We start from the raw sequence: 57,671 nt of genomic DNA, 5'->3' as shown, positions 1-57,671 counted from the left end.
ATTCCACCATATTCCTGATTATTTATATTCTGATGCAGAAAATGTGCGAATGCTTCATATTTCCCATTTTTAGAAGTATAATGCAAAGAAAAAATAGTATTATTATCCGCTGAAAGAGAGTTTTTATAGTTCCCTTTTGAGCGGAGACCCATGTATTCTATAGCAAAGTTGAAGTTCTTACCGATATTTTGAGTATATGTAGACTGTAATGTTCCACCACTACTCACCGCATTGTGATATGTGAAGGTTGTTGTTGGAGTTTTTACATCATAGTATCGTATATCATTGATTCCTAAAATTCCGAAAGTCTTGTTGGTGGGAAGAAGTTCTAAGTTCTGCTCAGGATTTCTCTCAAACATTAGTGGTTGGAATCCTGAACCTATATTGGCAAACTGAATTTTGCCAAAATTATCTTTATTATTATATTGAGAATACACATACGATTTATTGATCGTAAAAGCGGTATCAAAAATTTTCTTTTCAGAGTATTGTGTTTGGTACTGATAATCGTAAGTGGTAGGCTTAAAAATCTTCATTGAATCTTTCACTCCGGAATCAATAACCAAAGTATCCTGATTTTTCACATCAACAGAGTCTTTTTTTACCTTAAAAATCTGAGCCTTTGTAATACCGCAACAGAAAAAAAACACCACCAAAAGGAAATTCCTCATTTATTTTAATTGAATTACAAATGTAAGAATATTGGAAATAAAAAAACCACTTCAAGTAGAAATGAAGTGGTTATAATAAAATAAATTTAATTTCTTATTGAGCATTACTAAATGGAGTAAACGCAAGAGCTGGAACTGTCCCAGTAGTTGCATAACCATTTAGTACTAATGTATAAATCCCTTTTGAAGCAAAACTAGATGCAGCTATTGTCTTTAAAGAAGTTGTAGTTCCCGTTTTCACAACGCTTACTGGAGTATTATATGGAATAGTAACAAAATCAGAGATAGAATTAGATGCTATATTAGAAATTACTACATTTCCATTAACAATAATATCAACATTACTATTCAAACCTAATGCTAAATTTGCAATTCTAATTTTGGACATATGATAATCAGGAGAAGCCACATTATCATTAGCTTTTAAAAATGTTAATCCAGAAGCCGAAGATTCAACAAGAAAATATGTAACGTTTTTATTTAATTCATAAGAATCATTTATTGTTAAAACATTTTTTTCACCTTCATTGTCTAAAGTATTTATTTTAATCGTTCCATTAGAATTATTTACTCTAAAATAGCTTGTTTGGGTATTAAACAATGACCGTTCAACTATTTTATTGTCATTAAAATAAATCGTTAATGGTAAGCCTAAATTAGCAACAGAATTGATAATTTTGAAATCTCCTCCTTGAGGAAATTTTTCATCTTCTTCGTAATCTTTATCACAACTTAATATAAAAGAAGAGAAGAATAAACCTATAAAAAATATGCTTAATAATTTTTTCATTTCATTATTTTATAAATATTAGTATCCTGGATTTTGAACCATTTTTGGATTAACAGTAATTTCTACAAGAGGAATCGGCAAGCATTGCTCTTTATCATTAATAGAAACTTGAGGATGATTTCCCTTATAATTAGCTCCTTTAGTCCAACCCAAATCATTTCTTTTTAAATCCATAAATCTATAGCCTTCAAAAGCAAATTCAATTCTTCTTTGAAGCAATATATCCTCTAAAATTCCTTGACCTGTACTTGTAGAATTATAATTTGCATCACGATTAGTTTTTACCCAATCATTTAATAAAGATTGTGCCTGTGAAGGATTTTGATAATATGTAGCTTCTATGATATTAAAATTAATCTCCGCAAGTCTAATAAGAATAACATCAAATAATGCACTGTTACCAAATTTTTTAGCAATATAAGGTTTAGGCGTATCATATATATAATCTAATAGTGAATACATATTTACACCTTTTCTACCATCAGTACTAGGAATAACATCATAAAACTCTTTTGTAGCAAAAAACTGACGATACTGTCCAGTGCTTCCCCAATAGGAAAATAAGCTATTAATTCCTAAACTAGAACCAGTATCAAAGACCAGCTGAAATATGGATGACAAATTACTATTATCTACAATAGTAAAAGGATTATTTTTTGGGGTTTCAACAATATCACTATTCAATAATCCTTGAGCATTATTTGCAAATTCAATTGATCTACTCCATTCTCGTTTATACAAAGCAATTCTTGACATTAATACATTTGCAGCAAGTAAATTCATTCTTTTAGCTTTAGGCTCAATCGGTGAATATGTACTCCCTTCTTCTGTAGTCATATGATCAATAGCATACTGTAAATCTTCCTCAATAGCGGCATATGTTTCTTGAACTGTAGATCGGGGATAAGTAGTAGTTATATCTGTTGGATTATAATTATTATTGATTACCAATCCTAGTTGTTGATTATCTCCACCATAGCGCTCACAAAAATAATTAGCTAATTGCAATCTTGCATAGGCTCTCATAATCTTAGCTTCTGAGAACAAATTTACAGTTTTCTTTTTTTCAGCTTCTATGTTCTCACTATTATATTGAATTTTCCCTTCATAAGATAATACCCAATTCGCTTTTATTATAACATCATTAAAGGCATTCCAAAACCTTGTGATTTTTCCAGAATTAGATGTATAATTCATGTTATAAATTTCGGAGTATTGTCCATTATTATTATTAGACAAAAAACCATTGTCCGTAATAAGCTCACTAAAATTAATCAAATCATTAATCTGTTCTCCTTGTAAAGCAGAATATAAACTAACTACACCCGTATTAAGTTGGGTTGTATTTTGAATAGCCAATTCTACCGGCAGCTGATATGATGGTGATTCTTGAATAAAATCATCTTTACAAGAAACAACCGTTGCTAATAATATAGATATATAGAGTATTTTTTTCATTTGTCAAATTTTAAAAATTAACTTTAAAGCCCATTATAAAAGTTTTCATAATAGGGGCAGTTACATTATAAAGTCCCGCTCCATAGACAGGAGAACTAAATGCATTTGAACTGGATTCTGGGTCAAAATAAAGTTTTTTATCAAAAGCCCAAGTATAAACATTCTGTCCCTGAAGATAAATATAAATACTATCTAAACCTGGAATATTTAAAAAACTTTTATCAAAAGTATATCCAAATTCTATATTCTTTAATCGAATATGATCTGCATCATAAAGATACCTTGTAGAATCTTCTCTTCCTTGAGGATTATTATATACATATTTCGGATTAGAAGCATTAGGATTTTGAGGTGTCCATGAATCATACAATTCAGATTGATATTGATTAATGTTAGGTCTCATTCCACTATTATTTTGTGAATATCCTGCTAAATCATAGACAGAATAATCTCCCATATAACTAAATAGGGCACTCAATTTAAAACCTTTATATTTAAAAGTATTTGTTAATCCCGCTGTTCTTGTCGGTAAAGAGTTTTTTCCTGTAAATTGTGCTTTTGCTTGAGTAATATCCGCTGTTGCTACAGTACGTGTTGCGTCAGTATACCAAAGTTGGTTTCCATTTGCCGGATCCACCCCTGCATATAGTAACAAATGCCATTCTGAAGGATTGTGTCCTACTGAAAATCGTTTAGTATTACCATCTCCTCCTGCATCAGAATAAGGTAGATCTCCGGTTGGTATATCTAAGATTTCGGACTTTATAGTAGTGAAGTTAGTCTGTATATCCCACTGGAAGTTCTGAGTTTTTATTGGAGAAAAATTAAGATTAATCTCAAATCCCTTATTACTCAATACTCCCGTGTTAGTACCTACTGAGTTTCCACCAGCATCACCAGTATTTCCAATTGTAGTTGCAGCATAATAGGCAGACAGAATCAAATCTTCTCCTTTTTTGTCAAAATAATCAAAACTACCACTAACTCTATTATTAAATAAACCAAAATCTACACCTATATTCAATTGCTTTTGAGCTTCCCAATGTAGTTGAGGGTCAACAGAATTAGGCTTCTGACCATTAATTGCATTATAAGATGCAGGTGATGTGTATGCTACCCCATTATAAAATCTATCGGGCAATCTTCCCTGTACCCCATAAGTAGCTCTTAATTTTAATTCATTAATTTTAGATATGTTTTGGATAAAATTTTCCTGATCAAGATTCCATGCCAAACCTACTGACCAAAAATTTCCCCATTTTTTGTCTGGCCCGAATTGAGACGATCCATCTCTTCTAAAAGTACCATTTAATGAATATTTTTTATCAAACACATAATTGAGTCCTCCAAAATATCCTACTAATGAATAGCCATCCTTATACGAGTAGGAAAAAGTATATCCATTTTTTTGAAACATTGATGACATATAGATATTAGTATATCCCAATGTAGAAAGATATGCATCATAGCCTACAGCAAATAAATATGTTTGATCTCTATCCACTTTATTAGACTCCATCCCCACATCTAACTTTAATGAATGTTTTTCAGCAAAAGTTTTAGAATAAGAAAGAATATTAGAAAAAGTCCAGTTTGTTAATATTTTATTAACGTTTGTAGATCTACCTTTCATTTGCTCTGTTGTACCATCTACATTGGTCACATCTATAGGAGTTGCTCCATCTCCAAATAGAGGATTATTGAATGAAAAATCTCTAGAGTTTAATAAGTATCCTGAAATTTTAGAGTTAAAACTTAAATAATTAGTTATATTATAATTTCCTTCTAAATATCCGGTAATTCTTCCTTGAATATTTCTATCAAAATCTAAGTTTTGGATAGCTACAGAATTGAAATTACTATCTGTAGCATAGTATACTAAATTCCCATTATAACTTCCATCAGCATTATAAATAGGCTGTGTAGGTGAAGTTTGAAAAGCTCCTTTTATGGGGTTAGCAACATAATTATCATCTATTGGTCCTTCTGTTACTACTCTACCTCCTGTAAATCCTGCTCTAAGATCAATTTTATCCGTCAATTTATACGATGCATTAACAGTTGCTGTTAATCTTTTCAGTGCGGCATTCTTCGCTATCCCCTGATAATCATCATAAGAAAGAGACGAAAAAATAGAGGATACTTCATTTCCTGCACTTACCTGAAAATTATAGGTTTGTGTGTAAGGGGTTTTACGAGTTACAGCATCTTTCCAATTCGTATTTGTAACACCATCCCATCTTAATTCTTGTGTCGCTCTTGCTCTTCCAAGATCCATCGTTCCCACTAATCCTGCATTGTAAAGCCCCAAAGCATATAAATCAATATGCTCTTGCGCACTAAGCAACTTTAATTTATTAAAAGCTTCTTTACTAAATCCTACAGAAGAATTAAAATTAAATTTGGCTTTACCTTTTTTCCCACTTTTTGTTTTAATTAAAATTACTCCATTTGCTCCTCTAGAACCATAAATAGAAGTAGCTGCAGCATCTTTCAACACTACTAATTCTTCAATATCATTTGAATTGATTCCATTAAGTGCATTAGTTGTAGCAACAACTGAAGAAACATCCCCAGTAAATTGAGGAATACCATCTAATATAACCAATGGGGTTGTATCTTGGGTTAAAGAACCTAACCCTCGAATAACAATATTAACATTTGCTCCAGGTTGTCCACTCGTCATATTCGTTGATACTCCCGCTACACTTCCTGTTAAAGCATTATCAACAGTAGTAAAATGAGAATTTTCCAATTTCTCCTTGCCTACAATTGCATAATTTCCAACTTTTTCTGCCGCTGTTTCTTTTCTTCCATAACCAACCAAAACTACTTCTTCAATCTCTTTAGTTTTAGTAGCAGTATCTTTTTTTGGCTTTGTTTTTTGTGCCATTAGCATCCCTCCTGTAAAGAATAGAACACCAACCGACAGCACTCGTAATTTTACATTCATATTAACACTATTTAATATTCTAATCGGCAAATTTGTTAAAAAAAATTAACATAAGCAAATCTAATTTTGAGATTTTCAATGATTTATATAAAAACATATACAAATAACACTTATATCCCATTAAAATTAACAAATCACCCATAGCGTCAAATAGCTTTTAAAAAAATAAAAAAACCTGCTAAAAGCAGGTTAAAACTATGGTGATTTTCTTATTTCAATTTTTTCTTCACAGCCACTTCTTCATAAACTTCCAAAATGTCTCCTACTTCAATATCATTGTAGCCTTTAAGATTCAGACCACATTCATATCCTTTAGTTACTTCTTTCACATCATCTTTGAAACGTTTTAAACTTTCCAGTTCTCCATCAAATTTTACAATTCCATCACGAAGCAGACGAACTTTAGAATTTCGCGTCACTTTTCCTGTAAGAACCATACAACCTGCAATAGTTCCCACCTTGGAAATCTTGAATACTTCACGAATTTCAACATTTCCAATTACTTGTTCCTGAATTTCCGGCGAAAGCATTCCTTCCATAGCCTCTTTAACTTCATCAATAGCCTTATAAATTACAGAATACGTTCTGATTTCAATCTCTTCACGATCTGCAAGTTCTTTGGCATTAGCTCCTGCTCTTACATTAAATCCAATGATAATAGCATCTGAAGCAGCAGCTAAATTGATATCAGATTCCGTAATCTGACCAACACCGGAATGAAGAATATTCACACTAATTTCTTCCGTAGAAAGCCTCTGTAACTGATCCGAAAGCGCTTCTACAGATCCGTCCACGTCACCTTTCAAGATTATATTCAATTCTTTGAAATCTCCAAGTGCGATTCTTCTTCCCAATTCTTCGAGTGTTGTATGCTTTTTAGTTCTGATAGAAAGTTCGCGCTGCAATTGTTCTCTTTTATTTGCTATAGATTTTCCTTCACTTTCGTCTGCATACACACGGAATTTATCACCCGCAGTAGGCGCGCCGTCTAATCCTAATATTGTTGCAGGAATTGACGGACCAGCTTCTTTCAGGTTTTTACCTCTTTCATCGAGCAAAGCTTTTACCTTACCATGATTTTTACCTGCTACAACATAATCTCCTACTCTTAGAGTTCCGGTCTGTACCAGCATTGTTGCAACATAACCCCTACCTTTGTCTAATGAAGCTTCAATTACCACACCATTAGCAGATCGCTCAGGATTTGCTTTTAGTTCTAACAATTCCGCTTGAAGCAATACTTTGTCTAATAATAAATCTACATTATTACCAAATTTTGCAGAAATTTCCTGAGACTGAACATTCCCTCCCCATTCTTCCACCAAAATATTAAGTCCTGAAAGTTGCTGACGAATATTATCCGGATTTGCGTTTGGCTTATCTACTTTATTGATAGCAATAATCATTGGAACACCGGCAGCCTGAGCATGAGATATTGCTTCTTTTGTTTGAGGCATTACATCATCATCCGCAGCAATTACAATAATTGCAATATCTGTAACTTGAGCTCCTCTTGCTCTCATCGCTGTAAATGCTTCGTGACCCGGAGTATCAAGGAAAGTAATTCTTTGACCGTTTTCCAACTTCACATTATATGCACCTATATGCTGAGTAATTCCGCCAGATTCTCCAGCAATTACATTTGTTTTTCTGATATAATCCAATAAGGAAGTTTTACCATGATCAACATGCCCCATTACAGTAACAATTGGAGCTCTTGCTTGTAGATCTTCTTCATTTTCTTCAATTTCTTCAACCGTTTCTTCCAAATCAGCATCCTGAAATTCAATTTTATAGCCAAATTCATCAGATACAAGTAACAAAGTATCCGCTTCCAATCGCTGATTCATAGTTACCATTACACCCAGTGAAAAACAAGCAGAAATTACTTCAGTCGGATTCACATTCATTAGGCTTGCTAATTCTCCGACAGTAATAAATTCTGTAACTTTAAGAGTTCTATCTTGTGCTTCCATTTCCTGCTGAAGTTCATCCTGCTCTCTTCGGAAAGACCTTTTATCTCTTCTATGTTTGGACGCTTTAGATTTTCCACCTTTATTGGTAAGTTTCTCAAGCGTTTCTTTGATTTGGTTTTTTACTTGCTCATCGGTAAGCTCTACTGGCATTACTCTTTCAGCACCTCTTCTTCCGCTTCCTTTTCTATTATTATTTCCGCCTCTGTTTCCTCCTTGATTATTTCCACCCTGATTTTGAGGTCTGTTTCCTTGCTGATTATTTCCTTGTTGGTTATTCCCACCTTGTTGTTGCCCAGCAGGTTTTTCAATTCTTTTTCTTTTCTTTTTAGCAGAAGACGTTTTCGGTTTTTCCTGAAATTGTGAAAGATCCACTTTCTCTTTTAAAATTTTAGGACCATCTAATTTTTGATAAACGGTTTCTATTTTTTCAGGCTTTCCAAATTCAACAGATTTTATTGGCTCTGCTTCTTTGTTTTCAACCGGTTGTTTCTCAACAGATTTTTCAATTTCTTTTGCAGGAGCTTCCTCTTTTTTAGGCATCGGTTTTCTTTGGTTTATTTCATCCAAGTTTACTTTGCCCAAGACTTTCAGTTCAGGTTTCTCTTCTTTTTTCTCCTCTACTTTTTCTACTTCGGCTATCGGCTCAGCAGGTTTTTCTTCTTCTTTTTTAGGATTTAAATCTATTTTTCCTAAAATTTTAGTTTCTGCTTTCAAGGTTCCTTTTGCACGGATCACCTCTGGTTTTCTTTCTTCAATTTCCAATTTTTCTTCCGGAACTTTGGAAAGCACCACTTCCTGAGAAGCCTTTCTTTGTTCACCATCACGGGCAAATTCAGCTTTCAGTGCAGAATAGGCATCATCATCCAATTGTGCATTGGGATTGTTCTCTACTTCAATACCTTTGGAATTCAGAAATTCCACAAGCCTGTTCATTGAAATATTGAACTCCTTAATTGCTTTATTTAATCTTATTTTTGGCATTTAACTGTTTTACTTTTAATATTTTGTTGAAGTGCTTATTACTTACATTATCAAAATCCTTAATCTTCAAATTCTTCTTTAAGGATTTGCTTTACCTCTTCAATGGTTTCTTCTTCTAAATCTGTCATGTTCTGAAGGCTTTCAGTATCTTTATCTAAAACAGATTTGGCTGTAGTTAATCCTACTTTTTTAAATTGTTCCAAAATCCATTCTTCAATATCATCATTGAATTCATCCAATTCTACATCATCTTCTTCCTGAGTTTCTCTGTAAACATCAATTTCATAACCGGACAACCATGAAGCTAATTTAATATTCTGTCCTTGCTTACCAATTACTTTTGATATCTCTTCAACCGGAGTGTACACTAATGCATACTCTTCTTCAGGATTAATTTCAATTTTGTTGATGGTAATATTTCCTAATGCTCTTTTTACAAGAATTTCAGGATTTTTAGACCACTGGATCACATCAATGTTTTCATTCTTCAATTCCCTTACAACTCCATGAATTCTGGAACCTTTAACACCAACGCAAGCTCCAACCGGATCAATTCTATCATCATAAGCATCCACAGCAATTTTTGCTTTTTCGCCAGGAATTCTCACTACTTTTTTCAAAATAATAGTTCCATCCTGAATTTCAGGAATTTCAAGTTCAAGAAGTTTTTCTAAAAACTTCGGTGCTGTTCTGGAAACTATAATCTGAGGCTTTGCTCCTTTGAAATCCACACTTTCCACAATCGCTCTCACACTTTCCCCTTTCTTGAAATAATCCGAAGGAATCTGATTTTCCTTAGGAAGGATAAATTCATTCCCTTCATCGTCCAACAAAATTACATGTTTGTGACGAATATGGTGAACTTCTCCTACTACAATTTCTCCGATTCTATCATGAAACTGCTCGTATAACATCGCATTGTTGTGCTCCTGAAGTTTCGTAGCCAAAATTTGCTTCAATGTAAGAATATTTCTTCTTCCTAATTGTGCAATCGGAATTTCAACGGTATATTCTTCACCCACTTCAAAAGTAGGATCTATTTTTTTTGCTTCGGAAATTTCAATCTCCAAATCATCATCTTCAGACATTTCGTCTTCTACAATAGTTTTATTCAAAAATATCTGAAAGTCTCCCTTATCCGGATTCACGATTACATCAAAATGATCATCGGAATCATATCTTTTTCTTAACAAGGTTTTAAGCGAATCCTCAATAATCGCCATCAAATCAATCTTGCTAATCCCTTTTTCATCTTTAAAATCACCAAAGGATTCAATTAATGCTAAACTGTCCATATTTTCAAATGATAAATTATAATTGATGATTGATAAAAATCACATCTATTTTGTTACTAAAATTTAATTGTTACTAAAGCTTTTTTAATATCGGAATACGGAATTTCGGTTTCTTCCACCGCGTCCATTTTTCCTTTTCCCACCTCTTTTGGTTTTCTGAATTTTCTGGTCAAAACGATCTTTTCTTCATCTGCAAGAGTCATTTCACCTTGTAATTTTTCATCATTGTTCAGCACCACATCCAATTCCCTTCCAAGGTTTTTTTTGAATTGGCGTGGAAATTTCAAAGGCTCACTCAAACCCGCAGACATCACCTGCAAGCTAAAATCATGCTCTTCTCTATCCATATTGAATTCTATAGCCCGACTTGCATCAAGACAATCCTGCAATGAAACTCCATGATCTCCATCTAAAATAATAGTGATATCATCATTTGCAGAAATTTTCAAATCAATAAGGAATAGATCCTGCCTTTCTTCCAGAAATTTATTCAGTAAATCTTCTATTCTTTGTCTAAACTCCATCATACTCTAACTTATACGAAAACCTAAAATTATTTCTACGAAAAAAGGCTTTCTTGCGAAGGCCCTTTCATTGTTTCCGTAAATCTTCTGCAAAGATACGTATAAATTATAATATAACAAAATAAGCCATTCATTATCTATATTTTAATTTTTAAAAAATGGTTACCTTTGCAAAGATTTTTTTAAAATTTATACACTTTGAATATTACAATCGTTGGAACCGGCTATGTAGGTTTAGTTACCGGAACTACCTTAGCAGAACTTGGAAATTCTGTTTATTGCGTAGATATTGATGAAAAAAAGGTGGAAAGCATGAAACAAGGCATCGTTCCCATCTATGAGCCTAATCTGGAAGAAATGTTTTTGAGAAACATTCAGGCAAATCGTTTATTTTTTACCACGAATTTGAAAGAAGCTTTAGACAAAAGCGAAGTTATTTATCTTGCTCTTCCTACACCTCCCGGTGAAGATGGCTCTGCAGATTTGTCATATGTTTTGAAAGTAGCCAATGATATCGGCGAAATGATGACCGATTATAAAGTGGTAGTAAACAAATCTACTGTTCCTGTAGGAACTGCAGACAAAGTTCGAGAGGTAATTTCCTCAAAAACGCAGATCCCTTTTGATGTGGTTTCCAACCCGGAATTTTTGCGTGAAGGTTTTGCAGTAGAAGATTCCATGAATCCTTCAAGAGTAGTAGTAGGCGCAAGTTCTGATAAAGCAAAAGGAATTATGGCCAAAATCTATCAGCCTTTTACCAATACAGGGATTCCGATTATTTTCATGGATGAAAAATCTTCTGAATTAACAAAATATGCAGCCAATTCTTTTCTCGCTGTAAAAATTACTTTTATGAATGAAATCGCAAACTATTGCGAAAAAGTAGGCGCTGATGTCGATAAAGTTCGTCTTGGAATGGGAAGTGATGACAGAATCGGTCACAGATTCCTATTTCCGGGAATTGGATATGGTGGAAGCTGTTTTCCAAAAGATGTGAAAGCATTGATAAAATCTGGTAAACAGGAAGATTTCAATTTTCAAATTCTGGAAGCTACGGAAAATGTAAATACTTCACAAAAAGTAATTTTAACTTATGAAATTGAAAAGTATTTTGGCGATTTGAAAGATAAAAAAGTGGCTCTTTGGGGACTTGCTTTCAAAGCGAATACGGATGATATTCGTGAAGCCTCTTCTTTGGATAATATTAAAATTTTATTAGAAAAAGGAGCTAAAGTTACTGCTTATGACGCTATTGCAGAAGAAAATGTAAGAAGAATTCTAGGAGACAAAATAGAATATGCTAAAGATATGTATTCTGCTTTAGAAAATGCAGATTGCCTTCTGATAGCTACAGAATGGCCGGAATTTAAAAATCCGAATTTCAATCTGATGGCGGAAAAAATGAAAAACAAAATCATCTTCGACGGAAGAAATATGTATCCTTTAGAAATCCCGGAACAAAACGGCTTTTATTATAAATCAATCGGAAGAAAAACAATCAAAAACTAATGAAAAACATTATCATCACAGGTGGTGCCGGATTTATCGGTTCTCATGTAGTTCGTGAATTTGTAAAAAACTTACCAAACACTACAATTATCAATCTTGATGCTTTAACGTATGCCGGAAATCTTGAAAATCTGAAAGATATCGAGAATGAATCCAATTATGTTTTTGAAAAAGCTGATATTACAAAACCAGAAGAACTGAGAAAAGTTTTTGAAAAATATAATCCGGACGCAATTGTACACTTAGCTGCGGAATCTCATGTAGACAGAAGTATTACCGATCCGAATGCATTCATCAACACCAATGTTATCGGAACTGCAAATCTTCTGAATCTTGCAAAAGAATTTTGGATATTAAATCCTGATCATACTCACGGAAATTTTCCTGATGAGCAAAGAACAAATTTATTTTATCATGTTTCTACTGATGAAGTATATGGAGCTTTGGGTGAAACTGGTTTTTTCACTGAAGAGACTTCTTATGATCCGAAATCCCCATATTCTGCAAGTAAAGCGGCTTCCGATCATTTAGTAAGAGCTTATGGTAATACCTATGGAATGCCTTTCATTGTTTCTAATTGTTCAAACAATTATGGTCCGAATCATTTTCCTGAAAAGTTGATTCCTCTTTGTATTTCAAATATTTTGAATGAAAAACCTCTCCCAATTTATGGTGACGGAAAATATACAAGAGACTGGCTTTTTGTGATTGATCATGCCAAAGCTATTTTCCAGATTTTCCATCAAGCAAAAACCGGAGAAACTTATAATATTGGTGGATGGAACGAATGGCAAAATATTGATCTTGTAAAAGAGCTTATCAAGCAGGTCGATGAAAAAACGGGAAAACCAGAAGGATATTCTGAAAAGTTGATTACATTCGTAAAAGACAGACCTGGTCACGATAAACGTTATGCTATTGATGCCACAAAACTGAATAAGGATCTTGGCTGGAAACCAAGTGTAACTTTTGAAGAAGGACTTTCAAAAACCATTGACTGGTTCCTTGAAAATAAAGAATGGTTGGAAAATGTAACTTCAGGAGATTATCAAAAATATTACGAAAATCAATACAACTAAAATGAAGGGAATTATTTTAGCCGGAGGTTCTGGAACAAGGCTTTATCCATTGACAATTGCAGTTAGTAAGCAATTAATGCCTGTTTATGATAAACCTATGATTTATTATCCGCTTTCCACACTTCTTTTAGCGGGAATTCGTGAAATTTTAATCATCACTACTCCTCATGATCAGGAGGCTTTCCAAAAATTATTGGGAGATGGTTCTAATATTGGTTGCAAATTCGAGTACAAAGTTCAGCCTTCTCCTGATGGTCTTGCTCAAGCATTTATTTTGGGAGAAGAATTTATTGGAGACGATTCTGTTGCTTTGGTTTTGGGTGATAATATTTTTTACGGAACCGGATTACCGGAACTTCTTTCAAGCAAAACAGAAGTAAAAGGAGGTTGTGTTTTTGCCTATCAGGTTTCCGATCCTGAAAGATATGGAGTGGTAGAATTCGATAGCAATTTGAAAGCTATTTCCATTGAAGAAAAACCAGAAACTCCAAAATCCAATTATGCTGTTCCAGGTTTATATTTCTATGACAATTCTGTTGTAGAATATGCTAAAAATCTGAAACCTTCACCAAGAGGAGAACTGGAAATAACTGATATCAACAAAATTTATCTGGAAAAAGGGGAACTTGAAGTGGGAGTAATGAGCAGGGGAACTGCTTGGTTAGATACTGGAACTTTTGATTCTCTTCACGAAGCCTCAGAATTTGTAAAAGTTCTGGAAAAAAGACAAGGGTTTAAAATTTCCTGCATTGAAGAAATTGCTTATAAAAAAGGATTCATCAATGATGAACAGCTTTTGAAATCGGCTGAAAAATACGGAAAAAGTGGGTACGGAGAATACCTGAAAAAAATCGTAAGATAGATTTAGCAAAAATCAGACATTAATGATGGAGTAATATAATTATTCTAAATTTGCAAAAAAATTAAAAAAAATGAGTGAACCTCAACAGAAATGGAGTGAAATCATTGAATCATCACATTCTTTATTTGATCTTAAACTAAAAGAAGTTTGGAGATATAAAGATCTTGTTTATATGTTTGTGAAAAGGGATTTTGTATCAGGTTTCAAACAAACCATTTTGGGACCGGCATGGTTTTTTATTAATCCTATTTTTACTACAGTTGTATACTTAATTATTTTTGGAGGAATTGCAGATATTTCCACAGATGGAGCTCCAAAAATTCTTTTTTATCTTGCCGGAGTTACTCTATGGAATTATTTTTCTGCATGTCTTACCGGAACATCAAACGTTTTTACAGGTAATGCAGCAATTTTCGGGAAAGTATACTTTCCCCGATTGGTAATGCCAATTACTATTGTAATTTCCAATTTAATGAAATTCGGAGTCCAATTCGGATTATTTCTGATTGTATGGGCGATATATTTTTTTAAAGGAGAAATCCATCCCAATCTTTGGATGTTAGCCACTCCGTTTCTTATCATTCTTATGGCAGCTTTTGCTTTAGGAATGGGAATGATTTTTTCCTCACTTACTACAAAATACAGAGATTTGCAAATGCTTTTAGGATTCGGGATCTCTCTTTATATGTATATTACACCAGTTATTTATCCATTATCCAGTCTCAAAGGAGTTTTTCGGGAAGTTGCTCTTTATAATCCATTGACAGGAATATTTGAATGCTTTAAATATGGCTGGTTAGGATACGGAGAATTTTCTTCAACATATATTTTAATAAGTGCCATTATCATATTTTTATTATTGGCATTAGGAACAGTTATTTTCAACAAAGTTGAAAAATCCTTCATGGATACCGTATAACGTGAAGCAACCAAAATCTACAATCAAATAAAATAATACAATGCTGGCTTTAAAAGCAGAAAATATATCAAAGCAATATCGTCTCGGAAAAGTAGGAACCGGAACCATTTCTCATGACCTCAATCGTTTTTGGCATAAGGTTAGAGGGAAAGAAGATCCATATCTAAAAATCGGGGAATCAAATGACCGTACGGTAAAAGGAGAAAGTGACTATGTATGGTCTCTTCGTGATATTAATTTTGAAATACAACAAGGAGATGCTGTTGGAATCATCGGGAGAAATGGTGCAGGAAAATCTACCCTTCTGAAATTATTGAGCAAGGTAACCAAACCATCCACCGGTAAAATTTATACAGACGGGAGAATTGCTTCTCTCTTGGAAGTAGGAACAGGTTTTCACCCCGAAATGAGTGGTCGTGAAAATGTTTTTCTAAATGGAGCTATTCTTGGAATGAGCCGTAAAGAAATCAAAAGAAAATTTGATGAAATTGTAGATTTTTCAGGAGTAGAAAGATACATTGACACTCCGGTGAAAAGATATTCTTCAGGAATGTATGTGCGTCTTGCTTTTGCTGTAGCTGCACATTTGGAATCGGAAATTCTTATTGTAGACGAAGTTTTGGCAGTTGGAGATGCAGAGTTCCAAAAAAAATGTCTCGGAAAAATGGGAGATGTGAGCAAAGGTGAAGGCAGAACAATTCTTTTCGTAAGCCACAATATGTTAGCCATCAGTAAGCTTTGCAGAACGGGAATCATGTTAGAAAAAGGACAACTTGTGTATGATGGGCCCATTGATGACTGTGTGAAAAAATACAACACCGTTAATAACGCCAATAATGGCACAGAAATTAGTTGGGAAGAAAACAGTGCTCCCGGTAATGATTTAGCTAAGATATTGAGCATTAAAGCAACTTCCGAATCTAAAGAATTCAAAATCAATGAAGATATTGAGCTTGATTTTGAATTTATAAATTATGTAGAAAACCAGAGGCTAAATATTTCTTTTTCCGTATTTACAGATGATGATGTATATGTATTGTCATCACCTAATTTATACAGACCAGGTTATAGTAAAGGAGTACATACTTCAAAATGTATAATTCCTAAAAATTTTCTGAATGCCAATAATTACTATATTACAGTATTATTAGTCGGCGAAAATTTTACGATAATCGCAGAAATGGACAAGATCATTAAAATTGAAATAAATGATGTTACTGAAGAAAGAGGAGAATATTTAGGAAAGTGGAATGGCGTAGTAAGACCAAAACTGGAATGGCAAAATGATTAATTTTTTTTCATTTTTTTCTTCAAAAAAAGATTTGGTAATGTATGATACGATTTTCCCAAATCCGATTTCCGGTTTCAGATATGCTGAATTCACTAACCTTTTGGAGCATTACAATAATTCCGAAATTCTGGTAAATCCATCAGATTATATCGTTTTAGGGCAAAAAATATCAGACTTTAAAAAAGATCTTTCATTATTTAGAAATAAATTTCCGAACATTTTTCATAAAATAAAAAATGTAGATGGAAAAATTGGAAGGATAAATACCAAACTGTTGTATTGTGTTTTTTTTAATAACATAGTGAATCTTTTTCCTTTGATAGAAAAACAAAAAATAAATTTTGTTTTTACGCTATATCCGGGTGGTGGCTTTAGTCTTGATGACAAAAATGTAGAGGAGAATTTAAAAAAAATCATATCTTCAAAATTCTTTAAAGGAGTAATTGTAACACAAAAAATTACTCACGATTATTTGATTGAAAGACTAAACTGCCCAAAAGAAAAAACACACTACATATTTGGAGGTATTGTTCCTCAAAACTCTATTGATAAAGAAATAAAACGTGTTTATAAAAACGACCAGCCATTTAATATCTGTTTTTGTGCTGCAAAATATACAGATAAAGGAATAGATAAAGGTTATGATGTTTTTATAAATGTAGCTCAGCAGCTTATTCAAAAAAACTATAATGTGAAATTTACAATCGTTGGAGGTTTTGATGAAAATGACATTGATTTAGGAAACTATAAAGATTATTTTCAATTTTTAGGATATAAAAAATTTGACGAACTTAGTTCTGTTTTTTCGGATCAGGATGTGATTTTATCTCCTAATCGACCTTTTATATTGAGTAAGGGATCTTTTGATGGTTTTCCTTTGGGAACAGTTGTGGAAGCCGCACTTAATGGTGTTCTTCCCATTATAACAGATGAACTGAAACAAAATACGGTTTTCGATAATGACGAAATTATAATTACTGTGCCAGAAGTAGAACCAATTGTTTCTCACATAGAACATCTGATAAAAGATCCGAACCTGCTACAGGAAAAGAAAGTGAAAACCCAATCAAAATTTCGGGAAATTTATAGTAATAATCATCAGTTAAACTCCAGAATAAATATTTTAAACAATTTTATAAACGCATGATACCCGTAACAAAGCCCTTTTTACCACCTCAGGAAGAATACCAGAAATATATCACAGGTATTTGGCAACGCAATTGGCTTACCAATATGGGGCCGCTTGCTTCCCAATTAGAAATGGAACTTAAAGATTTTTTAAAAGTTTCTCATCTATTATTTGTGACCAACGGAACAGTAGCAATACAAATGGCTATTAAAGCCTTGGAAATTACAGGAGATATCATTACTACTCCGTTTTCCTTTGTTGCCACAACAAGTTCTATTGTATGGGAAGGTTGCAATCCTGTTTTTGTAGATATAGATCAGGATACTTTATGTATCGATCCAAAAAAAATAGAAGCTGCTATCACTCCAAAAACGTCTGCTATCTTGGCAACTCACGTGTACGGAAATCCTTGTGATGTGGAGGCAATCGACAAAATAGCAAAAAAACATAATCTGAAAGTAATTTATGATGCAGCACACGCTTTCGGAGTGGAAGTTAATGGAAAATCTATTTTTGAATATGGTGACATTTCCACCTGCTCATTACATTCTACCAAACTTTATCATTCTATTGAAGGAGGATTGGTGATTACCAAAAATGCTGACATTTTAAAAAAACTTGCTTATATCCGCAATTTCGGAATTTCAAATTTTGATACGTTTGCAGAATTAGGGCTCAACGGAAAAAATTCTGAATTTCATGCTGCAATGGGATTACTGAATCTTAAATATATCGATCAAATTTCTGAAAAAAGAAAGCAAATTTCTGAACATTACAATGAGAAGCTAAAAGGACTGCAAGCAAGAAGACCGATTTGGCACAAAGATTCTCAAGAAAATCATTCTTATTACCCTATCGTTTTACAAAGCGAAGAATTATTAATAAAAGTGAAAACAGAATTGGACAAGCAGGAAATATTTACAAGACGGTATTTTTATCCAAGCCTTGCTTCTTCATTGCCTTATCTTCCAAAACTGGAGCTTCCCATTACTGAAGATATTGCAAAAAGAGTTCTGTGTTTGCCTCTATATTCTGATCTTACTTTGGAAGAAGTAGAACTTATTTGTAGAACAATTCTTAGAATTCAGAATAATTAAAAATTCAAAAAAATGCTGATTATTGGTGCAAAAGGCTTTGCAAAAGAAGTACTGGAAATCTGCCATCAGAACGGATTGCTCCATAATCTGGCCTTTTATGATGATGTAAATGAAGATGTAAGAGGAAAATTGTATGACAAATTTCCTATTTTAAAAACAGAAGAAGAAGCCCGTAATTATTTTGAAACTATTGAAAAATCTTTTACTATTGGGATTGGCAATCCTTTTTTAAGAGAAAAATTGTATCAGAAATTTTTATCTTATGGAGGTGAAGTTGCTTCTACTATAAGCAAAAAAGCGGATATAGGATCTTATAATGTAAATATTGGAGAAGGCTCTAATGTGCTTGATGGTGTTAAAATTTCCAATGATGTATCAATCGGCAAATTGGCCATTATTTATTACAATTCAATCATTACACATGATGTGGAAATAGGAGATTTTGTTGAAATTTCACCTGATGTAAAATTGCTGGGGAGATGTAAAATTGGAAATTTCTGTAAAATAGGAACTAATTCGGTCATATTTCCGGATGTTGTTATAGGAAATAATGTAATTATCGGAGCGGGAGCAGTTGTAAATAAAGATTTACCAGACCATTGTACAGCTGTAGGAATTCCGGCAAAAATTATCAAATAGAGTTTTTTATGAAAAAATCTCCATTGGTAAGCGTAGTAATGCTTGCTTATAATCATCAAGAATATATAGAAGATGCTATAGATGGGATTTTCATGCAACAATATTCCGAGGAAATGGAGATTATTATTGCCGATGATTGTTCTAAAGACAACACCCATTCCATTATAAAGAAAATTTCTGAAACACATCCGAAAGGAAATTTAATTAAATACACAAAGCATACTAAAAACAAAGGAATGATCCCCAATTTTGTATGGGCTTTGCAACAGGCAAAAGGAAAATATGTAGCCATTTGTGAAGCCGATGATTATTGGATTGATCCATTGAAACTTCAAAAACAGGTCAATTTTCTTGAGCAACATTCGGAATATTCCATCCATTCAGGAATGGCACAAACTCTTGCCGGAAAAGATTTTAAGGAAATAATCGGGAATGCATCTATTAAAAACAATTACACCATTCAGGATTTTTACACCAAAAATAATCTGATAACGTGTACCAGCCTCTTCAGAAATGCCAATCTGAAAAATAAATATTTTGAAAAAATATTCTTCGGAGACTGGATGTTGTACACCACTATTCTCCATATTTATAAAGATACAAAAGCATATATTTCTGAGGACGTGTTTTCAGTATATCGTATCCATCAAGGTGGAGCTATGCATACTTTAAAAACTCCATTTTTATTCACTTTACGACATTTTGAGCAAATCTGGAATATAAAAAAATATATGAAACCCGAATATTCGGATAATGATATCTATACCATTAATCATTATTATAATCAGTTGCAAAAACATTATTCGGCCAATAAAAATCGTCTCAAACTTTTTGAAATATTTTTTAAAAGATTAATTTTATCCAGAAAAAAAGTACCTTACAGAAATTTTATAAAAAGTCTCATCCCTTAAAATCCTACTCGTGTCTATACTTATTTCTATAGTCGTTCCATGTTATAATCAGGCTCAGTTTTTAGATGAATGTCTGCAATCAGTACTTGATCAGACCTTTCAGAATTGGGAATGCATTATCGTAAATGATTCTTCTCCGGACAATACCGAAGAAGTAGCTAAAAAATGGATGGAAAAAGATACCCGGTTCAGATATCTGAAGAAAGAAAATGGTGGTCTTGCCTCATCTAGAAATGCAGGAATTGTGGTCGCAAACGGAGAATGGATACTTCCTTTGGATAATGATGACAAAATAGACCCAAAATATCTGGAAACAGCAAAACAGTATTTTACTCAGGATTACAAAGTAATTTATGCTAATATGCAGAAATTTGGAGCTATTGCCGATCAATGGCGTTTTCCGGATTTTAGCCTTTCCACTCTTGCAAAAGATAATATTATCCATTGTTGCGGTTTTTTCAAAAAATCGGATTGGCAGGGAGTGAACGGATATGATACCAATATGATTCATGGACTGGAAGATTGGGAATTTTGGATCAGCATGCTGAAAAACGGAGGAAATGTGAAACGTATTGACGAATTATATTTTTTCTACCGAATCAAGGAAAATTCAATGAATTTAGAAATCAGCAATAAGACTGAAAACTATCTGAAAATGATCCGTTATCTTGAGCAAAAACATTATGATTTTTTCTCAAAACATCTCGGAACAATAAGGGAAAACTATCGGGCAAAAGAAAAACTTCTTGGTAGATATAATACCAAATATTATAAAATCTATAACAAACTGATAAAGTTGATAAAAAGATAAATGGCTTCGGTGTTCAGTATATTACGTTTTTTCCATACCAACAGTAAAAAAGCTGAAGGCAGATATTTGCATATCTTTTTCAAAAGTCTTTACTATAAGCTGAAATATGGCAAGTTCGTTTTTGCATATCCTAACACACAATTATCCGGAATTCAGAATATTTCCATTGGAAAAACTCTTCATATAGGAACTGTTCCTCACGAATTGAATCATAGGAAAGATGTTACCAAAATCAATGTTTTCGGAAAGCTGAAAATTGCATCCGATTTCTATCATATAGCCAGAGGAAGTAGAATTGATATTGGAGAAAATGCCGAAATGTCTATCGGAAAAGGAGGCTTTATCAATCCCTTTACCAATATTATTGTAAGAAACGGACTCAGAATTGGGGATGATTGTTATATCTCTTGGAATTGTCAGATTTTGGATGAAGACTATCATTCCGTAAATTATGAAGGTAAAAAAGAAAAAAATAAATCCATCGAAATAGGCAATCATGTCTGGATTGGTAATTCTGTTTCTATATATCAGGGAACTAAAATTCCCGACGGTTGTATCGTGGCATCCAATTCTGTTGTACGTGGAGTTTTTGAAAAGCCCAACTGCATTATTGCCGGAAGTCCTGCAAAAATTATCAAAGAAAACATCTCGTGGAAGTAATGGAGAATACACTTGCTATTATTATTCCTTATTATAAGCTCACCTATTTTAAGGAAACTTTGGAATCTCTTGCCAATCAAACCAATACAAATTTCCATGTATATATTGGTGATGATTGCAGTCCTGAAAATCCCGAAAAGCTAATACATTTTTATTCTCAAAAAATTCCTCTTTTTTATAAAAAATTTGACACTAATCTTGGTGGCAAAAATCTTGTAGCACAATGGGAACGCAGTATCGAACTTTCAAAAAATGAAGATTGGATCATGATTCTCGGAGATGATGATACGCTTTCTGAAAACTATGTAGAGAAATTTTATGAAAATCTACAAAAAGTAGAATCCAAAAATATTCAGGTGATTCGTTTTGCTTCCCGTCATATTGATGAAAAAGGAAATCCCACTTCCGAAATTTTTAAAAATCCTGAAATAGAATTGGCAGCAGATTCTTATATGAGAATCTTCAAGGGAGGTGGAAGAAGCACATTAACAGAACATATCTTCACCAGAAAAACCTATATCAAAAATAAATTTAAAAACTTTCCTGTTGCATTTGGAAGTGACAATGTTGCTTGGCTGGAATTTCCGGAAATGGGTAATATTTTTAGCATTAATGATGCTTTTGCCAATATCAGAATTTCTTCCGAACATCTTTCTTCTAAAGATGAAGGAGATCTAAAATACAGACGAAGAGAGGGAATTTATCTTTTCAACAGATACATCATCCGAAAATATTCAAGTTTTTTCAGCAAAGAAGATCAGTATTTGATTTTGAAAAAAGCCTTTAAATACCTCCGATCATCAAGCAGAAGTAAAACAAAAGCACTTGATTTTATAGTTTTTATGACCAAAAAAATCGGACTTTCCAAAGCATTAGATATTGTAAAGAATAACAAATATTCTTAAAATTTGCTTTTTAGCTTCTCAAACAAAGCAACAATAGTAAGAAGTGGATTCAGCTTGAAATATCTTTCACCGAAGGATATTTTTTTAGAATTCAAAGCAATATCCATATAATTTTTTGCCAACGATTTTTTTTCTTTCCAGGAGGTTTGGTCTTCTATCTTCTCTCTGTAGCTTAGTAATGTGCCTTTTGGATTATCTTTCAAAAGCTGAAAAAACTTTGCACTAAGACCATCTTCCATATAATCTCCTCTCACCAAAACATGGTCGGTATAAAGAATTTTAAATTTTTTTTCAATGCGCCTCAACACTAAAGATTCCGGACAAAACTTTTCTCCTTCGAATTCTGGAAATGGAAAATTTCTGTAAATTCCCGTTTTTAGACAAAACATCATTTCGCCTTTGTGTTCCCATTCATATTTTTCAGGAGAAGTCCAAGACTTTTTTCCGTATTTCTTTTCGTCAAAAACAATTTTATTGGAAAAATGAATGAAGGTAAATCCCGCCAATTCTGATCTTTCATTGATAGTTGTTGCTATTTTTTCCATTTCTTCGACTGCATGATCCACCAGAAAATCATCACTGTCGATATTTACAAAATATTCTCCTTTGGCTTCTTTCAGACCTTTATTGATAGCGAAATGCTTTCCTTTATTTTCCTGAAAAATATATCTAATCGATATTTTGTTTTCATCAATAAATTTCCGAACCAAATTTTCAGTATCATCCTGAGAGCCATCATCTACAATCAGCCATTCAAAATTTTTAGAAGTCTGTTTTGTAAGACTTTCATAAAGCCTTAATAATGTTTTCTCGCGATTATAGGTTGGAGTAAAAATGGTAATCATTTTATTTAACTTCAAATTTCTTTTTTAGATTCAGGAAATATTTTTCAAAAGTATTGTAAGAGATCCAAGAGACCAAAATAGTAGCACCAAAAACCGAAATATAAAGCAACGCATTAAAATATCCGGCATCTTTATACGAAATCAAAAATTTTAAAATCAATACGGTAATGATCCAGTGGTACATATATATTCCATAAGAAATTCTCCCCAAAAACTGACTTATGGCTGTATCAATATTGATCCATTTGCTTTTCACCACAATCACCATCATAATTGCAAAAAATAAAGAGTAAACCTCGTCTGTAAAACTATAAAAAGGAATTCCCGCAAACCATAATACAAATGGCAATAAAAACAGAATAAAAGCTGCAATATCGTTTCTGTAGAATATCTCGACCCATTTTTTATTTTTAGCCAAACTATACCCGAATACTCCACCTAAAGCCATACAATTGAATTTTGTATGATAAAATATTTTCTCTGTAAAAGAATACAGTTTTTCATTATGGATGGTATGTACATTTATATAATTCAAAACATAAGGTGCTAAAGTATAAATGATGATAAACAACACTAATGTCTTTATCATTTTTTGATTGGACACAAAAGCAATAAGCAAAGGCCAGAATAAGTAAAATTGCTCTTCTACACCAATAGACCATATCTGCGGACTACCGGGCCAATCCGATTTTAAGGCAAGAGGAACATTTGGAAAAATACTTAGGCAAAGCAATAAGGTTCTTTTGGGCACATCAGAATTTATTAAAAAATAAGATAGCGCAATTATAAGATAGTACAAAGGCCAGATCCTGAGAATTCTTCTTATGTAAAAATTCTTGAAAGAAATTTTAGTCTTCTTTTCTTTTTCCTTTACTAAAAGGAAGGTGATGAGAAAACCACTCAATACAAAAAAAAGCGTTACAGAAAAATGAGCATTAGGCACTTTTAGAAACTGAACCGGCGGTAAACCTAACATTCCCTTTATAATTTCAATATGACTCCAAACAACAATAAGTGATGCTATTGCCCGAAGAGTATCAAGGCCTTTTAAGTAATGACTCATAAAATTGAATATAAAAAACTCTTATAATTAAAACTTTGTATTTTTGTATAATTTTAAACAAATGATTCCAAAAAAAATTCATTATTTCTGGTTCGGCAAAGGTAAGAAATCTGAGCTTACCGAATTCTGTATCCAAAGTTGGAAAAAAATCCAGCCTGATTTTGAAATCATTGAGTGGAACGAAGAAAATTTTGACGTCTCATCCAATGTTTATATTAGAGAAGCCTACGAAAAAAAGAAATGGGCTTTCGTATCAGACTATGCACGAGCCAAAATTCTTTATGAACATGGCGGCTTTTATCTTGACACCGACATGGAGCTTAAACTCCCTTTGAACGAATTTCTGAACGAAAAAGCAATTTGCGGATTTGAAATCAAGGGAACGCCTTTTTCTGCATTTTGGGCAACAGAAAAAGAACATGAATTGGCAAAAGATATTAAAGAATATTACGAAGTACAAAAGCAATTTGAAGAAATTCCCAATACCAAAATATTTTCCCAACTTTTGGTAGAAAAATACGGTGCTTTTGCCGATAAGGATGAATTTCAGGAACTAAAATACGGAGTAAAACTTTATCCTTCCCATTGTTTTTCATTGGATCTTCCGAAGAATTTTGTAGCTCATCATTTTTCGGGATCTTGGCATGGAGCATGGAGTGACGAAGAAAACTCTTATAAATCGTATATTAATTCCTACGGAATTACAAAAATGTTTACCGAAATTCCGAATGGAAAAAAAGAAATCAAGAATCTGATTTTCAATCACAAAAAATTTACAACAGACGAAATTCTTGATCAAATACCGCTCACTTATATTGCTGATTACCTGAAAAGGAAAATCAAAAAAAAGTTAAAACTCTGAAAGCCAAGCACACATGAGAATAGAACAACTTACTTTTACGCGATTTATTGCAGCAATGGCGATTGTATTTTTTCATTTCGGAAAACCATTGAATATTTTTTCAAACGAAATTATACATAGATTATTGGTTCAGGCAAATATCGGGGTAAGTTATTTTTTTATTCTTTCAGGATTTGTAATGATCATTGCCTATGGAAGAAAACCTAAAGTATCGGCAGGTTCTTTTATGCAAAACCGTTTTGCAAGGATATATCCGGTGTATTTGGTTGCCATTATTTTAAGTTTGATCTATCGGGTCGGAATTTTGAAAGAGGATTTTTACCTTTCAGATACTTTTCTCAATGTATTTGCCATCCAATCATGGTTTCCGGCAAAAGCAATGACTGTAAATTTTCCGGGCTGGTCACTTTCTGTAGAATTTTTGTTTTATGCTGTTTTTCCTTTTATGTTCAATTATTTTTATAGCAGATTCAGTATAAAAAAATTGTTCTTTCCGATATTTTTCATTTGGCTTTTTTCGCAAATATGCTTTAATTATGCCTTGAATTCCGGATTGCAGTTCGGAACAGACAAAGAAACTGAAAACTTCCTTTTTTATTTTCCTCTTCAACATCTCAACCAGTTTTTATGCGGAAATCTGGCAGGTATGTTTTTCATAAATTTTTTTTGGAATCAACAAAAGAAAGTAGATTGGGCAGTAATTTTATTTGGAATTTTAATTCTATTAGCTCTCATTTTCCGTCCGGAAAATATCAATTATCATAATGGTCTTCTTATGGTATTATTTGTTCCGTTCATTATTTCCACAGCACTGAACTCCGGTTGGATCACAAAAATTTCAAACCACAAATTTTTAATTTATCTTGGCGAGATCAGCTATGGTATTTATATACTTCAAATTCCGGTCTATTGGTTTACTAAATATTTTTTGAAAAAAATAGAGATTTACGGAGATTTAAAATTATTTTTGGCTTCTGTAATAGTACTGCTCGTAGTATCGGCCATAAGCTATCATTACATCGAAAAACCTTTAAGGGAAAAAATAAAAAAAATAAATTCAAATAAAAAGATATGCTCGGAACTTTATTCTGGAGACTAAAGGAAGCTACGGCTGTAATAGCCGGAAAGAAAAAAACATTTTCCGAAAAAAAGTCGCCCGGTTTTTCAGAAAAAAATATTGATGAACTGGAAAACTTCATTATTCAGGATAAAGAATTGGCAGATTATATACATTCTTTATCTATCGAATTCTGTTTTAGCGAGTTTGGCGAAAACAGAGTAAATGCAGGTGGAAGCCAGTTTGAAGGAAATAGACTTGAACCTTCACTTTCTACATTGAGGAAATATTTTCCAAATGCAAAATATACCGTATATTCTGATTTTGATTTGGAAATTCCCGGTGTTACTCTGAAAAAAATTATTGCTTCACCTATTAAAGATGATGAACATCCAAGACATTTTTACAGAACTGCCGATTATTTCAAATTCAAATCTCTTCTGGAATCTGAAGCCGATTTCAAATGCGTTGTAGATACTGATATGTTTGTAGTTTCCGAGGACATTTATCGGCTTGTTTATCTTACCGAGATTTTTGGTTTTTGCGCTCCTTACAATTCCCGAAATCTTTTGAAAAAAGACATGAAAATTTCTTTAGATACAAAAGAAATCACAGATATGAGCAATGGTTTTGGCCATTCTTACAATCAAAGTCCGATGACGTTATGGAAAAACCATGAACAGGGAATCAATTTTTATAAAGCGTGTTGCGAATGGATGATAAAAGAACCTTCCCGTGCTTCCAGAGTAATGTGGAATGCTGCTAAATCTACGGGATTTTCACCATATCTTCTTCCGACAGAATTTTGTGTTTGTGCAGGAGACGAAGGATTGGAAAACGAAGTGTTGTTGCATGTAGGACATCCAAGTGTTGCTAAATATTATAATGTAAAAATTTAGAAATGCTTTTCAACTCTATTGGTTTTGCCATTTTTTTGCCAATCGTATTTATTTTATACTGGTTGCTCAACAAAAACTTTCGATTCCAGAATATTTTAATGATGATCGCAAGCTATTATTTCTATGCTTGTTGGGATTGGAGATTTTTGTTTCTGCTTGCATTTTCTACATTTTTGGATTATTTCACAGGATTAATGATTGAAAGAGCAGAAAAAAAACAATATCGCCTTATTTGGCTTTGGATCAGTATTGGAATTAATCTCGGGTTTCTTGGATTTTTCAAATACTACAATTTTTTTGCCTCATCCTTTTCAGAATTGATGCAGAATTTAGGAATACATTTTGAACCTTGGCTGCTGAATATTATTCTCCCTGTTGGAATTTCTTTTTATACATTTCACGGACTTTCTTACGTTATCGATATTTACTATAAAAAAATAACTGCTGAAAAAAATTGGATCGATTATGCATTATTCGTTAGCTTTTTTCCGCTTCTTGTTGCGGGTCCTATTGAAAGAGCAACGCATCTTTTGCCACAGATAAAAACAAAAAGAGTTTTCAGTTATGATAAAGCAGTAGACGGATTAAGACAAATTCTATGGGGGCTTTTCAAAAAAATGGTAATAGCGGACAATTGCGCTTATTTTGCCAATATGATTTTCAATAATTATGAAAATTATGATGGAACAACCTTAGCTTTGGGAGCTGTTCTTTTTGCCTTCCAGATTTATGGAGATTTTTCCGGATATTCTGATATCGCATTAGGTACGGCAAGGTTATTTGGTTTTGAGCTTTTACGAAATTTCAGCTACCCGTATTTTTCGCGAGACATTGCAGAATTTTGGCGAAGATGGCACATTTCGCTTTCTACATGGTTTCGGGATTATTTGTATATTCCTTTGGGTGGAAGCAGTGGTGGAAATATAATGAGAGTGCGGAATACCTTTATCATTTTTCTGGTAAGCGGATTTTGGCATGGTGCAAATTGGACTTTTATTTTTTGGGGACTTTTAAATGCACTTTTTATCATGCCTTCCATTGTTTTGAAAACCAATCGTAATAATCTGAATATTGTGGCAGATGGAAAGTTATTTCCCGGTTTTAAAGAAGGGATACAAATCATCATAACATTTACTCTTGCCTGTTTTTGCTGGATTTTTTTCAGAGCAAATACTGTTTCAGATGCTTTTGGATATATAACAAGAATGATACTGAATTTTGACAAAGCAATTGGCTATCCGATAAAGCTAATGAAAGGAGATTTCAGTATTTTCTTTTTTATCGGAATAATGATTGTTTTTGAGTGGTTCATGCGTCATCATTTGCATCCATTACGATTTGAATATACAAAAATCAACCGTTTTCTAAGATGGTCAATTTATTTGTTTTTAACACTTGCTATTCTTTGGTTTAAAGGAGATCAGGCAGAATTTATTTATTTTCAATTTTGATGCTTATGAAAAATTTTGTTTTAAAAACGGGAGTATTTTGTCTTTTGGTTTGTGTGTTGATTGGTACTTTTTACACCTATCTTTATTATAAAAAGAAAGATGAAGTAGTGAAGATCAGCAAAAAAAACATCATCATTGGAGATTCTAATACACGTTGGTCTATTGATGATAAAAAACTTTCAAATTATGCCAATTATTCTGTAGGGGGAGAAACCTATCTTTTTGCATATACCAAACTTAAAATTTTTAATAAATCGAACAAAATAGATACGCTTCTGCTTTCTTTCAGCCCACATAATTTGATTAACAATATCTGGTGGGATGATACTGTAGAAAGTTCAATTGAAAACAGAATGCCTGCTTTTTTCCAAAATTTTACATGGGAAAACCATTTGGATATGATAAAGGTTATTCCTAAAAATTATATCAATTCTCTGTCAAAAATCGGAAAAAGCCAAATTTTTGGAAGTTTCGGAAAATCCGAAAACAAAGATCCTTTATTTCGTTTTGGAAGTTTTACTCCAGAAAAACAAAATGAAACCCAGATAGAAATGGTTCCATACGAATACAAAAAGCCTGTAATTACAGAAATAGAAGTAAAATATCTAAAAAAAATAATAGAAGAATGTAAACAAAAAAAGATACACCTCATTTTGATACAGCCTCCTAAAAATTATTTAAGAAAAGACTACAAAAATTATGCTCACAGAGATTTTTATGACTTTTATTTCAAAAACCTGAATACGATTGACTTTCTTGATTTTTCAAGATTGAAACTCCCAAAACATGCCTATTATGATATCATGCATGTCGATATAGTAGGCGCAGAATATTTCAGTACCTTTCTTCAGAAAGAAGGCATCAACCAATTATTACATTCCAAATACAATTTAAAAAATGATTATAGGTAACGGATTAATTGCTTCATTATTTAAAGATGTTGATGATGATAATGTGATTTTTTTTGCATCAGGTGTTTCCAATTCTTCGGAAACTGATCCTAATCAGTTTCAACGTGAAGAAGATCTAATTCTTGATACATTAGCTTATACTCAGGATAAGATTTTTGTTTATTTCAGTACTTGTAGCATCTATGATTCTTCTAAAACCAATAGTCCATATGTTTTGCATAAACTTCGCATGGAAGAATTGATAAAAAACAATGTCAAAAATTATATGATGCTTCGTGTGAGCAATGCTGTAGGAAAAGGCGGAAATCCCAATCTTTTGATGAATTATCTTGTGCGTTCTGTCAGCAACAACGAGACCATTAATGTCCATACAAAAGCAACCAGAAACATCATTGATTCCGAAGACATTAAAAAAATAACACTGAAACTTTTGGAGAAAAAAAACTTCAATAAAATTATTAATATTGCTTACCTGCAAAATTATTCTATTGTTGAAATTTTGGAAATCATAGAAAACTTTTTCTCCAAAAAACTGAATCTGAACCTCATAAAAGCAGGTTCCGGGTATGAAATCAACATTCCCGATATAGAAGATTATTTCATAGAAAACGGATTAGAAAATAAAGAATCTTATCTTTACAAAATCTTAGAAAAATATTATTCTTAAAAAATGAGTGATTTTAGGGAAAAGCTCTCCGGAAAAAACGTTTTAGTAACAGGAGGAGCTGGTTTTATAGGATCTAATCTTTGTGAGGAACTCCTGAATCTTGGAGCAAAAGTTACTTGTTTCGATAATTTTTCAACGGGGAAAAGAGAAAATTTGGAAACGTGTAAAAATGATCCAAACTTTACTCTTATCGAAGGAGATATTCGTAATTTGGAAACATGTAAAAAAGCCTGCGAAAATCAGGATTTTGTTTTGCATGAAGCAGCACTTGGCTCAGTTCCTCGTTCTATTAATGACCCTATTACAAGTAATGACGTGAATGTAGGCGGATTTCTGAATATGCTTATTGCAGCCAGAGATTCCGGTGTCAAAAAATTGGTATATGCTGCCAGTTCTTCCACTTATGGAGATTCTGAAACTTTACCTAAAGTGGAAGATAAAATCGGAAAACCGCTTTCTCCGTATGCAATTACAAAATATGTAAATGAACTTTATGCTGATGTTTTCAAAAAAACTTACAATTTTGACACAATTGGATTAAGATATTTCAACGTTTTTGGAAGAAAACAAAATCCAGATGGAGCATACGCTGCCGTTATTCCTAAATTTGTGATGCAGTTTATGAATTATGAAAGTCCTACAATTAATGGAGGTGGTGAATATTCACGTGATTTCACTTATATCGACAATGTTATTTTAATGAATCTTCTGGCACTTACTTCGGAGAATATTGAAGCTCAGAATCAGGTTTACAATACTGCTTTCGGGGAAAGAACAACTCTGAATGATTTGGTAAAATATCTAAAAGAATATCTTTCGGAACTTGATCCGAAAATTGCTGATGTAGAAGTCATTCATGGCGACTATCGAAAAGGTGATGTCCCACATTCTTTGGCAAGTATTGATAAAGCAAAAAATTTACTAAACTATAATCCTCAGTTTTCCATGAGAGAAGGCTTGAAAGAAGCTGTAAAATGGTATTGGAAAAATTTGAAATAAAATTATGAATCATAAAATTTCTATCATCGGATTAGGATATGTAGGCCTTCCGTTGGCAAGATTATTTTCTACAAAATACCCGGTAGTTGGTTTTGATATTAATGAAAAAAGAATCGCGGAACTCAAATCCGGAAAAGATGAAACTTTGGAAATTGAAGACGACTTGCTGAAGTCTGCTTTAGTTGAAAATAATCCAAAACCGGGAGAGATCGGTCTCTTCTGTTCCGGAAAACTGGAAGATATTGCAGATTCCAATATTTATATAGTTACCGTTCCCACTCCCGTTGATACAAATAATAGACCTGATCTTACACCACTTTATAAAGCCAGCGAAACCGTCGGAAAAGTTTTGAAAAAAGGAGATATTGTCATTTATGAATCTACTGTATATCCTGGAGTTACTGAAGAAGAATGTATTCCGGTTCTCGAAAAAATTTCCGGATTGAAATTCAATGAAGATTTCTATGCAGGCTATTCCCCTGAAAGAATCAATCCAGGAGATAAAGAACATACTGTAGAAAAAATTCTGAAAGTAACATCTGGCTCCACTCCGGAAATCGGAAAAATTGTGGACGGACTATACAAATCCGTGATTACAGCAGGAACTCATCTCGCTCCTACTATCAAAGTGGCAGAAGCTGCAAAAGTGATTGAAAACTCTCAAAGAGATATCAATATTGCTTTTGTGAATGAATTGGCAAAAATTTTTAATCTGATGGGAATTGATACTCACGAAGTTTTGAAAGCAGCAGGAACAAAATGGAATTTTCTTCCTTTCAAACCAGGATTAGTTGGTGGACATTGCATTGGTGTCGATCCCTATTATTTAGCACAAAAAGCTCAGTCTTTTGGATATCATCCGGAAATTATTTTGGCAGGAAGAAGAATGAATGATTCTATGGGACAGTATGTGGCAAGCCAAACTGTAAAGCTAATGCTAAAACACGATCTTAAAGTAAAAAAATCCAAAGTTTTGGTATTAGGATTTACATTCAAGGAAAATTGTCCTGATTTTCGAAATACAAAAGTAGTAGACGTGATAAAAAATCTTAAAGAATACGGAACACTCGTTACTGTTTTTGATCCTTGGGCAAATCCGGTAGATGTTCAGCATGAATATAACCTGACTACTTTAACCGAAATGCCCAATGAAAAATTCGATGCTATTGTTTTAGCAGTTTCACATGATGAATTTATAGGTTTGAATTTTAACGATTACCTTGTCGAAAATGGAGTTATCTATGATGTAAAAGGAGTTCTGGAAAAACAGGAAAATATGAAAAGTTTATAAAGACGAACTCACTTTTCTATTATTTCAACAAAAAAATCAACAGATAATCAGATGTTTATCTTTCGTATCTCCATTTAAAAAGTTTAAATCCAAGATTTGTCGGAAGCGAAATAAACAAATGTTTCTTCTTCAAATCTTTTGAAAATTTTTTAGAAAAATAATCTGCAAAACTTAATCTTTTCAGCTTGGAATATTCTTTATAGCTTCGTTTCCAAAGCTCTTCATTTTTTTGGGCTTTCCAGTTCATTTCCAGAGTGACAATTTTGAAATTTATCAAATATTTCAAAATCATTTTTTTTCTTTCCGGATCTTTTTCATTTTTATAATATCCATCAATTTTTTGAGCAATGGTAATCCAATTATCAAAATGAATTTTTTTCCTGTTATGAATTACAGAATTTTGATGAAGATAATATTTGTATGTTTTTTTCCGCAAAAAGGCAACAGATGTGAGAAAAAGTGCCATTTCAAAAGTGTGAAGAGAATCCTGTGCATAAAGTCCTTTTGTAAAAAGCAACTGGTTTTTTCTTAAAAAATCTACTCGTATCAGCTTATTCCAAGAGGAAACGGCAAAACCTCCATTCACCACTTCCTTTAAAATTTCTGCATTTCCGATCAGTTCATTCTCTTTTGTATTTATGGGGAAAACATCCGACTTTATATTGTCTGGAAGCCGTATTCCTTCCACTTCGCCCATTGTCATTTCATAATCATTTTCTTCTGCCAATTTTACGAGGCTTTCAATAGCATCCGGAAAAATTTCATCATCGCTGTCCACAAAAAAAATGTATTTTCCTTGAGCCAATTCAATTCCTTTATTGCGAACAACAGAAAGTCCCGAATTATCTTCAAGATCTACCAAATGCCAGTTTTGCAAATTATGCTTCTGAATAAAATTTTCTGCAACAGCTGCACTGGAGTCCGGTGTTTTGTCGTTTACCAAAATAACTTCAATGTTTTTATAGGTCTGATTCTTAATGGATAAAAGGCAATTTTCCAAAAAATCTTCACACTTAAAAACAGGAATAGAAATGGTTACTAAAGGATACATGAATTTTGTTTAACTTTCTGCAAAAATACTTATTTTAGGTGGAAACGATTATATTTGTAAAATATTAAATTCAAATGCAATTGCTTTCAAAATTTTTTCTGAAAATCCTGAAAAACAGAAATTTGAAATTCCTGAAAAATCATCCTGATTCCGAAATCGGGAATCCGTTAAGATTTGGGGATTATTGTACTTTTGCTCTTTATCCTCATTTGAAAAAAGTAAAATTCGGGAATAATATAGACATCCGTAATTATTGTAATATTCTTGTGGGAAATAATGCAGAACTGTTTTTGGGAAATCATTTTTTTATGAATAATTATTGTTCTATTAATTGTCTGGAAAAAATAGAAATTGGAGAAAACACACTTTTTGGGGAAGGCGTAAAACTATATGACCACAACCATGAATATTCCACAAAACCGGAACTGAAAGTGGAACATCAAAAATTTAAAACAGCTCCCATCAAAATCGGAAAAAATTGTTGGCTCGGAAGCAATGTTACTGTCCTAAAAGGAGTTACAATTGGTGATAATACCATTATTGGTGCGGGTTGCCTTATATATAAAGATGTTCCGGCAAACTCTATTGTGAAAAATAAAACAGAAACTATTACCGAATAAATAAAAAGAGGAGAATGATCAAGAAACTTTTAGAAAAGCTAAAAACATTACTGAATCAGCAAATGGAGATTCCGAAGAGTTATCCTTTTGTGATGTATGAAGAGGAGAAACAATTACTAAAAAAATACTTATCCCAATCTAAAAACTATTTAGAATTTGGAACCGGAGGAAGCACATTGTTTAGTTTGATAAACTCGGATGTCCGCATTACTTCCGTTGATACCAACCAACCTTGGATATCCTTTATCAAGAAATATAAAATCATTCAAAAAAATCTTGGAACAAGACTGAACATCCATTTCATTGACATTGGCCCCACCAAATATTGGGGATATCCTGTAAATGATGATGCAAAAAATAAATTCCCGGATTTTTCTTCTAAAATTTTTTCAGTAACGGATTCTTCTAAATACGACATCATTCTGGTAGACGGCAGATTTCGTGTTGCATGTGCTTTACAATCCATACTAAAATGCCATAAGAACAAAAATCTAAAAATACTGATCCACGATTATTCCATTCGTGAAGATTACAAAATTGTGGAAAACTTTCTGGACATTTTAGAGTTCAGAAAAACGCTGTATGTTTTCAAAATCAAGGAAAATATAGACATAGAAGAAGTTTCCAAACAATATGAAAAATTTCAATACATTACAGACTAATAATTTCCTGAAAAGTAGCATGATTTTCCATCCATATTCCCAAAACCAATAAAGCCCAATGTCTGTAATTGTAATTCAGATGTTTTTGTACTTCTTTGAAATGTAGTTTTTTAAATATTTTTGCAGAAGGAGTTTTTAAAATTTTATCGGTAAGCATTTCCATTTCAGGAATTTTTAACCAACTATCAATAGGCGCACCAAATCCCTGTTTCTTTTTATTCAGGATATTGTCGGTAAGCAAATCTCCATATGCTTTTCTCAGAATCAATTTTGTTTGTTTTTTGTTTACCTTATACTTTGAAGGAAGTGAGCAGCAAAATTCAACCAGATTTTTATCTAAAAAAGGAGTTCTTAGTTCTATGGAATGCATCATGGCAATTCGATCGTCTTTTACCATATAATCTCCTGGAATAATGGTGTTAATATCCATTTTCAGGCATGTATTAAGGTTGTTTTTATCCAGTGGAAAATTATAAGAATGACTATAAGGTTTATGATATTTCAACAGCTTTTTTGTTTCCTTTTGAGTGAAATTGTTGTGTACTTTTTCTTTTTGGTATGCAATAATATCCGAAAATTTAGCCCTAAAAATCTTATCCAGAAAATAATTCTGTGGTTTTGAAAGGCTCATTTTCTCACTTATGGAAGATCCCGCTTTGTACAAAGGAAGAAGCGGCGTAATTGAGCCTCCTTTATCCAGAATTTCATGCTCTTTTTGATACCATTTGTATCCTCCGAAAAGCTCATCACCAGCATTTCCTGTAATAACAACGGTCATATTTTTTGAAGCTTCTTTGCAAATGGCATAAGTTGCCAGTATAGCTGTATCTGCAAGAGGTTCGTCTAATTTATGAAGAACTTCTACCAGAATTTTAGGAATTTCAGAATCGGGAATGGTTACTTCTTGGTGGTCGGTGTTATATTTATTTGCAATTGTTCTTGCTTCCGGCATTTCATCCCAGTCTCCTTCGTATTTAAATCCGAGAGTAGATAAATTTTGGGTATATTGTGAGGAGAGTGCTACTAAAGTTCCTGAGTCTAATCCTCCACTAAGAAAAGCTCCTACTTTTACATCTGCCACCATTTGTCTTTCTACCGATTTCTCTACAAGATGTCGAAATTTTTCAATAGCTTCCTCTTCAGAAATTTCCAATTCTTCTTCCGGAAAGTTCCAATAAGAAGATATACTAATCTTTCCATCTTTGTAGAGCAACTGAGAAGCAGGTGGTAATACTTTTATATTTTTATAGATACTTTGGTTGCTGTTGACATACATATGTCTTAAAAAATGGAAAATCGCTTCATCATTAAGCTCCGCATCTACTAAACCTGTTGCTAAAATAGCTTTGATTTCGGAAGCAAAAATAAATTCACCGTTTTTCCCGATAGCATAGTAAAATGGTTTTTCCCCAAAACGATCCCGAACACAAAATAATTGCTGCTTATCCTCGTCCCATATTGCGATAGCGTACATCCCGTTAAGATGCTTTGGAAGATCGGCACCGTACTTTTGGTAAAGCGCAAGTATTACTTCTGTATCTGTATTGCTCTTAAAAGTATAATCTTTGATTTCGGATTTTAATTCTCGGTAACCATAAATTTCTCCATTGAAAACGATACACTCTTTTCCTGTATCGGAGTACATGGGCTGATGCCCTCTTTCTGAAATATCTACTATAGATAATCTTCTAAAGCCTAAAAAGCAATTTTGAAAAAATTCATGACCTTCATCATCCGGACCACGATGACTGATCGAGTCCGTCATATCCTTCAAAATAATTTTATATAGGGGTTCCTTAGCAATATCTTGCTTTACGATTCCTGAAATTCCACACATTTGTTTTTTTAGGGAATAAAGTTAGCATTATTTTTTTAAATTTGAGCTAAATTTTTTTTGAATGGTTTTTTCTATTCTTATTGCCCATTATAATAATTACGAATATTTCAAAGAATGCTACCAAAGCATCTTGAATCAGACTTATAAGAATTTCGAGATCGTTCTTGTAGATGATTGCTCCAATGATGGCTCATTCGAAAAAATAAAAGAATGGACAAAAGATGATACTCGTATAAAGATTTTTAGAAATGAAGAAAATATGGGAGTGGGTTTTACCAAAAGAAAATGTGTACAAAATGCAACAGGAGAAATTTGTGGATTTGTAGATCCGGATGATGCCATTACAGAAAATGCAATACAAGATATTCTCAAAAATTATCATTCTGAGAAAATCGTTGTGGTATATTCCCAATTTCAATTGTGTGATAACGCATTGATCCCAAATAAAATGTTCACTTCTTCGAGGCAAATAAAAAACAACGACCAACTGTTTTTCAATATTTTTCTCGAAGCCAATCATTTTTTTACATTCCGAAAATCTGCCTATGACAAAACCTCCGGAATAAATCCTAAACTGACCTCGGCAGTAGACCAAGATCTATATCTGAAGATATATGAAAAAGGAAATTTTAAATTTCTAAAAAAACCACTCTATCTATACCGCTTACACGAAAAAGGGGTTTCCCAAGAAAAATCCAAAAAAGGAAAACTGAACCAAAACTGGCATTCCGTAATTTTGGATACGCTCCACCGCAGAAATATTTCCAGACTTTATGGTAAAAATATTTCTGAAATTGATAATCTACCAGAGTTTATTTTCCGAAAACAGAATACTATCTTTGCAAAATTATTAAGAAAGTTCGGATGACAGATATTTTTATTAAATCTTTTAATCGCCCGTATTATTTAGATCGTTGTATTTCCTCAGTGTACAAACTGGTATCAGGAGATTTTAAAATTACGGTTTTGGATGATGGAACCGCAGAGAAATATCTGGAAAAAATTCAGAATAGATATCCGGAAATCACGATATTAAAATCAAATTCTTATCCTCAAAAAATCAAAGCTGTTCAGGAAAATCTGGAAACCGGAAAAGAAATAAACGGTTTTGAAATTCCAACGGATTTTTGGATCGAAGCAGCAAAAAACGCTTCGGAATATTTTATTATGACGGAAGATGATGTTTGGTTTACTAGAAAAATTGATCTGGACGAACTGGTTTCAGATTGCAAAAAATGGGAGATCTATCTTTTGAAATTAGGTTGGCTGGGAAATTTTATTGATGATAAGAGCCTTGAAATCCAAAGCATTAGCACCAACATCAATGCTACCATTCCGAAAAATTTTTTCTTGAGCACAGAAAAGATCATGGAAGCCTATTTTTATAATCATTTTAAATTTTTTACGATCCTCTACAAACTTGGAAAAGTAGACAATGAAACCCGCCGAAAATATTGGTCACTGAATTCCATTTTGATGGGGCTTTACAAAAAAGAATACTGGCTGGAAATTTGGAAAAACATGCATGGGAAAGTTGATGAAAAAAGACAACTCATCAATGCTTCTGTGTTTTACAGGAAAAATAAAAAAAATAAAAATTTTATTTCCCGTCTGAAAGATGAAGCTCTGAAAACCACTTTTCAGAGTTCTGCTACCAATTCGTATCATCAATATGGAAATGAGTTTGATGTCAATATATTCAATCATCACATGAATGAAGCCTGGTACAAAGGTGATTTTGATGCAATGCAAAATTTTCCGAAAGATTTTTCCTTAGACTATTTTGAAAAATTTTTGGGCAAAAAAACAAACAAAACAGAATGGAAAAAATGGGTGGAAAATTTCAAAAAGCATTACAAAGAAATAGGTTGCAATGTTGAAAACTGATAAACAATTTTTTCCTGCTCTTACCGGTTATCGTACTATTGCTGCATGGATGATTTTCGTATATCATTTTACACCATTCGGCAATCCGAAATATCCTGAATTTTTGAAAAAGATCATTTGGGAATTTCACATAGGTGTGGATATGTTTTTTGTACTCAGCGGATTTTTAATTACTTACCGCTATTTCAATGATTATCCTATCCACTTCAAAAAATATATGGTAAATCGTGTTGCAAGGATATATCCGATGTATTTTCTAATTACGGCTGCCGTTTTTCTGGTTTGGTTTTTTCAAAATAATTTCTGGAATTCTGAAAAAACCATTGAAGCCATTCTTTCGTTTACCATGACCAAAGCTGTTTTTGAAAAATACGTTCAGGCGGGAATTCCGCAAGGATGGACACTTACACTGGAAGAAATGTTTTATTTTACAGCTCCGTTTTATTTTATTCTTGCCCGAAAAAACAAATGGTGGATTATTGTTTTGCCGATACTTATATTTTTGTTCGGAACATCCTTGAAATATTTTAGCCAAATTCCCGAAAATATTTGGGGTTTTATGCAAAAAAATATTTCCACCTATATTTTTGAATTTTTTGCAGGAATTGGATTGGCTTATCTAATGCTGAAAAAGAATATAAGATTCAAAAAAAATTGGGTTACTTGGTTCGGAGCATTTTTTATCATGGTATATCTTGTTGGGAAACATTACGCTGCCAGTTTTTACAATTTTAAAAGTGATTTTGGGCGTGCTTCTGAAATGATTTTTCTTTCCGTTTTAGGAATCGGGCCTTTACTTTGGGGGCTCATCCATGAAAAAACTTTTGTTCAGAAAATATTGGGAAGCCCGATATTTGTTTTGCTGGGCAAAAGTTCTTACATTTTTTATCTTATTCATAAAGGTTTCATTTCAATTTTCATTAATGATTACATTAGCAGCAACAAATTGATTATCTTTATTTTACTAAACATTATTTCCATCATTTTATTCACTTATATTGAAGAACCGATGAATCATCTGATTCGGAAAAAATTCGGAAAAAAGTAAAAAAGCGATATGAAGAAAGAAAAAAAAATAAAAGTACTTTTCCGACATCGTTCCATGGAAATGGGAGGTGTGGAAAAAGTTCTTTTAAGTATGCTGAACAACCTGAATAAACAAAAATTTGATATCTCCCTGTCTCTCAATCTTTTTCAGGGAGAATTACGAAATGATATACCAAAAGATATTCCTTTTAAAACTTTAGCAAAAGGAAAAGAAGATTTTCCTAAAAACAAGTTTCTAAATAATCTTGCATTAGCATTTCGAAGAATGAAATTATTTGTATATCAGAAATTTCCCATAATTCCGGACAGATTTATTTTAAAAAATAATGCTGATGTAGAAATTGCAACCGGATATACCATGTTTTCAGATGTTCTGAACTCTTCCAACAAAAAATCTAAAAAAATAGGATGGTTTCATTCCGATATTACTTTTCCGAAGCTACAGCCTGCCGTTCCTCTGATTCTAAACCAAATTCCAAAATTTGATTATTTTATTTTTGGTTCTCAGCAGACAAAAGATATTTTATTGAAAACCTACCCCGATATTAAATTACCTGAAAATCAAGTTATTTTAAATGCAATTCCGATAGAAGAATTGAAGGAAAAAGCGTTGGAATTCAAACCTGATTTTGAAACCGAACATCCTGTTTTTGTTACAGTTGGAAGGCTGCATTCCAGAAAAGGGCATCACAAATTAATGGAAGCTCATGCCCAACTTTTAAAGGATGGTTTTCCACATAAAATATTTGTAATCGGTGATGGAGAAGAAAGGGAAAATCTTGAAAAACTTACAAAAAATCTGAATGTAGAAGGTTCATTTGTTTTTCTTGGTTCACTACTGAATCCGTATCCTTATGTGAAAAATGCAAATTTTTTCATTATGCCTTCAGAATCTGAAGGTTGGCCGTTGATAATTGCAGATACTCTGATCTTGCAAAAGCCAATTATTTCGACCAATGTTGGCGGAATTCCGGAAATGATCGAGCATCAGAAAAATGGATACCTCATCCATTATGAAATTTTCGAAATGTATGATGCCATGAAAAAATTCATGACCGATTCTCATCTTATTTCAGAGATACAGGAAAATTTAAAAAACTCTGAAAAGCAGTTTGATAACCAGAAAATTTTCGACGCTGTTGAAAATATTATTGTTAAATTAGTAGAAAATAATCAATGAATTTCCTTTACAGAATTATATTGAAGATCCATACCATATGGCAAAATATCTATGATAAAGCCTATATTGAAAATTGTAAATCCAGAGGTTTGAAAGTAGGAAAAAATGTAATTTTCATTGAGGCTCCGGATTTTGGTTCAGAACCTTATCTTATTGAAATTGGAGATAACACGAAAATCACCGCTGGTTGCAAATTTATTACTCATGATGGAGCTATGTACACCATCCGAAGCATGAAAAAATACGAAGATGCTCGAAACTTCAGCAGAGTAAAAATTGGAAAAAATTGCTTTGTGGGAAATGATTGCATTTTTCTTCCCGGATCACAGATGGGCAATAATTGCATTTTGGGAGCCGGCTCACTTCTCAATTCTTCCATGCCCGATAATTCTGTATATGCAGGAGTTCCGGCAAAATTCATTTGTACTATTGAGGAATATGGAGACAGAGCTTTAGAAAACAATGTGATGTATCCTCGAGAATTGGAGCTTAACCGTCCAAAACTGGATGCTTATATTAAGGAAAATCTGCCCCATATCTATAAACCTGTAAGAAAATAAATGTCACAAAAAAAGAAAATCCTTATCAGAATAGGTTCTTTGCGTCATGGTGGTGCAGAAAAAGTGCTGGTCACTTTTCTAAAAAACATTCCATCGGACAAATATGAAGTTGATCTTCTTCTGAATCTTCATTCCGGAAAATATCTTCCCGAAGTTCCAAATTGGATTACGGTTTTTTATCTGCATAAGGGCGAAATGATTACTACCAACCGTCCAAAAGATATTCCCAAAAAAGCAAAAAGAGTAATTTACGAATACTTGTTGAAAAAATTTCCGAATTGGCTCTATAAAAGAATTTTAAAAAATAAAAAATATGATATAGAATTTGCTGCCATTCATGGGATGAGAGATGAGATCTTGAGTTCTCCTATAAAATCATCTAAAAAAATTATGTGGATTCATAATGATCTTTCTCAGGTGAAAGGATATAACGATTCCGAAATCCTGAAATTTTTTGGTTTTGATAAAATAATGGTGATTTCGGAAAAAATCGAACATCTTTTCATGAATTTAGCAAAAGATGATGCTGAAAAAAATAAGATCATTCGTATTTACAATCCACTGGATACAAATGAAATATTAAAAAAATCTGAATTTCCGGTTGAGAAATATGCATTCGATAAAGATGTTCCCACTTTTATTTCTGTAGGAACTGTATTTCCACAAAAAGGTTTTGACAGGCTTTTGAAAGTGCACAAAAAACTATTGGATGAAGGGTTTCATCACAAAATTTTAATTGTTGGTGACGGATATGATTTTGAAAATATCAAAAAATTAAAAACCGGACTTGGAGTGGATCAAACTGCCACCATGCTTGGTTTTACGGATAATCCTTACCCTTATTTCAAAAATGCGAATTTTTATATTTTAAGTTCGCGATATGAAGGCTTTCCAACTGTGCTTTTTGAAGCCATTACACTGAAAAAAAATATTATCGCTACTGACGTTTCCGGTGTGAGGGAAATGCTGGAAAATGGGAAACTCGGTCTTATTACCGAAAATTCTGAAGAAGGAATATATGTAGGAATGAAAAAGGCTTTAACAGAGTCGCAAATATTTGCAGAATATCAAAATAATTTTCAAAATTATGCGATGCCTTTCAATCTTGAAAATTCTGTACATTCCATTATGAAAATTATAGATGAACTCTAAAATTAAAAAACTAATATTCTTTTCTAAAACTTCCATAAAATGAAATACTCTACCATACAAAAAGACTTTTATCGGGAAAGTGGAAAATGGCTTTCTCCGGTAGAAATATGGAAAAAATGCATCAATCCGAATCTCCATTATATCTATATTTTCAGAAAATGCCAACGCTATCCTAAAAAATCGATAATAGGAATTTTTTGGAGAATGGTTTTGAGGCATCATCAAATTAAATATGGATTTCAGATCTATCCTGAAACTAAAATTGGAGAAGGATTTTATCTGGGACATTGGGGAAGTTTAGTCATCAATCCAAAAACTAAAATCGGAAAAAACTGCAATATTGCACAAGGTGTTACCATTGGCCAACAAAATCGTGGTAAAAATGAAGGTGCACCAGAAATCGGTGACAAAGTATGGATCGGACCAAACGCAGTGATTGTAGGTGGAATATCCATTGGCAATAATGTCTTGATCGCTCCCAATTCTTATGTGAATTTTAATGTCCCTTCCAATTCTGTGGTTATGGGAAATCCAGCGACCATCTCTCCTAAAGAAAATGCTACGGAAGGATATATCAACAATACAATTTATTAATACTTTCGAAAAATTCACTTTTTGAAAAATATTAAACTTTGTTAAATCTTCATTTTTTCGCACCCTAATTATTACTTTTGTACGATTATTGATGCAATCTATCAACACTGGAAATAATTTTAACGAAATAAATAATTATAACCTTTTTAAAATTTTATTTTTATGTCACAGTCGTATAAAGTTATTTTCGAAAACAACAAAAAATGGGTAGAGTCTAAACTTGCTCAAGATCCTGAGTACTTTCATGAGCTTGCCAAAACGCAAAATCCGGATTACCTTTACATTGGTTGTTCAGACAGTCGTGCAACAGCAGAAGAACTGATGGGAGCTAAACCGGGTGAAGTTTTTGTACACAGAAATATTGCCAATGTGGTGAATACTTTAGATATGAGTTCTACTGCGGTTATTCAGTATGCTGTAGAACATCTGAAAGTGAAGCACATTATTGTTTGTGGCCATTACAATTGCGGAGGTGTGAAAGCAGCAATGACGCCTCAAGATTTAGGATTACTGAATCCTTGGTTGAGAAATATTCGTGATGTGTATCGCTTGCATCAGCAAGAATTAGATTCTATCGAAGATGAAAAAAAACGTTATGACAGGCTTGTTGAGCTTAATGTTCAGGAGCAATGCATCAACGTGACCAAAATGGCTTGCGTTCAGGAACGCTACATTTTGGAAGAATATCCTATTGTGCACGGTTGGGTATTTGATTTAAGAACCGGAAAAATCATTGATTTGGAAATTGATTTCGAAAAAACTTTGAAAGACATTCAAAAGATCTATGACCTTACGGATTCTGATTGGGTGATGAGCAGAAAAAAAGAGTAACCTCATCAAAAACAATTCATTATGAAACTTTGGAGTATTTTTACATTGTTTGTTTTTCTCAATTTTACGGCACTTCCGGGAATAGCCACAGTATTTGGTTGGGATTTGCCGCAAATGGATGTAACAATTAATGAAGAAGAAAACCATGCACCAAGTTTCGTTGTTTACGAAAAAACTATTCCCAAAATTCTGGATGTCTATGATTATCTGAAATTTTGCGAAGCAGACTTGCTTGAGAAGCCTTTTGTAAGGATAGATGAAAGTATTCATTGTTCTCCTTACCTTTCCATATTTTCGCCTCCTCCGGAAGTTTAATTTCTGATTTCAACGGAAAACGGTTTTGTTTTCCAAATTTTCTTTCTAAAATTTTATTAAAAATTTCAAAAAATGTTTTTTGACGAGTATTTATTTGTCAAAAAAACAGACAATTATTCACAATCATGAAAAAAGCAAAATCTTTGTTTGGAGGGATTAAAGAAAATTTTCCTTCTGGTTTAGTCGTATTTTTAGTTGCATTACCACTTTGTTTAGGTATTGCCTTAGCGTCAGGAGCACCGCCTTTATCGGGTATTATCGCAGGAATTGTAGGAGGTCTTGTAGTTGGATATATCAGCAATTCCAACATTTCAGTTTCTGGTCCTGCTGCTGGTTTAACAGCAATTGTACTTACTGCAATTACAGATTTGGGAGCTTTTGAACTTTTCCTTTGTGCAGGAATTATAGCAGGAATTATTCAATTGATTTTAGGATTTGTAAGAGCAGGAAGTATCTCCAATTATTTCCCGAATAATCTAATTGAAGGAATGCTTGCTGGTATTGGAATTATCATTATTTTAAAACAAATTCCGCACGCTTTAGGCTTCGATAAAGATTATGAAGGCCATGAAGCTATTTTTGATAAAGGTCTTAATTTCGGATATTTCACAGAATTACTTGATGCTATTCATTTAGGAGCTGTTGTTATCACGTTAGTTTCGGTGGCAATTCTTTTAGCTTGGGACAACATTCCCGCCCTGAAAAAATTAAAAATGCTTCCGGGAGCTTTAGTTGCCGTCATCGCAGGAATGGTAATGAATGAATTATTTAAAATTTCCGGAAGTTCATTAGCAATTGGCTCTGAGCATTTGGTTTCTTTACCGATTCCAAAAACATTAAATGATTTTAAAGGTCTCATTACTTTACCGGATTTTACAGGTTTTGTAAATCCTAAAGTTTGGATTGTGGGTGCTACTATTGCGATTGTTGCTTCTATCGAAACTTTATTGTGTATTGAAGCGTCTGACCGATTGGATGTAAGAAGAAGAATCACAGATACTAATCGTGAACTAAAAGCACAAGGAATCGGGAATATTGTAAGTTCTGTAATCGGAGGGTTGCCCATGACTTCTGTAGTTGTAAGAAGCTCCGCAAATGCAAATGCAGGTGCTACTTCCAAATTATCAACTATTTTGCATGGGTTATTATTATTGATTTGTGTGCTTTCCATTCCATTTTTATTAAATCTGATCCCTCTTGCAACATTAGCAGCTGTGTTGATATTGGTAGGCTACAAATTAGCAAAACCTAGTACATTCAAACATTTTTGGAATAACGGAAAATATCAGTTTATTCCATTTTTAGCAACTGTAGTTGCTGTAGTTGCGACAGATTTATTGAAAGGAGTTGGAATAGGATTATTAATTTCCATTTTCTACATTCTTCAGGGAAATATGAAAAGAGCTTACTATCTAAGCAGAGAGCAACTGAATGACACTGATGAATTCACTATCAAACTGGCAGAAGAAGTTTCCTTCCTGAATAAAGCCGCCATCAAAAAAACATTAAAAAATGTGAAAGCCGGATCAAAAGTTACCATTGATGCAAAATCTACATCCTATATTGCAACGGACGTTCTGGAAATGATTCAGGATTTTGCCAATGTGCGAGCCAAAGAGGAAGATATCGAAGTGGAGCTTTTAGGCTTCCGAACATCATATAAAGAATATGAAGATGATGAAAACTCCCATATTGTTATTACACACAGAAGAGCAATATAAATTATTTCCCATTAAAAGTTGCCATTGTATTCTGCAATCCTGCAAAAACAAAAGATAATGCCGCTTCAGAAAACTTTCCGATTCTTTCGGAAAGTTTTTCTTTTTCTTCATCATTCCATTCTCCTAAAACATAGTCTACTTGTTTTCCGGCAGAAAATTCTGAAGATATCCCAAAACGTAATCGGGAATAATTCTGTGTATTGAGAACCTGCTGTATATTTTTAAGACCATTATGTCCCGCATCAGAACCTTTTCCTTTCATTCTTAATGTTCCGAAAGGAAGAGCTAAATCATCTGTAACTACAAGAAGATTTTCCAAAGGAATATTTTCTTTCTGCATCCAATATCGTACTGCATTTCCGGAAAGATTGACATACGTATCCGGTTTTAAAATAAAAACTTTTCTGCCTTTATATTTTCCTTCTGCCATCCATCCGAAATTAGCCGTCTTAAAAGGTGCTTCTATTGTTTCGGCAATTTTATCCGCAATTTTAAACCCGACATTATGCCGGGTTTCTGTATATTGTTCTCCTTTATTGCCGATACCGACGATAAGATATTTCATAAATTATTGGTATTCATAAATAATATATTCATCTCCAGAAGTTGCCTTTTTTACATAGTTTTTAGAATCATATGTATAACTAGTAATTGTGGTCTCCGTACTTGTGCCTATTTTAATTGCCGTTTTCAATGGGTTATTTAAAGAATGATAAAAGGCTGTCTGTTGTGAAAGACTAGCAAAATAAAGTAAAAATTCCTTCGGTAGAAGTGAATATGGGGAATTCTTATTATCATATTCATAAACTCCTGTTATTACTTCAGGAGATATTTGAAGTTCTCCTGTAATTGGATCATAAACGCCAGCTGTTGTAACGTCTTTCACAATATTATTACCAGAATATTCATAGTTATCTTCTGTATATCCTTTTGTTGGAATTGAAATACCTTCTAATATTATTATTGATTTTGCTAATTTACTTCCGTTGAAAGTAAAAGAAGCAGTAAGTTTGCTTATTCCTGCAACTGTTGTTGTAACTTTTGAAAGAGTATTTCCAGAGTACTGAAAATTTGAAACAAAATCTACACCTGACGAAATTTTAGAAATTTTATTAGAACTATTGTACTCAATAAGTAATGATTCTCCGGATGCTACATCAGAATAACCAATTAACTTATTATTTGAATAATTAAAAATAAGGGTTTCATCTTCCCATTCTCCAGTTTCCTCATCTTTAGTATGAGAAATAATCTTTTTCAATAATCTGGCAGATGTATTGCTTCCTCCATCAGAAGGAATTTCTTCTAAACCAATAAGCAAATCTCCATTAACATCTCTTTTTGCTTCACAAGAAGAAACCGCAAAAGCTCCAATAGACAATACAAAAATTAAAAAAAAGTTTTTCATTGTGTTAATTTGTTGCAAATGTAATAATTAAAAATTTGAAAAAGTCGGCTTATTCTAACATTTTCATTAAGATACGGTTTACTTCATCTACATTTTTTACAGCATCTTTACGCATCATAAGCTGATTATTCTTCTCTTTTAACGTAGCTTCGGCAGGATTTTGTGTAAGATAAGCTATAATTTTTCGGAATTTTTCACTTTGATAAAATTTATCTTGAGGATTTCCCGGAAAATATCCCAAGAAAACTCCGTTTTTCACGACAAGTTTTTCGAAGCCAATTTCGGCAGCCAGCCATTTCAGCTCTACTGATTTTAAGAGGTTCACCGCTTCTTTAGGTAAGTCTCCAAAACGGTCTTTTAATTCATTTTCAAAATTTTGAAGTTCCTTTTCATTCGGAATTTCCGCCAGCTTTTGGTATAAGGACAGACGTTCTTCTGTAGAACTCACATAATAATCCGGAAGCATCAGTTCTAAATCCGTATCAATATTGACATCTTTCGTGGTTTTAAAAAGTTTCTGACGTTCTTCTTCATTTTCAAAAAGATTTTCAAAACTTTCATCATCTTTTAGTTCTTCCAGAGCTTCCTGCATCAGTTTTTGATACGTTTCAAAACCCATTTCATTAATAAAGCCACTTTGCTCTGCACCCAGTAAATCTCCTGCTCCACGAATTTCCAAATCTTTCATCGCAATCTGGAAACCGCTTCCCAAATCCGAAAATTGTTCGATGGCTTCCAAGCGTTTTCTTGCATCGGAAGTAATCATATCAAAAGGAGGTGTAATAAGATAGCAAAATGCTTTTCTGTTGCTTCTTCCCACTCTTCCACGCATCTGATGAAGGTCTGCCAATCCAAATCTTTGAGCATCATTGATGAAAATAGTATTTGCATTCGGGACATCTACTCCACTTTCTACAATTGTGGTAGAAACCAAAACATCATACTTCCCTTCCATAAAATCCAGAATGTTTTGCTCAAGCTGTTTTCCATCCATTTGGCCGTGTCCTGTAATCACTTTAGCATCCGGAGCCAATCTTTGAATCAATCCGGCGATATCTTTCAGGTTTTCAATTCTATTATTTATGAAATATACCTGACCATCTCTTTGGATTTCATAGGAAATAGCGTCTCTCAGAATTTCTTCGTTAAAACCTGTAATTTGTGTTTCTACAGGTTGCCGATTTGGTGGTGGAGTTTTAATGACCGACAAATCTCTTGCCGCCATTAAAGAAAATTGTAAAGTTCTTGGAATTGGTGTTGCCGTTAGTGTTAAAGTATCAATATTCGTTTTGAAAGTTTTGAGCTTGTCTTTTACGGAAACGCCAAATTTATGTTCTTCGTCAATTATCAACAAACCTAAATCTTTGAATTTCACATTATCCGAAACCAATTGATGTGTACCAATTACGATATCCAATTTTCCGTTTTTTAAACCCTCCAAAGTTTCAGATTTTTGTTTGGCTGTGCGAAATCGGTTTAGGTAAGAAATATTTACCGGAAATTCTTTCAACCTTTCTCTAAAACTTCTGTAATGCTGAAACGCCAAAATCGTAGTCGGTACCAAAACCGCAACCTGCTTTCCGTCTGTCGCAGCTTTGAAGGCTGCTCTTATTGCTACTTCCGTTTTCCCGAAACCAACATCTCCACAAATCAAACGATCCATTACTGTTTCGGCTTCCATATCTTTTTTTATATCGAAAGTCGCTTTTTCCTGATCCGGAGTATCTTCATAAAGAAAACTTGCTTCCAACTCATTTTGCAAATAAGAATCCGGAGAATATTGAAATCCTTTTGCGGTTTTTCTCTGAGCATAAAGTTTTATCAAATCAAAAGCAATCTGCTTTACTTTCGCTTTGGTTTTCTGTTTTAATGATTTCCAAGCTGGTGAACCGAGCTTGCTAAGGATAATTTCTTTTCCTTCAGGTCCATTGTATTTTGAAATTTTGTGAAGCGAATGAATACTCACATACAATAAATCTCCATTTTTATAATTGAGCTTGAAACATTCCTGAATTTTGCCATCATTATTCACTTTTACCAATCCCATGAATTTGCCAATTCCATGATCGATATGGGCAATATAATCTCCGATTTTCAGAGACATTAAATCTTTTAATGTTAATTGTTCAGATTTTGCGAAACTGTTTTTTGCCTTATATCGCTGAAAACGATCAAAAATCTGATGATCTGTATATACAGAAATTTTGTAATTCTGATCGACAAAACCTTCATGAAGATCAGATTTAAAAGACCTAAATAAAACTTCATGATTTAGTTCTTCAAAAATACTTTCCAAACGTTCTTTTTGCTTTTCCGAAGAAAAGGAAATCCAGATTTCATAACTTTCTTCTTTTTTAGTTTTTAAATCTTCTGCAAGAAGCTCAAAATTTTTGTGAAATGATGGTTGTGGTGTTTGGTTTAGCTTCACTTCAAAGGACGATAATTCATTAATCTGAAAAGTTCCAAAATCAATCGTCGAAAAATTTTTTAGCCCCTGTATGAATATATCTTCTGAAATAAAAAGTTCTGATGGCTTGCTGTGATTAATATCCTTGCTGAAGGTTTCAAATTTTTCTTCCGCTTTTTGATAAAAATTTTTAATTTTCTGAATAGAAGAAGATCCATCGTCAGTAATTATGAAGCTATCTTTTGGCAGAAGTTCAAAAAGAGAAATTTTATTTCCGGAAGTTACAAAATTCATATTCGAAACCAGTTCGAACTCTTCTACTTTATCCTTGGAAAGTTGAGTTTCGATATCGAAAGTTTTGATACTTTCTACTTCATTTCCGAAAAGAGCGATTCGATACGGAACTTCGCTGGAATAGGAAAAAATATCTACAATACCACCTCTTACAGAAAATTCTCCCGGTTCGGAAACAAAATCAGTTTGATGAAAATTATATTTTTCCATCAATTCTTCAGCAATATCAAAATTGATGTGGTCTCCCATTTTTATTTTTAAAGAAATAGCTTTGAAATCTTCTTTCTTCAATACCTTTTCCGAAAGAGCACCTGCATAAGCCACAATTATTTTGGGAGATTTTTCAGAAGTAAGTCTGTTGAGAACCTCTGTTCTTAGAACTAAATTGGCATTTTGCGTTTTCTCAATTTGATAAGGATCAAGATGAGTTGCCGGAAAATAAAGTACCTGTTCTTTTCCTAAAAAATCCTCTATTTCTGTATCCGCATATAGTGCTTTTTCCTTGTCATCCAAAAGATATAGTATAGTTTTCTGACGGGTAAGAAAAAGTTCGGTTATAAAAAGAGAAACTGAAGAACCAGCACTTCCTTTTACAGAAATATGCTGATGTTTTTCAAAGTTTTCAAAAATTTCTTTTCCAAAATTTTTATGTAGTAAATCCTGAAGCAGAGTTTCATTGATTGTTTTCAGTTGCATATCGAAGTGTATAAAAACAAGAATGCGATTTCGGGATTTTCCGAAACCGTTTTTCAATGCAAAAATAGGGAATATTTTTGGGAGAAATGGAAATAAAAAACAGCCTCAATATGAGACTGTTTTTATTATTTTTTTTGGAAAGTATTTTTATTTACTTCCTTTTACTTTGAAATTATCTACTTCCCATCCAGTTCCAGCTGAACTTGTAGATGTATATTTGAATGCAACTCTAACATTTTTTCCAGCAAAAGAATTTAAATTCAAATTTCCGGAACTAGTCCATTGTCCATACGAAGTAAGTACTGTATCCAAAATAGGATTGAGCTCCGTCCAAGTTGTAGTAGCAGGATTTCCAGTATAATTATCTGTAACATATACTTTTAAAGGATCACCTGTAAATCTTCCATCCGTTTCAAAACTTACATTATAATTTGTGTACCCAGTTAAACTAATTTCTTTAGAGATCAGCCAATCTTCGTTTGCATTATTGCTTCCACTTGCAAATCCATTCATTACTGCACAAGGAGAAGGGTTTCCAAAATTTTGAACATTCCAAACTTGCGCTCCGGTTACATTCACAGTTGTCCAATTTGCAAGATTGGTAAATCCATCAAAGAAAATTGTTTGAGCCGGAGCAGAACCATCACATCTATTGCCGTCCATTATTACTTCGTTAGGTGTTCTTAACCAAACCTGATAAGTACCGTTGAATACACTTAAAATACCTGTAAGTGTTCCTTTTCCTGTTGGTGTGGTTTGACTTTTAAAAGTGGCAAAACTACTTGTTCTAACTATCATGGTATTTCCATTACAATCTTTAAAAGTTCTGTTAGTATCTGATGTAGTAGCATAAGGTTGTTCCGTGCTTGAATCTGCAAATTCTACATTCTCAAACTTTACTAATTTACCTACAGATGCATCTAAACTCGGTGAATTTTGAATGTTGATAACTGTTGGTTGTAATGGTGCATTTGATTTATTATCAAAAACACGAATATTGATTTGATTATCTTCAATATTACCAATAGCTCCTTGATAAAGTGCTCCAAGATGTATTTCTCCACCACTTAATCCAACATATAAATCTTTTGCAGCAATAGTAACTTTCGCCCCAACTTTAAATTTCGGATCAAGGTATAAATTAGTTCTGTTAAGTCTTAAACGAATACCTCCTGTTTCATCCTGAAGATATACCATTTTGTATAAATTACCTGTATCATCATTAGCTGTTACTGTTGCTGTAACATTTAAATCTTCTGTAATCTGAGTAAGAGAACCTGAAAGTTTATTTTTAAGATCCTGAATATTGGCATTATCAGCTGGTGGTTCGCAACTTGGCGTTGTTCCATCGCATCTTGCTCCTTTCATTCCTGCAGTATCATTTGTATCTCTCAGATAAAGCTGATAGTCAGTATTAAATTTACTTAAAATCGCTACAATTGACCCTTTTCCAGATGGAACAGTAACATTCCAGAAAGTAGAATATCCACTATTTCTTACTATGATTGTATTTCCTGCGCAGTTTTCAATGTTTTTATTCACTGTTGTAGCTTCAAAAGCATATGAAGAACATATAACTCCACTTACAAATTGAACATCTTTAATTTCCACTAAAGCTCCAATCAAATTATCATTGTAAGATCCTATAGAAATTGTTAATGGTACTATTTTTTTAAGTGGCTCACAGCTTTTGAAGAATTTTTGCTCGTATTGATCGGATGATATTCTTCCAAAAGAATTATTTCCGCTTTCATCTACTTCTAAACCTCCAAGCTGGATGACACCTCCGTACTGCCCAATATATAAATCTTTAAGTTTGATAAAAATTTTAGAACCAACCGGAAATTTTCCATAAGTATCTGTTGCATTTACACTAATAGTAAGACCTTGGGTTGGATTTTCCGGAGCATCCTGAATATAAATCGTTTTATAGATATTTCCAGTTTCATCAGAAGAGGAAACATATCCTTCCAAAATAAGATCGTTACTAATTTTTACAACCGGTACAATCCCGTTGTTATACATAGCTTTTAGATCTGCTATTTTTATGGTATTGTTAAAGTCTGCACATTCGATAGGAGGAATGTCATATTCATCATCATGAACACAACCTGTATTAAATGCCAAAAGTACAAAGGCAAATAAAAGTGTTTTAATAAGTTGAAAGGTTTTCATATATTTTTTTATTTTTTAAAAATTAATTATGGGGTTAGAATCTTAAATAAACATTAGCAAAATAGGACAATCCTCTATCATACCATAATTTAGGGGTAAATAGTCCAACTGGTAATAATGAATCTTTATAAGAATCTTCGAAATTAGCATTTCTTCCTTGTTCAAAACCACCGGTAACATAATTTCTGTTATCCAGAATATTATTCACAGTAACGCTTATTCCCATTCTGTATTTTCCTATTAGGAATGATTTGCCTGCATTAGCATTCAACATAAATTGGTCTTCGAATCTTTTTTGTCTTAATAATGTTCTCACATTCTGCTCCGTAACATTATCATACGTAACCTGAGAACCTGGTACATAAATAAAATTTGAAGTTCTTGGTATTACAGAAAAATCCAAATAATTGGCCGCAAGATAATTTCCTGAAACTCCTACCCACCAAAATTTTGGTGAATTATATCTCAATCCTAATGAATACCCTTGTTGTGGAGTACCCGCTACTTTGTAGTTTTTAATATATGCAGAACCAAGATCCTGAATAGTTCCGTTATTGACACGATCTGAAGTATAGAAGACGTTAGGATTATTGGTATATACAAATTGTCCATAACTTGCTACTGCATTTACAGAGAATGTTGGAGAAACTTTTATTTCTGCTCCAAATTCGCCTCCTATATATCTTTTATCAACATTGGATAAAACTTCTGCTACAAAAAAATCTCCACCTGCTGATGGCAATTCGTTTGCTGCGATTCCTTGTGCATAATATCTGGAAATTTCAGTTGCTTTACTAATGGTAGTATAATATCCGGAAAGTCTCAGTTTCAGAATCTGCCCTCTATGAATATAACTTAAATCGTTTGAATTAATAATTTGGCTGTTTAGTTTTGGCGTAAGAATATTAGATAATCTTGGACTGATAAAAATTTCATTAAATGTAGGGGCTAAAGTAAAAAATGCTCCATCATACACAATGAAGTTCTTTCCATCCAATCTATATTCTATTCTACCTTTTAGTCCAAAATCCCAAGAATCGTATATTTTACTTTTCCCTTTAGAACTGTTCATATAAAGATAATGTCTGTACATTCCTTCTCTTTGAGACTCTGAATAATTTATATTTACAGATCCTGTTATATTCCATCTGTTAAGTGTAACATTAGTAGAGATATTTCCTGTATATGTATCTCTATAAAGCATATAATTATACTCCATTCTTCCTCCTTCATATACCTTTTTTTCAGGATCATCTACATTATAAGAGCCATAATTATTTAATCCTTGAAAATCATAATCATCCTGATTCAAAGCATAATTTGCTCCAAGCAGATCATTTAGTCTTCTAAAATTATCAGATTTCAATTTTTGATAATTAAAATTGACATTCAATTTCCAGTTGGATGCAAGTTGTGTATCAAAATGTGAATTAATATTCCATGTTTTGTCATCATTCACATCTTGAACTGTATAGTACATTGCATTCTTGCCCTCTAAGTTTCTATTATAATTTTGATGATAAAGATTATTCCAGTCAATCTGGGTTCTGATTGCTCCGGTTCTCCATTCATTAGCATAATTTTCATAGCGTGCATTATATATCTCAAGCTCATTGCTTGTCATCTGAACACCCCCATCACTTGCTAAATCGGTAGGGAAAAAATTTTCAATTGCCTTCCAGCTTGGCAAATTTTTGTAATATGTTGGAGATGGATTAGTCGCATTAAACCAATCTAACCTACCTCTTTTATCAGCACCAAATTGGTATGAAACAGTAGTATTCAATTTTGATTTTTTACCCATCTTCCAGTAATGTGAAAGTTGAAACACGGGTTCAAAAGTTTTTCTAATTCTTTCATTTCTTTTCTCCCCATTTTGCCATCCCCAATAGGAATTATAATCTTTTCCCATCAAATCAAATACTTCCTGAGTATTTGGGCTGTTTGATGCTCTATATGTCGGAGCCCCAAAAGCTGTTAAATTAATAGCATGATTGCTCCCGAATTGTTTTTCTATGGCTGCAAAATAAGCATAGCTATCTTGTTGGGTTCCATCTATCACACCTTCTTCTGCCCATCTTCTACTTCCGGAAAAAGTAAATGCCCATCCTTTTTTGGATAAACCAGTAGAATAAGTTGCCATTACTCTATGATCATAACTTCTATTGGTGATAGAATACGATAAAGAAACTCCTTTTCTAAAGGAAGAAGCCCGAGTATTATAATATACAACACCTCCTAAATTTCCATATATGTAATCCGATGGTGAAATGTTTTCAACGGATTCATAAGGATATCTTGTAATATCATTAAGACCTCCCCAATCAGAAAAATCAATTCTACCATCGTCACTTTTAGACATTGGAACTCCATTAAAAAGGATGTCATTATAACGATTATCTACACCTCTTGCACGAAACCAATATGCTCCCAATTCAAAAGCCGTAGTTCTTGAAAACGCATCTCTACCGGAATTCAAAAGTCCTACTGTAGGCTGCATAGAGCTTTCATCATCATCGGATGATGCATCATCTAAAATAGTAACTCCGCTATCTGAAACAGCTGTAGCGGTATTTAACTGAATTACGCCAAGATCTTTTCGCTTTTCATTTGCGACATCAAAGGTCACTACCTTTGTTTCAAAATTAATTTTAGAAATAATAACCTGGTAACTTCCTGGTTTTAAATCTACAAACTGAAAGTATCCTATTTTATCGGTAGATACTCGCAAGTCTTGTCCGCTCAAATCTACATCAGCATTTTCTACTATATTCCCGGAAGCATCTTTTACATAGGCAAAAACTGTAGTTTGCGCCCATAAAATACTCGTAGAGAACACTATAAAAAATGAGAGTAATGAAAGTTTTTTAATCATACAGTCTACAATTTTTCTCTTTTTTTTATAAAAATTCTGTTTCGGCAAATGTAAATATATTTTAACAAATATTAAGATTTTTTTTTAAGTTAATAAAAAGTTATTAAGCAATGACATACAATATAATTAGCATACTTTTAGCATGTTAATTAAAAAACTTTGAATTAAAAAAGTAGCATTCATATTTTCAAAAAAACTATTTTTGTCATTTATATTTATCATAATGAAAAAAATATTCTTATTTGCTATCTTGTTACTGTCAGTAAGTATCTATTCGCAAAACAAAAAAATGAAACTTGCTGCCACAATCGGCTTTTATAATGTAGAAAACTTATGGGATATTTATCCTTCTGCCGATTATATTGATGGTACTCTTTCAATTTCTGATCCGAAATTCCATAGAAGTGTTCCGGTAGATTCTTTAAAATATCTTGAAACTACAGAAGACTATCATGGACAATGGAGCGATTCTCTTCTTATTGGTAAAAAAGTAATTCGCAGCCAAGGTTCCAATACTGATTTTACACCAAACAGTCCTAAAAACTATACAGCAGAAGTATATCAAAAAAAACTTGAAAATTCTGCAAAAGTAATTTCCGAATTAGGAACACAATACACCCATACATTACCTGTAATTGTAGGATTGATAGAAGTAGAAAACAGAAATGTAGTTGCTGATATCATTAAACAGCCTGCATTAGCAAAAGGAGATTATGGAATTATTCATTTTAATTCTTATGACTATCGGGGAATAGATGTTGCTCTTATTTATCAGAAAAAAAGATTTACACCTATTAAAACTTACAAAAAAGAACTTAAACTCTTCAATGAGGAGGGAAATCGGGAATATACTCGTGATATTCTTATAGCATACGGAATTCTTGATGGTGAAAGAATAGCGGTTTTTATGAACCACTGGCCTTCAAGAAGAGGTGGTGAAGCTATTTCAATGGCTAAAAGAAATGCTGCAGCAGTTGCTTTAAGAGAAGAAATGGACAAATTCCGAAAGCAAGACCCGAATGTAAAACTTTTTGCAATGGGAGATTTTAATGACGATCCTATAAGTCCAAGTCTTAAAAATTATTTAAAGGCAGTTGGAGAAGAAAGTCAGCTTTCTGATGATTATCCATATTTCAATTTGATGTACAAACCTTTTAAAAAGGGAGTTGCTTCTTTAGCATATCGTGATGCACCAAATTTGTTTGACCAAATCATTGTTTCTGAAAATTTGGTTTTGGACAAAGATCCAAACCGTTATTCTGTATACAAGGCAGAAATATATGCACCGGATTATCTCAAAAATTCGGAAGGACAATGGAAAGGATATCCTTTGCGTTCTTGGGACGGAGACCGTTTCACAGGAGGTTATAGCGATCACTTTCCGGCGTTTGTAGTTTTACAACGTGATATTGTGAAATAATTAAAAATGTAGATCATGAAAAGGTTTCTTTTCATACTTTCAATGCTCTTGCTTTTTGGATGTACCAGCAAAAAACCTGTTGCAGATAAAGATGCGAAAAGCGAGATAGTGCCGCAAAAAAATGAAGATGGAGAATGGGATTTAGACGTTTTGGATACACAGTACAATTATTTTTTGAATGCCATAGCAAAACCCATTAACATGTATTCCGAATCATATCTCAAGAATAGAAATACATTTCTTGTAAATGAATGGAATTCTTACTTTTATTCCGGAAGGTACCGTAATATTATAGAAAGCTCTATTGATTATAATCCTCAGGAAAATTACGGAATCAAGTTTGAGTATAAACTCTATCAGGTTTTTGCCTATGTACAATGGAAATACGGACTGCGGCTTAATGGTTTAAGCCAAACTGACGTTCGATAAAAGAG

Annotated in this window: 50 protein-coding genes (1 of these 50 running past the window's edge); 34 read left to right on the top strand and 16 right to left on the bottom strand. The window is 33.0% G+C overall.

Annotated elements, in window-relative coordinates; translation table 11 throughout:
- From AC2A1C_RS06725 to rimP, 7 genes are all read right to left on the bottom strand, one after another.
- Nucleotides 1-671, bottom strand: partial view of a putative porin gene (locus AC2A1C_RS06725; protein WP_484024617.1) — the start only. It extends 1,270 nt beyond the left edge of the window; only the first 671 of its 1,941 coding nucleotides appear in the window; the start codon lies at nt 669-671; its stop codon lies beyond the left edge, outside the window.
- Between the two features lie 94 nt (nt 672-765).
- A complete protein-coding gene (locus AC2A1C_RS06720; protein WP_484024615.1) occupies nt 766-1,461 on the bottom strand; it encodes a DUF4397 domain-containing protein in 696 nt (231 codons plus the stop codon).
- 18 nt (nt 1,462-1,479) lie between these two features.
- Complete coding sequence (locus tag AC2A1C_RS06715) at nt 1,480-2,919, bottom strand: RagB/SusD family nutrient uptake outer membrane protein (RefSeq protein WP_484024614.1); 1,440 nt, start codon at nt 2,917-2,919, stop codon at nt 1,480-1,482.
- Between the two features lie 10 nt (nt 2,920-2,929).
- Entirely contained in the window at nt 2,930-5,872 is a 2,943-nt protein-coding gene (locus AC2A1C_RS06710) for a SusC/RagA family TonB-linked outer membrane protein (RefSeq protein ID WP_484024613.1), read from the bottom strand.
- A 209-nt stretch (nt 5,873-6,081) separates the two neighbouring features.
- Nucleotides 6,082-8,829, bottom strand: a complete 2,748-nt coding sequence (gene infB / locus AC2A1C_RS06705) for a translation initiation factor IF-2 (protein ID WP_484024611.1) — start codon at nt 8,827-8,829, stop codon at nt 6,082-6,084.
- 59 nt (nt 8,830-8,888) lie between these two features.
- Nucleotides 8,889-10,124: a transcription termination factor NusA gene (nusA, locus tag AC2A1C_RS06700; RefSeq protein WP_484024609.1), complete on the bottom strand. Its 1,236-nt coding sequence runs from the start codon at nt 10,122-10,124 to the stop codon at nt 8,889-8,891.
- Between the two features lie 56 nt (nt 10,125-10,180).
- Nucleotides 10,181-10,648, bottom strand: a complete 468-nt coding sequence (gene rimP / locus AC2A1C_RS06695) for a ribosome assembly cofactor RimP (RefSeq protein ID WP_484024650.1) — start codon at nt 10,646-10,648, stop codon at nt 10,181-10,183.
- Between the two features lie 198 nt (nt 10,649-10,846).
- Here rimP and AC2A1C_RS06690 point away from each other — a divergent pair, with 198 nt between their 5' ends.
- The 12 genes from AC2A1C_RS06690 to AC2A1C_RS06635 all read left to right on the top strand — a co-directional run bounded on the left by AC2A1C_RS06690 (nt 10,847) and on the right by AC2A1C_RS06635 (nt 22,460).
- Entirely contained in the window at nt 10,847-12,157 is a 1,311-nt protein-coding gene (locus AC2A1C_RS06690; protein ID WP_484024607.1) for a UDP-glucose dehydrogenase family protein, read from the top strand.
- Nucleotides 12,157-13,236 (top strand): dTDP-glucose 4,6-dehydratase, encoded by a 1,080-nt coding sequence (gene rfbB / locus AC2A1C_RS06685; RefSeq protein ID WP_484024605.1) that lies wholly within the window; start codon nt 12,157-12,159, stop codon nt 13,234-13,236. Before AC2A1C_RS06690 ends, rfbB begins: the two co-directional genes overlap by 1 nt.
- Nucleotide 13,237: 1 nt before the next feature.
- Nucleotides 13,238-14,098, top strand: a complete 861-nt coding sequence (gene rfbA / locus AC2A1C_RS06680; RefSeq protein WP_484024603.1) for a glucose-1-phosphate thymidylyltransferase RfbA — start codon at nt 13,238-13,240, stop codon at nt 14,096-14,098.
- Between the two features lie 70 nt (nt 14,099-14,168).
- Complete coding sequence (locus tag AC2A1C_RS06675; RefSeq protein WP_484024601.1) at nt 14,169-15,017, top strand: ABC transporter permease; 849 nt, start codon at nt 14,169-14,171, stop codon at nt 15,015-15,017.
- Nucleotides 15,018-15,057: 40 nt separating this feature from the next.
- Complete coding sequence (locus AC2A1C_RS06670; RefSeq protein ID WP_484024599.1) at nt 15,058-16,308, top strand: ABC transporter ATP-binding protein; 1,251 nt, start codon at nt 15,058-15,060, stop codon at nt 16,306-16,308.
- Nucleotides 16,301-17,455, top strand: coding sequence for a glycosyltransferase (locus AC2A1C_RS06665; RefSeq protein ID WP_484024597.1), 1,155 nt, complete (start codon nt 16,301-16,303; stop codon nt 17,453-17,455). Before AC2A1C_RS06670 ends, AC2A1C_RS06665 begins: the two co-directional genes overlap by 8 nt.
- Nucleotides 17,452-18,534: a DegT/DnrJ/EryC1/StrS family aminotransferase gene (locus tag AC2A1C_RS06660; RefSeq protein WP_484024595.1), complete on the top strand. Its 1,083-nt coding sequence runs from the start codon at nt 17,452-17,454 to the stop codon at nt 18,532-18,534. Before AC2A1C_RS06665 ends, AC2A1C_RS06660 begins: the two co-directional genes overlap by 4 nt.
- A 12-nt stretch (nt 18,535-18,546) precedes the next feature.
- Entirely contained in the window at nt 18,547-19,173 is a 627-nt protein-coding gene (locus tag AC2A1C_RS06655; RefSeq protein ID WP_484024593.1) for an acetyltransferase, read from the top strand.
- 8 nt (nt 19,174-19,181) lie between these two features.
- Nucleotides 19,182-20,084: a glycosyltransferase family 2 protein gene (locus AC2A1C_RS06650; RefSeq protein ID WP_484024591.1), complete on the top strand. Its 903-nt coding sequence runs from the start codon at nt 19,182-19,184 to the stop codon at nt 20,082-20,084.
- 10 nt (nt 20,085-20,094) lie between these two features.
- A complete protein-coding gene (locus AC2A1C_RS06645; protein WP_484024589.1) occupies nt 20,095-20,895 on the top strand; it encodes a glycosyltransferase family 2 protein in 801 nt (266 codons plus the stop codon).
- Nucleotides 20,896-21,555 (top strand): acyltransferase, encoded by a 660-nt coding sequence (locus AC2A1C_RS06640; RefSeq protein ID WP_484024587.1) that lies wholly within the window; start codon nt 20,896-20,898, stop codon nt 21,553-21,555.
- Entirely contained in the window at nt 21,555-22,460 is a 906-nt protein-coding gene (locus tag AC2A1C_RS06635) for a glycosyltransferase family 2 protein (RefSeq protein ID WP_484024585.1), read from the top strand. The genes AC2A1C_RS06640 and AC2A1C_RS06635 overlap by 1 nt, the downstream gene beginning before the upstream one ends.
- Here AC2A1C_RS06635 and AC2A1C_RS06630 read toward each other — a convergent pair.
- Both AC2A1C_RS06630 and AC2A1C_RS06625 read right to left on the bottom strand, forming a co-directional pair.
- Nucleotides 22,457-23,305 (bottom strand): glycosyltransferase family A protein, encoded by an 849-nt coding sequence (locus tag AC2A1C_RS06630; protein WP_484024584.1) that lies wholly within the window; start codon nt 23,303-23,305, stop codon nt 22,457-22,459. The two genes, AC2A1C_RS06635 and AC2A1C_RS06630, sit on opposite strands and share 4 nt — an antisense overlap.
- Nucleotide 23,306: 1 nt before the next feature.
- Complete coding sequence (locus tag AC2A1C_RS06625) at nt 23,307-24,368, bottom strand: acyltransferase family protein (protein WP_484024582.1); 1,062 nt, start codon at nt 24,366-24,368, stop codon at nt 23,307-23,309.
- Nucleotides 24,369-24,429: 61 nt separating this feature from the next.
- On the opposite strand from AC2A1C_RS06625, the gene AC2A1C_RS06620 reads away from it, so the two are divergent.
- From AC2A1C_RS06620 to AC2A1C_RS06585, 8 genes are read left to right on the top strand one after another with little or no spacing between them, the layout of a single operon-like run.
- Nucleotides 24,430-25,230, top strand: a complete 801-nt coding sequence (locus AC2A1C_RS06620) for a glycosyltransferase family 32 protein (protein WP_484024580.1) — start codon at nt 24,430-24,432, stop codon at nt 25,228-25,230.
- Nucleotides 25,231-25,243: 13 nt separating this feature from the next.
- Nucleotides 25,244-26,329: an acyltransferase family protein gene (locus AC2A1C_RS06615; RefSeq protein ID WP_484024578.1), complete on the top strand. Its 1,086-nt coding sequence runs from the start codon at nt 25,244-25,246 to the stop codon at nt 26,327-26,329.
- On the top strand, nt 26,302-27,186 hold the full coding sequence (locus tag AC2A1C_RS06610; protein WP_484024576.1) for a hypothetical protein: 885 nt from the start codon (nt 26,302-26,304) through the stop codon (nt 27,184-27,186). Before AC2A1C_RS06615 ends, AC2A1C_RS06610 begins: the two co-directional genes overlap by 28 nt.
- A 2-nt stretch (nt 27,187-27,188) precedes the next feature.
- Entirely contained in the window at nt 27,189-28,637 is a 1,449-nt protein-coding gene (locus AC2A1C_RS06605; RefSeq protein WP_484024574.1) for an MBOAT family O-acyltransferase, read from the top strand.
- A 5-nt stretch (nt 28,638-28,642) separates the two neighbouring features.
- The gene (locus AC2A1C_RS06600; protein ID WP_484024572.1) at nt 28,643-29,548 is read left to right on the top strand and encodes a hypothetical protein; all 906 of its coding nucleotides are present in this window, start codon (nt 28,643-28,645) and stop codon (nt 29,546-29,548) included.
- Complete coding sequence (locus AC2A1C_RS06595; protein ID WP_484024570.1) at nt 29,535-30,215, top strand: NAD-dependent epimerase/dehydratase family protein; 681 nt, start codon at nt 29,535-29,537, stop codon at nt 30,213-30,215. Before AC2A1C_RS06600 ends, AC2A1C_RS06595 begins: the two co-directional genes overlap by 14 nt.
- A gap of 3 nt (nt 30,216-30,218) precedes the next feature.
- Nucleotides 30,219-31,214, top strand: coding sequence for an SDR family oxidoreductase (locus tag AC2A1C_RS06590; protein WP_484024568.1), 996 nt, complete (start codon nt 30,219-30,221; stop codon nt 31,212-31,214).
- A gap of 4 nt (nt 31,215-31,218) precedes the next feature.
- Complete coding sequence (locus AC2A1C_RS06585) at nt 31,219-32,505, top strand: nucleotide sugar dehydrogenase (protein WP_484024566.1); 1,287 nt, start codon at nt 31,219-31,221, stop codon at nt 32,503-32,505.
- A 55-nt stretch (nt 32,506-32,560) separates the two neighbouring features.
- Here AC2A1C_RS06585 and AC2A1C_RS06580 read toward each other — a convergent pair whose 3' ends face one another.
- On the bottom strand, nt 32,561-33,556 hold the full coding sequence (locus tag AC2A1C_RS06580) for a glycosyltransferase (protein ID WP_484024565.1): 996 nt from the start codon (nt 33,554-33,556) through the stop codon (nt 32,561-32,563).
- Between the two features lie 74 nt (nt 33,557-33,630).
- Between AC2A1C_RS06580 and AC2A1C_RS06575 the strand changes: the two genes are divergently transcribed.
- Nucleotides 33,631-34,176: an acyltransferase gene (locus AC2A1C_RS06575; RefSeq protein WP_484024563.1), complete on the top strand. Its 546-nt coding sequence runs from the start codon at nt 33,631-33,633 to the stop codon at nt 34,174-34,176.
- Between the two features lie 14 nt (nt 34,177-34,190).
- The gene (locus AC2A1C_RS06570; protein ID WP_484024561.1) at nt 34,191-34,838 is read left to right on the top strand and encodes a hypothetical protein; all 648 of its coding nucleotides are present in this window, start codon (nt 34,191-34,193) and stop codon (nt 34,836-34,838) included.
- Here the strand turns inward: AC2A1C_RS06570 and asnB are convergent.
- Nucleotides 34,828-36,675, bottom strand: a complete 1,848-nt coding sequence (asnB, locus tag AC2A1C_RS06565) for an asparagine synthase (glutamine-hydrolyzing) (protein ID WP_484024559.1) — start codon at nt 36,673-36,675, stop codon at nt 34,828-34,830. The genes AC2A1C_RS06570 and asnB overlap by 11 nt on opposite strands.
- Before the next feature lie 61 nt (nt 36,676-36,736).
- On the opposite strand from asnB, the gene AC2A1C_RS06560 reads away from it, so the two are divergent.
- From AC2A1C_RS06560 to AC2A1C_RS06515, 10 genes are all read left to right on the top strand, one after another.
- Complete coding sequence (locus AC2A1C_RS06560; RefSeq protein ID WP_484024557.1) at nt 36,737-37,543, top strand: glycosyltransferase family 2 protein; 807 nt, start codon at nt 36,737-36,739, stop codon at nt 37,541-37,543.
- Nucleotides 37,540-38,562, top strand: a complete 1,023-nt coding sequence (locus tag AC2A1C_RS06555) for a glycosyltransferase family 2 protein (RefSeq protein WP_484024555.1) — start codon at nt 37,540-37,542, stop codon at nt 38,560-38,562. Before AC2A1C_RS06560 ends, AC2A1C_RS06555 begins: the two co-directional genes overlap by 4 nt.
- Nucleotides 38,549-39,610, top strand: coding sequence for an acyltransferase family protein (locus AC2A1C_RS06550; protein ID WP_484024553.1), 1,062 nt, complete (start codon nt 38,549-38,551; stop codon nt 39,608-39,610). Before AC2A1C_RS06555 ends, AC2A1C_RS06550 begins: the two co-directional genes overlap by 14 nt.
- A 9-nt stretch (nt 39,611-39,619) precedes the next feature.
- Nucleotides 39,620-40,789, top strand: coding sequence for a glycosyltransferase (locus AC2A1C_RS06545; RefSeq protein ID WP_484024551.1), 1,170 nt, complete (start codon nt 39,620-39,622; stop codon nt 40,787-40,789).
- Nucleotides 40,786-41,349 carry an acyltransferase gene (locus AC2A1C_RS06540; RefSeq protein ID WP_484024549.1) on the top strand — a complete coding sequence of 188 codons (564 nt, stop codon included), beginning with the start codon at nt 40,786-40,788 and terminating at the stop codon, nt 41,347-41,349. The genes AC2A1C_RS06545 and AC2A1C_RS06540 overlap by 4 nt, the downstream gene beginning before the upstream one ends.
- Nucleotides 41,350-42,501 carry a glycosyltransferase gene (locus tag AC2A1C_RS06535; protein WP_484024547.1) on the top strand — a complete coding sequence of 384 codons (1,152 nt, stop codon included), beginning with the start codon at nt 41,350-41,352 and terminating at the stop codon, nt 42,499-42,501.
- Between the two features lie 39 nt (nt 42,502-42,540).
- Entirely contained in the window at nt 42,541-43,095 is a 555-nt protein-coding gene (locus AC2A1C_RS06530) for a serine acetyltransferase (RefSeq protein WP_484024546.1), read from the top strand.
- A gap of 162 nt (nt 43,096-43,257) precedes the next feature.
- Nucleotides 43,258-43,926, top strand: coding sequence for a carbonic anhydrase (locus tag AC2A1C_RS06525; protein ID WP_484024544.1), 669 nt, complete (start codon nt 43,258-43,260; stop codon nt 43,924-43,926).
- A 21-nt stretch (nt 43,927-43,947) separates the two neighbouring features.
- Entirely contained in the window at nt 43,948-44,241 is a 294-nt protein-coding gene (locus tag AC2A1C_RS06520; RefSeq protein WP_484024542.1) for a hypothetical protein, read from the top strand.
- Nucleotides 44,242-44,366: 125 nt separating this feature from the next.
- Nucleotides 44,367-45,962: a SulP family inorganic anion transporter gene (locus AC2A1C_RS06515; RefSeq protein WP_484024540.1), complete on the top strand. Its 1,596-nt coding sequence runs from the start codon at nt 44,367-44,369 to the stop codon at nt 45,960-45,962.
- A 1-nt stretch (nt 45,963) separates the two neighbouring features.
- On the opposite strand, the gene pth is transcribed toward AC2A1C_RS06515, so the two are convergent.
- The 5 genes from pth to AC2A1C_RS06490 all read right to left on the bottom strand — a co-directional run bounded on the left by pth (nt 45,964) and on the right by AC2A1C_RS06490 (nt 55,817).
- Nucleotides 45,964-46,527, bottom strand: a complete 564-nt coding sequence (pth, locus tag AC2A1C_RS06510; protein WP_484024538.1) for an aminoacyl-tRNA hydrolase — start codon at nt 46,525-46,527, stop codon at nt 45,964-45,966.
- Between the two features lie 3 nt (nt 46,528-46,530).
- Nucleotides 46,531-47,370 carry a hypothetical protein gene (locus AC2A1C_RS06505; RefSeq protein WP_484024536.1) on the bottom strand — a complete coding sequence of 280 codons (840 nt, stop codon included), beginning with the start codon at nt 47,368-47,370 and terminating at the stop codon, nt 46,531-46,533.
- A gap of 49 nt (nt 47,371-47,419) precedes the next feature.
- Nucleotides 47,420-50,767 (bottom strand): transcription-repair coupling factor, encoded by a 3,348-nt coding sequence (mfd, locus tag AC2A1C_RS06500; RefSeq protein ID WP_484024534.1) that lies wholly within the window; start codon nt 50,765-50,767, stop codon nt 47,420-47,422.
- Nucleotides 50,768-50,914: 147 nt separating this feature from the next.
- A complete protein-coding gene (locus AC2A1C_RS06495; protein WP_484024532.1) occupies nt 50,915-52,942 on the bottom strand; it encodes a DUF5689 domain-containing protein in 2,028 nt (675 codons plus the stop codon).
- A gap of 34 nt (nt 52,943-52,976) precedes the next feature.
- A complete protein-coding gene (locus AC2A1C_RS06490) occupies nt 52,977-55,817 on the bottom strand; it encodes a carboxypeptidase regulatory-like domain-containing protein (protein WP_484024530.1) in 2,841 nt (946 codons plus the stop codon).
- Between the two features lie 223 nt (nt 55,818-56,040).
- Here AC2A1C_RS06490 and AC2A1C_RS06485 point away from each other — a divergent pair, with 223 nt between their 5' ends.
- Complete coding sequence (locus AC2A1C_RS06485; protein ID WP_484024528.1) at nt 56,041-57,237, top strand: endonuclease/exonuclease/phosphatase family protein; 1,197 nt, start codon at nt 56,041-56,043, stop codon at nt 57,235-57,237.
- Nucleotides 57,238-57,252: 15 nt separating this feature from the next.
- The gene (locus tag AC2A1C_RS06480) at nt 57,253-57,666 is read left to right on the top strand and encodes a DUF6146 family protein (protein WP_484024526.1); all 414 of its coding nucleotides are present in this window, start codon (nt 57,253-57,255) and stop codon (nt 57,664-57,666) included.
- Nucleotides 57,667-57,671: the final 5 nt, after the last annotated feature.

The sequence above is a fragment of the Chryseobacterium sp. HNCC26DJ241 genome, assembly GCF_057180505.1.
The sequence above is the reverse complement of the archived record's forward strand: the minus strand, read 5'-3'. Positions and strand labels throughout refer to the sequence as shown.

Coding starts and splice junctions, on each gene's coding strand:
- AC2A1C_RS06675 (WP_484024601.1), top strand. CDS start 14,169: ATGAGTGAACCTCAACAGAAATGGAGTGAAATCATTGAATCATCACAT.
- asnB (WP_484024559.1), bottom strand. CDS start 36,675: ATGTGTGGAATTTCAGGAATCGTAAAGCAAGATATTGCTAAGGAACCC.
- AC2A1C_RS06490 (WP_484024530.1), bottom strand. CDS start 55,817: ATGATTAAAAAACTTTCATTACTCTCATTTTTTATAGTGTTCTCTACG.
- AC2A1C_RS06550 (WP_484024553.1), top strand. CDS start 38,549: ATGTTGAAAACTGATAAACAATTTTTTCCTGCTCTTACCGGTTATCGT.
- AC2A1C_RS06630 (WP_484024584.1), bottom strand. CDS start 23,305: ATGATTACCATTTTTACTCCAACCTATAATCGCGAGAAAACATTATTA.
- AC2A1C_RS06535 (WP_484024547.1), top strand. CDS start 41,350: ATGTCACAAAAAAAGAAAATCCTTATCAGAATAGGTTCTTTGCGTCAT.
- rfbB (WP_484024605.1), top strand. CDS start 12,157: ATGAAAAACATTATCATCACAGGTGGTGCCGGATTTATCGGTTCTCAT.
- AC2A1C_RS06600 (WP_484024572.1), top strand. CDS start 28,643: ATGAAAAATTTTGTTTTAAAAACGGGAGTATTTTGTCTTTTGGTTTGT.
- AC2A1C_RS06650 (WP_484024591.1), top strand. CDS start 19,182: ATGAAAAAATCTCCATTGGTAAGCGTAGTAATGCTTGCTTATAATCAT.
- AC2A1C_RS06520 (WP_484024542.1), top strand. CDS start 43,948: ATGAAACTTTGGAGTATTTTTACATTGTTTGTTTTTCTCAATTTTACG.
- AC2A1C_RS06560 (WP_484024557.1), top strand. CDS start 36,737: ATGGTTTTTTCTATTCTTATTGCCCATTATAATAATTACGAATATTTC.
- AC2A1C_RS06525 (WP_484024544.1), top strand. CDS start 43,258: ATGTCACAGTCGTATAAAGTTATTTTCGAAAACAACAAAAAATGGGTA.
- AC2A1C_RS06635 (WP_484024585.1), top strand. CDS start 21,555: ATGGAGAATACACTTGCTATTATTATTCCTTATTATAAGCTCACCTAT.
- AC2A1C_RS06660 (WP_484024595.1), top strand. CDS start 17,452: ATGATACCCGTAACAAAGCCCTTTTTACCACCTCAGGAAGAATACCAG.
- AC2A1C_RS06605 (WP_484024574.1), top strand. CDS start 27,189: ATGCTTTTCAACTCTATTGGTTTTGCCATTTTTTTGCCAATCGTATTT.
- AC2A1C_RS06570 (WP_484024561.1), top strand. CDS start 34,191: ATGATCAAGAAACTTTTAGAAAAGCTAAAAACATTACTGAATCAGCAA.
- AC2A1C_RS06495 (WP_484024532.1), bottom strand. CDS start 52,942: ATGAAAACCTTTCAACTTATTAAAACACTTTTATTTGCCTTTGTACTT.
- AC2A1C_RS06710 (WP_484024613.1), bottom strand. CDS start 5,872: ATGAATGTAAAATTACGAGTGCTGTCGGTTGGTGTTCTATTCTTTACA.
- nusA (WP_484024609.1), bottom strand. CDS start 10,124: ATGGACAGTTTAGCATTAATTGAATCCTTTGGTGATTTTAAAGATGAA.
- AC2A1C_RS06585 (WP_484024566.1), top strand. CDS start 31,219: ATGAATCATAAAATTTCTATCATCGGATTAGGATATGTAGGCCTTCCG.
- AC2A1C_RS06575 (WP_484024563.1), top strand. CDS start 33,631: ATGCAATTGCTTTCAAAATTTTTTCTGAAAATCCTGAAAAACAGAAAT.
- AC2A1C_RS06540 (WP_484024549.1), top strand. CDS start 40,786: ATGAATTTCCTTTACAGAATTATATTGAAGATCCATACCATATGGCAA.
- AC2A1C_RS06715 (WP_484024614.1), bottom strand. CDS start 2,919: ATGAAAAAAATACTCTATATATCTATATTATTAGCAACGGTTGTTTCT.
- AC2A1C_RS06625 (WP_484024582.1), bottom strand. CDS start 24,368: ATGAGTCATTACTTAAAAGGCCTTGATACTCTTCGGGCAATAGCATCA.
- pth (WP_484024538.1), bottom strand. CDS start 46,527: ATGAAATATCTTATCGTCGGTATCGGCAATAAAGGAGAACAATATACA.
- AC2A1C_RS06665 (WP_484024597.1), top strand. CDS start 16,301: ATGATTAATTTTTTTTCATTTTTTTCTTCAAAAAAAGATTTGGTAATG.
- AC2A1C_RS06610 (WP_484024576.1), top strand. CDS start 26,302: ATGCTCGGAACTTTATTCTGGAGACTAAAGGAAGCTACGGCTGTAATA.
- infB (WP_484024611.1), bottom strand. CDS start 8,829: ATGCCAAAAATAAGATTAAATAAAGCAATTAAGGAGTTCAATATTTCA.
- AC2A1C_RS06580 (WP_484024565.1), bottom strand. CDS start 33,556: ATGTATCCTTTAGTAACCATTTCTATTCCTGTTTTTAAGTGTGAAGAT.
- AC2A1C_RS06595 (WP_484024570.1), top strand. CDS start 29,535: ATGATTATAGGTAACGGATTAATTGCTTCATTATTTAAAGATGTTGAT.
- AC2A1C_RS06590 (WP_484024568.1), top strand. CDS start 30,219: ATGAGTGATTTTAGGGAAAAGCTCTCCGGAAAAAACGTTTTAGTAACA.
- AC2A1C_RS06505 (WP_484024536.1), bottom strand. CDS start 47,370: ATGAAAAACTTTTTTTTAATTTTTGTATTGTCTATTGGAGCTTTTGCG.
- AC2A1C_RS06620 (WP_484024580.1), top strand. CDS start 24,430: ATGATTCCAAAAAAAATTCATTATTTCTGGTTCGGCAAAGGTAAGAAA.
- AC2A1C_RS06670 (WP_484024599.1), top strand. CDS start 15,058: ATGCTGGCTTTAAAAGCAGAAAATATATCAAAGCAATATCGTCTCGGA.
- AC2A1C_RS06515 (WP_484024540.1), top strand. CDS start 44,367: ATGAAAAAAGCAAAATCTTTGTTTGGAGGGATTAAAGAAAATTTTCCT.
- AC2A1C_RS06530 (WP_484024546.1), top strand. CDS start 42,541: ATGAAATACTCTACCATACAAAAAGACTTTTATCGGGAAAGTGGAAAA.
- AC2A1C_RS06485 (WP_484024528.1), top strand. CDS start 56,041: ATGAAAAAAATATTCTTATTTGCTATCTTGTTACTGTCAGTAAGTATC.
- AC2A1C_RS06615 (WP_484024578.1), top strand. CDS start 25,244: ATGAGAATAGAACAACTTACTTTTACGCGATTTATTGCAGCAATGGCG.
- AC2A1C_RS06655 (WP_484024593.1), top strand. CDS start 18,547: ATGCTGATTATTGGTGCAAAAGGCTTTGCAAAAGAAGTACTGGAAATC.
- AC2A1C_RS06720 (WP_484024615.1), bottom strand. CDS start 1,461: ATGAAAAAATTATTAAGCATATTTTTTATAGGTTTATTCTTCTCTTCT.
- AC2A1C_RS06545 (WP_484024551.1), top strand. CDS start 39,620: ATGAAGAAAGAAAAAAAAATAAAAGTACTTTTCCGACATCGTTCCATG.
- AC2A1C_RS06640 (WP_484024587.1), top strand. CDS start 20,896: ATGGCTTCGGTGTTCAGTATATTACGTTTTTTCCATACCAACAGTAAA.
- mfd (WP_484024534.1), bottom strand. CDS start 50,767: ATGCAACTGAAAACAATCAATGAAACTCTGCTTCAGGATTTACTACAT.
- rfbA (WP_484024603.1), top strand. CDS start 13,238: ATGAAGGGAATTATTTTAGCCGGAGGTTCTGGAACAAGGCTTTATCCA.
- AC2A1C_RS06555 (WP_484024555.1), top strand. CDS start 37,540: ATGACAGATATTTTTATTAAATCTTTTAATCGCCCGTATTATTTAGAT.
- AC2A1C_RS06480 (WP_484024526.1), top strand. CDS start 57,253: ATGAAAAGGTTTCTTTTCATACTTTCAATGCTCTTGCTTTTTGGATGT.
- rimP (WP_484024650.1), bottom strand. CDS start 10,648: ATGGAGTTTAGACAAAGAATAGAAGATTTACTGAATAAATTTCTGGAA.